Source organism: Colwellia sp. MB02u-14 (assembly GCF_014076915.1).
Lineage (GTDB): Bacteria > Pseudomonadota > Gammaproteobacteria > Enterobacterales > Alteromonadaceae > Colwellia_A.
The window spans coordinates 1-57,671 of the sequence record NZ_JACGUX010000065.1; the positions used below are offsets into that span (position 1 = coordinate 1).

At 37.5% G+C, this 57,671-nt stretch carries 46 protein-coding genes and 1 pseudogene (1 of these 47 running past the window's edge); 24 read left to right on the forward strand and 23 right to left on the reverse strand.

The features are described from left to right. Positions 1–87: 87 nt before the first annotated feature. Entirely contained in the window at positions 88–2,073 is a 1,986-nt protein-coding gene (locus H4J52_RS06880) for a M28 family metallopeptidase (protein WP_182224405.1), read from the reverse strand. 236 nt (positions 2,074–2,309) lie between these two features. Beyond that, positions 2,310–4,496 (reverse strand): M4 family metallopeptidase, encoded by a 2,187-nt coding sequence (locus tag H4J52_RS06885; RefSeq protein ID WP_182224406.1) that lies wholly within the window; start codon positions 4,494–4,496, stop codon positions 2,310–2,312. Between the two features lie 1,484 nt (positions 4,497–5,980). On the opposite strand from H4J52_RS06885, the gene H4J52_RS06890 reads away from it, so the two are divergent. The 3 genes from H4J52_RS06890 to H4J52_RS20255 are packed head-to-tail and all read left to right on the forward strand — an operon-like array spanning position 5,981 to position 11,644. Further along, on the forward strand, positions 5,981–6,499 hold the full coding sequence (locus H4J52_RS06890) for a shikimate kinase (protein WP_182181221.1): 519 nt from the start codon (positions 5,981–5,983) through the stop codon (positions 6,497–6,499). A gap of 40 nt (positions 6,500–6,539) precedes the next feature. Continuing rightward, entirely contained in the window at positions 6,540–7,850 is a 1,311-nt protein-coding gene (gene sbcD / locus H4J52_RS06895) for an exonuclease subunit SbcD (RefSeq protein ID WP_182224407.1), read from the forward strand. Beyond that, the gene (locus H4J52_RS20255; RefSeq protein WP_182224408.1) at positions 7,847–11,644 is read left to right on the forward strand and encodes an AAA family ATPase; all 3,798 of its coding nucleotides are present in this window, start codon (positions 7,847–7,849) and stop codon (positions 11,642–11,644) included. Before sbcD ends, H4J52_RS20255 begins: the two co-directional genes overlap by 4 nt. 48 nt (positions 11,645–11,692) lie before the next feature. Here the strand turns inward: H4J52_RS20255 and H4J52_RS06905 are convergent, their stop codons facing one another. From H4J52_RS06905 to gloB, 4 genes are all read right to left on the reverse strand, one after another. Continuing rightward, positions 11,693–12,526 (reverse strand): hypothetical protein, encoded by an 834-nt coding sequence (locus H4J52_RS06905; RefSeq protein WP_182224409.1) that lies wholly within the window; start codon positions 12,524–12,526, stop codon positions 11,693–11,695. Positions 12,527–12,738: 212 nt separating this feature from the next. After that, entirely contained in the window at positions 12,739–14,403 is a 1,665-nt protein-coding gene (gene asnB, locus H4J52_RS06910) for an asparagine synthase B (RefSeq protein ID WP_182224410.1), read from the reverse strand. Between the two features lie 210 nt (positions 14,404–14,613). Next, entirely contained in the window at positions 14,614–16,230 is a 1,617-nt protein-coding gene (locus H4J52_RS06915) for a LysM peptidoglycan-binding domain-containing protein (RefSeq protein WP_182223438.1), read from the reverse strand. Positions 16,231–16,424: 194 nt separating this feature from the next. Continuing rightward, on the reverse strand, positions 16,425–17,255 hold the full coding sequence (gene gloB / locus H4J52_RS06920; RefSeq protein WP_182181216.1) for a hydroxyacylglutathione hydrolase: 831 nt from the start codon (positions 17,253–17,255) through the stop codon (positions 16,425–16,427). A gap of 73 nt (positions 17,256–17,328) precedes the next feature. On the opposite strand from gloB, the gene H4J52_RS06925 reads away from it, so the two are divergent. Both H4J52_RS06925 and H4J52_RS06930 read left to right on the forward strand, forming a co-directional pair. Continuing rightward, positions 17,329–18,075: a class I SAM-dependent methyltransferase gene (locus tag H4J52_RS06925; protein ID WP_182181215.1), complete on the forward strand. Its 747-nt coding sequence runs from the start codon at positions 17,329–17,331 to the stop codon at positions 18,073–18,075. Between the two features lie 30 nt (positions 18,076–18,105). After that, positions 18,106–18,867 carry a Nif3-like dinuclear metal center hexameric protein gene (locus H4J52_RS06930; RefSeq protein WP_220460091.1) on the forward strand — a complete coding sequence of 254 codons (762 nt, stop codon included), beginning with the start codon at positions 18,106–18,108 and terminating at the stop codon, positions 18,865–18,867. A gap of 175 nt (positions 18,868–19,042) precedes the next feature. On the opposite strand, the gene H4J52_RS06935 is transcribed toward H4J52_RS06930, so the two are convergent. Beyond that, positions 19,043–19,801 carry an ElyC/SanA/YdcF family protein gene (locus H4J52_RS06935; RefSeq protein ID WP_182223424.1) on the reverse strand — a complete coding sequence of 253 codons (759 nt, stop codon included), beginning with the start codon at positions 19,799–19,801 and terminating at the stop codon, positions 19,043–19,045. 87 nt (positions 19,802–19,888) lie between these two features. Here H4J52_RS06935 and H4J52_RS06940 point away from each other — a divergent pair, with 87 nt between their 5' ends. Next, positions 19,889–20,182, forward strand: a complete 294-nt coding sequence (locus tag H4J52_RS06940; RefSeq protein ID WP_182181213.1) for a hypothetical protein — start codon at positions 19,889–19,891, stop codon at positions 20,180–20,182. A 54-nt stretch (positions 20,183–20,236) separates the two neighbouring features. Here the strand turns inward: H4J52_RS06940 and H4J52_RS06945 are convergent, their stop codons facing one another. Then, positions 20,237–21,295 (reverse strand): alkene reductase, encoded by a 1,059-nt coding sequence (locus H4J52_RS06945; protein WP_182224411.1) that lies wholly within the window; start codon positions 21,293–21,295, stop codon positions 20,237–20,239. A gap of 145 nt (positions 21,296–21,440) precedes the next feature. Here H4J52_RS06945 and H4J52_RS06950 point away from each other — a divergent pair, with 145 nt between their 5' ends. The 14 genes from H4J52_RS06950 to H4J52_RS07010 all read left to right on the forward strand — a co-directional run bounded on the left by H4J52_RS06950 (position 21,441) and on the right by H4J52_RS07010 (position 37,032). Next, entirely contained in the window at positions 21,441–22,022 is a 582-nt protein-coding gene (locus tag H4J52_RS06950) for a TetR/AcrR family transcriptional regulator (RefSeq protein WP_182181211.1), read from the forward strand. 65 nt (positions 22,023–22,087) lie between these two features. Beyond that, the gene (locus H4J52_RS06955) at positions 22,088–23,191 is read left to right on the forward strand and encodes an efflux RND transporter periplasmic adaptor subunit (protein ID WP_182181210.1); all 1,104 of its coding nucleotides are present in this window, start codon (positions 22,088–22,090) and stop codon (positions 23,189–23,191) included. Between the two features lie 38 nt (positions 23,192–23,229). Beyond that, positions 23,230–26,286: an efflux RND transporter permease subunit gene (locus H4J52_RS06960; RefSeq protein ID WP_182181209.1), complete on the forward strand. Its 3,057-nt coding sequence runs from the start codon at positions 23,230–23,232 to the stop codon at positions 26,284–26,286. Then, a complete protein-coding gene (locus H4J52_RS06965; protein WP_404851972.1) occupies positions 26,286–26,951 on the forward strand; it encodes a response regulator transcription factor in 666 nt (221 codons plus the stop codon). The genes H4J52_RS06960 and H4J52_RS06965 overlap by 1 nt, the downstream gene beginning before the upstream one ends. Before the next feature lie 47 nt (positions 26,952–26,998). Further along, a complete protein-coding gene (locus H4J52_RS06970) occupies positions 26,999–28,339 on the forward strand; it encodes a HAMP domain-containing sensor histidine kinase (RefSeq protein ID WP_182181205.1) in 1,341 nt (446 codons plus the stop codon). A 459-nt stretch (positions 28,340–28,798) separates the two neighbouring features. Then, a complete protein-coding gene (locus H4J52_RS06975) occupies positions 28,799–29,344 on the forward strand; it encodes a TorF family putative porin (protein WP_259366708.1) in 546 nt (181 codons plus the stop codon). 64 nt (positions 29,345–29,408) lie between these two features. Continuing rightward, complete coding sequence (locus H4J52_RS06980; protein ID WP_182181204.1) at positions 29,409–30,143, forward strand: ABC transporter substrate-binding protein; 735 nt, start codon at positions 29,409–29,411, stop codon at positions 30,141–30,143. Positions 30,144–30,592: 449 nt separating this feature from the next. Further along, complete coding sequence (locus H4J52_RS19940) at positions 30,593–30,814, forward strand: hypothetical protein (protein WP_259366703.1); 222 nt, start codon at positions 30,593–30,595, stop codon at positions 30,812–30,814. Between the two features lie 23 nt (positions 30,815–30,837). After that, positions 30,838–30,999 (forward strand): hypothetical protein, encoded by a 162-nt coding sequence (locus H4J52_RS19945; protein WP_259366704.1) that lies wholly within the window; start codon positions 30,838–30,840, stop codon positions 30,997–30,999. 62 nt (positions 31,000–31,061) lie between these two features. Further along, positions 31,062–32,555, forward strand: coding sequence for a methyl-accepting chemotaxis protein (locus H4J52_RS06990; protein ID WP_182224413.1), 1,494 nt, complete (start codon positions 31,062–31,064; stop codon positions 32,553–32,555). Between the two features lie 337 nt (positions 32,556–32,892). Continuing rightward, a complete protein-coding gene (locus H4J52_RS06995; protein ID WP_182224414.1) occupies positions 32,893–34,674 on the forward strand; it encodes an ABC transporter ATP-binding protein/permease in 1,782 nt (593 codons plus the stop codon). 34 nt (positions 34,675–34,708) lie between these two features. Next, on the forward strand, positions 34,709–35,257 hold the full coding sequence (locus H4J52_RS07000; protein WP_182181201.1) for a DUF1415 domain-containing protein: 549 nt from the start codon (positions 34,709–34,711) through the stop codon (positions 35,255–35,257). A gap of 89 nt (positions 35,258–35,346) precedes the next feature. Further along, a complete protein-coding gene (locus H4J52_RS07005; protein ID WP_182181200.1) occupies positions 35,347–36,135 on the forward strand; it encodes a hypothetical protein in 789 nt (262 codons plus the stop codon). Between the two features lie 42 nt (positions 36,136–36,177). Beyond that, a complete protein-coding gene (locus H4J52_RS07010) occupies positions 36,178–37,032 on the forward strand; it encodes a glucosaminidase domain-containing protein (RefSeq protein ID WP_182181199.1) in 855 nt (284 codons plus the stop codon). Positions 37,033–37,080: 48 nt separating this feature from the next. Here H4J52_RS07010 and H4J52_RS07015 read toward each other — a convergent pair whose 3' ends face one another. The 13 genes and pseudogenes from H4J52_RS07015 to ccoN all read right to left on the reverse strand — a co-directional run bounded on the left by H4J52_RS07015 (position 37,081) and on the right by ccoN (position 49,462). Continuing rightward, a complete protein-coding gene (locus H4J52_RS07015; protein WP_182181452.1) occupies positions 37,081–37,860 on the reverse strand; it encodes an outer membrane protein OmpK in 780 nt (259 codons plus the stop codon). Positions 37,861–37,877: 17 nt separating this feature from the next. Then, positions 37,878–39,183: pseudogene (locus H4J52_RS07020) on the reverse strand (NCS2 family permease). A 21-nt stretch (positions 39,184–39,204) separates the two neighbouring features. Continuing rightward, positions 39,205–40,167, reverse strand: coding sequence for a tRNA 2-thiocytidine(32) synthetase TtcA (gene ttcA, locus H4J52_RS07025; RefSeq protein WP_182181198.1), 963 nt, complete (start codon positions 40,165–40,167; stop codon positions 39,205–39,207). Between the two features lie 127 nt (positions 40,168–40,294). Continuing rightward, positions 40,295–41,221, reverse strand: a complete 927-nt coding sequence (uspE, locus tag H4J52_RS07030; protein WP_182181197.1) for a universal stress protein UspE — start codon at positions 41,219–41,221, stop codon at positions 40,295–40,297. Positions 41,222–41,367: 146 nt separating this feature from the next. Continuing rightward, positions 41,368–42,087, reverse strand: coding sequence for a fumarate/nitrate reduction transcriptional regulator Fnr (gene fnr / locus H4J52_RS07035; RefSeq protein ID WP_182181196.1), 720 nt, complete (start codon positions 42,085–42,087; stop codon positions 41,368–41,370). A gap of 43 nt (positions 42,088–42,130) precedes the next feature. Continuing rightward, positions 42,131–42,808: a sulfite exporter TauE/SafE family protein gene (locus tag H4J52_RS07040; protein WP_182181195.1), complete on the reverse strand. Its 678-nt coding sequence runs from the start codon at positions 42,806–42,808 to the stop codon at positions 42,131–42,133. A gap of 5 nt (positions 42,809–42,813) precedes the next feature. After that, entirely contained in the window at positions 42,814–43,026 is a 213-nt protein-coding gene (gene ccoS, locus H4J52_RS07045; protein WP_182181194.1) for a cbb3-type cytochrome oxidase assembly protein CcoS, read from the reverse strand. A 29-nt stretch (positions 43,027–43,055) separates the two neighbouring features. Continuing rightward, positions 43,056–45,464, reverse strand: coding sequence for a heavy metal translocating P-type ATPase (locus H4J52_RS07050; RefSeq protein WP_182224415.1), 2,409 nt, complete (start codon positions 45,462–45,464; stop codon positions 43,056–43,058). 102 nt (positions 45,465–45,566) lie between these two features. Beyond that, positions 45,567–46,061 carry a FixH family protein gene (locus tag H4J52_RS07055; RefSeq protein WP_182181192.1) on the reverse strand — a complete coding sequence of 165 codons (495 nt, stop codon included), beginning with the start codon at positions 46,059–46,061 and terminating at the stop codon, positions 45,567–45,569. Positions 46,062–46,224: 163 nt separating this feature from the next. Further along, positions 46,225–47,190: a cytochrome-c oxidase, cbb3-type subunit III gene (ccoP, locus tag H4J52_RS07060; RefSeq protein WP_182181191.1), complete on the reverse strand. Its 966-nt coding sequence runs from the start codon at positions 47,188–47,190 to the stop codon at positions 46,225–46,227. Then, a complete protein-coding gene (locus tag H4J52_RS07065) occupies positions 47,183–47,383 on the reverse strand; it encodes a CcoQ/FixQ family Cbb3-type cytochrome c oxidase assembly chaperone (RefSeq protein WP_259366705.1) in 201 nt (66 codons plus the stop codon). The genes ccoP and H4J52_RS07065 overlap by 8 nt, the downstream gene beginning before the upstream one ends. After that, positions 47,383–48,027, reverse strand: a complete 645-nt coding sequence (gene ccoO / locus H4J52_RS07070) for a cytochrome-c oxidase, cbb3-type subunit II (RefSeq protein WP_182181190.1) — start codon at positions 48,025–48,027, stop codon at positions 47,383–47,385. Before ccoO ends, H4J52_RS07065 begins: the two co-directional genes overlap by 1 nt. 10 nt (positions 48,028–48,037) lie before the next feature. Then, complete coding sequence (ccoN, locus tag H4J52_RS07075; RefSeq protein WP_182181189.1) at positions 48,038–49,462, reverse strand: cytochrome-c oxidase, cbb3-type subunit I; 1,425 nt, start codon at positions 49,460–49,462, stop codon at positions 48,038–48,040. A gap of 453 nt (positions 49,463–49,915) precedes the next feature. Between ccoN and H4J52_RS07080 the strand changes: the two genes are divergently transcribed. Then, positions 49,916–50,203 carry a hypothetical protein gene (locus H4J52_RS07080; RefSeq protein ID WP_182181188.1) on the forward strand — a complete coding sequence of 96 codons (288 nt, stop codon included), beginning with the start codon at positions 49,916–49,918 and terminating at the stop codon, positions 50,201–50,203. Between the two features lie 7 nt (positions 50,204–50,210). Here H4J52_RS07080 and H4J52_RS07085 read toward each other — a convergent pair whose 3' ends face one another. Continuing rightward, positions 50,211–50,831, reverse strand: coding sequence for a LysE family translocator (locus tag H4J52_RS07085; RefSeq protein WP_220460090.1), 621 nt, complete (start codon positions 50,829–50,831; stop codon positions 50,211–50,213). A 279-nt stretch (positions 50,832–51,110) separates the two neighbouring features. Continuing rightward, a complete protein-coding gene (locus tag H4J52_RS07090) occupies positions 51,111–52,151 on the reverse strand; it encodes a succinylglutamate desuccinylase/aspartoacylase family protein (RefSeq protein WP_182223423.1) in 1,041 nt (346 codons plus the stop codon). A 242-nt stretch (positions 52,152–52,393) separates the two neighbouring features. Here H4J52_RS07090 and H4J52_RS07095 point away from each other — a divergent pair, with 242 nt between their 5' ends. From H4J52_RS07095 to recB, 3 genes are all read left to right on the forward strand, one after another. After that, the gene (locus H4J52_RS07095; RefSeq protein WP_182181186.1) at positions 52,394–52,747 is read left to right on the forward strand and encodes a hypothetical protein; all 354 of its coding nucleotides are present in this window, start codon (positions 52,394–52,396) and stop codon (positions 52,745–52,747) included. Between the two features lie 101 nt (positions 52,748–52,848). After that, the gene (gene recC / locus H4J52_RS07100; RefSeq protein ID WP_259367831.1) at positions 52,849–56,322 is read left to right on the forward strand and encodes an exodeoxyribonuclease V subunit gamma; all 3,474 of its coding nucleotides are present in this window, start codon (positions 52,849–52,851) and stop codon (positions 56,320–56,322) included. Then, positions 56,319–57,671 carry the 5' portion of an exodeoxyribonuclease V subunit beta gene (gene recB, locus H4J52_RS07105; protein WP_182224417.1) on the forward strand. 2,256 nt of this gene lie beyond the right edge of the window, so 1,353 of the gene's 3,609 nt are visible here — the first part of the coding sequence; its start codon is at positions 56,319–56,321; its stop codon lies beyond the right edge, outside the window. The genes recC and recB overlap by 4 nt, the downstream gene beginning before the upstream one ends.

The window sequence follows — 57,671 nt, forward strand, 5'->3', positions numbered from 1 at the left end:
TATTTTTACTTAAATACTTAAATACTTAAATACTTAAATACTTAAATACTTAAATCCAATGGAGGAAACCTTTCTTAAAAAGTTATTTTATTGCATCGAAGTCGCACCTATCATGTTAGCGATTATAGCCGTATTAATCCCTTGGTTATAACTGCCGGTTAGGTTCAAACCAGAAAATGCAGCGTAGCCATTGATCATTATATAATAAGTGCCACTACCATTACTGAGGCTACATAATTCGTTATTACCGCTAATATAGGGGCGACAATCATAGCTTGATGAAGTTGGTTTACTGGCATACTTTACAAACAGGTCTGCGTCACCACTGCCACCATTAATCGTAAATTTAATATTAGTAGCACCTGCAGGCACTTCCATGGTGTATTCCAAATTTTCATACCTTGCACCACTTAAATTTGTTTTGGGGATATTATTTTGTAACACATTAGTATTATCTGTTGGGATTGTTGATGTATCGTAACTTGGTAGTAGACTGACGTTACTGATTTGATCCCATGCTAATACCATTACGTGATAAGTGCCCGTTTCTATAGCTGTTATATCGCAGGTTTCATTACTCGTTGAACTCGTGCCCTTGCAATCGTAAATCGATGAAGTGGGCTCAGCGCCAAATCTAATATACAAATCAGCATCGCCACTGCCCCCACTTGTCTGAAAACTTAATGACGTAGCGTCAGCAGGTACTTCAAAGGTGAACTTAGTTTGCTCTTTTGCTGTGGCGGTGACCGTAACTGCTACATTGTTCTCTAATGTCGAGTCGTTTGGTGGGATAACAACGTCGCCGCTTTTAGCCAGTTCGCCAACAAAAGTAGCAGAAAGGCGTGCAAACTTTAATGCATGGGCTGAGTTAAAGCTACTGTCATTAGCGGTATGTATACTGCTGTTAATATCTGACATCGTAGATTCAAATGGCATCGAGGCAGGGTAGCCTTGGTTGTGCCACGAAGCATGATCTGAACAACCATAGCCACATTGGTCGAAGCCATAACTAATGTCAGACAAATAGGTATCGATGAGCTGAGTCATAAAGGTATTTTGGGCACCATTTGTGTAATCGGTCATAAAAACAATGTCTTTATTAGCGGTACCTTTGTAGCCCACCATGTCAAATTGTGCGACACCGATAATATTCAATCCTTGGTTTTTATAGTCTTGAGCAATAGCTTTTGACCCTCTCAAACCGACTTCTTCAGCAGCATAACCGATAAACTTGATTGTGCGTTTTGGTTTAAAACCACTCGCTATAATTGCGCGTAAGGTTTCGGTAACCACAGCAATACCAGAGGCATTATCATCGGCACCCGGTGCACGACTCGTACTTGGGTTAGACAAGTTTATCGAGTCTAAATGTCCACCTATGATGACGATTTCGTTGCTATTTGACGTGCCAGTGATCGTTGCAATAACAGAAGGTTGCTGAAAAGTATGATTGTACAACTCAACAGAAATATCACTACGTTGACTACTTATTGAAGCCCAATGGCTTTTTAACCAATTAGCCGACTGTACTCCTGTTGAACTCGTATAATAACGATTATTGTAGTTGCTGAGGGTATTAACGGTAGCTGTTAAGTTTGATGAAGATAATTGATTTAATAAGGAATTTACGCCCGTCGGATTATCAATAGTGTAACTCGTCACTACTTGCGGAGCTAATGCGATGTTTGTTGTGTATTGTTGAGCGGCTTCTAGTGATTCATGAAATATATATCCGCCACAGCGTTTAAAGTTATCATGCATGAATTCGCTTAAGTTATTTAATTGAGCTTCATCAATACTGACAATATTAATAGCATGGTTATGTGTAAGTGTTGTTGGTGTTTCTGAAATATTAAGCACGGACTGTTTAGGTTGAATATTTGTCAGGTTGAATTGTTTGCTGTAACTCTTATTAATCATAGTTACCGCATCGTTGCCAATGGAAATCCAAACTTTTTTATCATTATCTAGCGGACTTATATTAAGATCTATATTGTTATTTTCAAGTGTCGAAGCGGTACTCATTCCACTGAGTAAACTAAGCACAAGTAGGTTATTAGCTATCTTGTTCATGCATTTCTCTTTTAATTATTTATTATTTTTTTGAAAAATACCTTTTAGTACTCCATCTTGATTACCGTTACTTTTAGCGATTATCATAAAGCAGCAAAGCTGAATTTTAACGAAATAAAACTGTCGCGGTAAAAAAGGGAGTGGGCAAACATTGCTGAGTAAGCCTCTATAAGAAAAGGTAGAGTTTGTTGGAAATAAAAAGAGGGGCTTCGCCCCTCAATATTTTTATATAAGCATTAATTCGCTTTGATATTTAATGTTATATTTGACGAGGCGTTGTATCCTCTAACATCAAAATACCATGCACCTGCAGCAGGGCTGGTAAAATTACATACTTCTTCATTACCATTTTTGTATGGACGACAATCGTAATTCGAGGTCGTTGACTGAGCACCTTCTCTTACGTAAAGATCGGCATCTCCTGTTCCACCAGAAATAGTGACTGTCAAGTTAGAATATCCACTGGCTAAGTTTTCAGTAAATCTTTCCCAAGCACCCGAATTAATTGCATTAATATTGTAAGTAATATCAATTGGGTCGCCTGGGTTAGTACCACCATCTTCAACAAAGCTACCAGTTAAAGAAGTACCACTGATCGCATTCCAAGCTTCAACCATGACATGATAGGTGCCAGTTTGTGCTGATGAAATATCACAGGTTTCATTACTTGACGAACTGGTACTTTTACAGTCATAAGTTGATAATGTAGGTTTAGAACCAAATTTAACATACAGGTCAGCATCACCGTTCGATCCACTCGTCACAAAATTCAAATCGGTTGCTCCAGCAGGTACTACTAAGGTATAAAAAAGTTGATCTTTTGCACTACCAGACAGCCCCGTTTCTGCAACACCATTGGTTAAAACACTATCAGTTGGTGGTACGCCACAGTTACTTGAACTTGCATCAGAATTAACGCCAACTGACGCTAACGCAGATTTTACATCCGCCGTGCTGTAGCCTAAATCACAAGCTGCATCGATTGCGCCGTCACCGGCAGAATCCCAATTAGTATTCGATGTCCAATAAAATTTGTTAGCATTCGTCATCACCTCAAATGCCTTGCGAGTATTCCATCCCGTTTTATTTGCTAACAAATAGAATGCTTTGTTAAAAACACCTGAGCTATGATGAACATCCATTCCTGACGAATAATCTGACTGATTACCTATAGATCGGCCATCGAGGGTTGGATCATCCATGTATCGCAAAGCGCCGTTACCTTTAAATATCTGTTCACCTACTTTCCAATCATTCGTTCCTGTCATAAAGTATTCTGCTGCTTCACCTGCCATATCTGAAAAGGCTTCATTTAAGCCTCCAGATTTTCCCGAATAAACAAGCCCAGAATTTTGCTCGGTATAGCCATGAGACACCTCATGCGCAGAAACATCTAAGCTAACCAATGGATAAAAGGTATTTTGACCATCACCAAAAGTCATTGCTGTACCATCCCAAAAAGCATTTTCGTAATTATTTGAATAATGCACTCGCATCTGCAGTTGAAAAGTTAAGGGAGGCTCGCCAAACCAATCATTGTACATATTATAAATAACGTTACCGAAGTAATGAGCATCATTAAGCGGTGAATAAGCGCCGTTAATTTCTTTGGTGGTATTTTCTGGGCAAGTATAACTAAAGGCATTTGAACCACTAGTGCCATTATTTAAATTAATCGTTTTTACATTGCTATTAATCATCGTACAGGTAGAACCTGACTGGCTTACCTCTAAGTAACCAAAGTCTGTACCGTATTGATACTTACCTGTTTTAGCATTACCGCCAGGGCCAGTGCCATCGGCAGTTTGTAAATTATCTAAATGCAGTAGTACCTCACCAGTATGGGCATCGATAATATAATAAGGTCGAGCAGGCGTTTCTCCATATTGAACAAAACTCACTTCATATACGAGTTTAGCGGTGTCGTTCTCGTCTTGCCAAATAGATAATGAAGACGTTTCATTCAATGTCGTTACTGGGCTTGCTGAGAGAAAACCACCAAAACTTATTCCTTTAGTGCGCAGTAAAGCCTCTTTAGCGGTAAAGGTCGGAGTTACATCCTTAATATCAGCATCTATATTGTTCAGTACAGAGCCATGTGCATGTTTAAAGCTACTATCACTTTTTTGAGAGATAACAGCGTCATCATTAATTACGGGTATTCCCTGGTAAAACTGTTGATAGCGGGTTGTACTATCACCATTATCTAAAGTGAAATTACCTTTAACTTGTAGTGTATTACTGTCAGATAACCCCAGAAGTTGCGCAGGAGCGTTATTTAAAAGACTTGATGTATTTTGAGATAATGCTGAAATAGTTGCATTATCTCCGTTTAATAGCTTTCTTTCAGCCGCGTCTACACTGAACGTGCTTATTAAAGTAATAGACAATGCACTTAAAATAAACGTTTTATTATTTTTCATTTTTATACCTTTTATTATTTTGTTTTACTGCATACCAGGGTATGCACCGTTAGAGGTAGATGTCTGTAGACCCTTAATAAACCAAGAGATGATCGTTCAGTAGCCACATTATTTTGGTATGCAAACAACGTATTAATCGTAAAACCGCTTTCTATTGTGCTCACTCTATAAAAGCATTGAATCAGTTCGTTTCGTTTCTTTATTTTACGAAACACCATGTAACAAAATACAATTAATTGTTACAATCGTGTTGCATAACTGTTAAAGCTAGGCGTTATTTTTGAGAATGCAAGTTTTATAAAAAGTATTAATTTTAGAATGAAGAAATAGACAGAGATGGTAATAATGAGTGAGGGTAGATATACAGTTCGACGTTTATTTGTAAAATCAATGATGAAAAACGCTTTCTTTAAGGAGAAAAAAGTGTTGTTAAAAGTTTACAAATACCTCAAAGGTAACAATTTTTTAACATCTTTAATACTAATTTTAAACATTTAGCCCTGGTGTAAGTTTGTTCAGTTTAACTTAAGTTACTTGTAGTTAAGGATATTACGACGTTGTACTTAGGTGATGAGTTTAAGGAATGAGCTGAATAATTATAAAAATAATATAATTAATTAAAGGATAATATAATGATAAAAACATCTCCAGTTCCAAGAGCTATCTAATATGCATTACTTGCTGGTGTCTTTAGTTTAATGCTTGTTTATGCTTAAGAAGTAGGCGCAGAAAAAGAAGTTGAGCGAATTTCTGTTACGGACTCTCCTCTTAAAAAGGCAGAGTTTTCGAACGCTTCACCTATTCATATGATCACTGCTAAAGACCCAATGAAAACGGGTGTTAGAACCGTGACCAATTTATTGCAAAATACCTCGATGACAAATGGTCGGCAATTCGAGGATTATGGCAAACTACATATCTGCCATGCATTCAGCTGATGATGTAAGTGATACAGCTAAATGTGATGAGTTTATTAAAAATGAAGATTTGGCGGGTAAGCCATAAACCGTTCCGGTTTGTTCAGCAGACCGTGCTGTTTATATCAACACATCATTGACTTATAAAGGTGAAGACTTTTTAGTAACCGCCGGTATAAAAAATGTATTTGATAAAGCACCTGAATTAGTTGACTTAACTACTGGGTTGAATCGTGGCAACATGGTTACTTCATCAGGATATAACTTATACGGACGTGGTTTTTTCTTAAATGCCTCATATCGTTTTTAGCGATTAATGTGTTAACCACTTAACAGCAAGGGCAATACGAATGTATTGCTCTTTTTATTAAGACAATATTTACTCTAGTGGCAGAGACCGATAGAGTATTTAATTCACCAGTGTCTATATTTATTATCACGGTGAGCATGGTTAGTCAGACTATTTGAGACAAGATGAACTTGCTGACTTTGTATTAAAATTCTAAATTTTTATAATGAGTTAAGGTACACTACCCTTCATGATAATGTGATAGAAAGGTTAGCTGCTTGCAAAAAATTATTATTTTTGGCAATTCCGGATCAGGTAAGTCTACGCTTGCTAATAAATTAGCTATAGCTAAGGGGTTAGCACACTTAGATCTTGATACATTAGCTTGGTTAGCAACATCACCGCCTAAAAGAAAAAGTCTTCTCGATTCAACTTTTGAGATTGATGCATTTACACAACAGCATGAAAGTTGGGTAATTGAAGGTTGTTACAGTGACTTACTTGAGCAGCTTACTATTAATCGAGAAGGTAGATTATTAAAGGATAAAAAGAAAGCATTAGCTAATGAAATTATATTCTTAGATTTACCGATAGAAACATGCATTATCCATGCTAAAAATCGCCCCTGGGAACCTCATAAATATCCATCAAAGCAAGATCAAGACAATAATTTACCTATGCTCATTGATTGGATTAAGGCTTATGAGACCCGAACAGATACTTTTTCAAAGCTCGCTCATCAAAAGTTGTACAACCGTTTTATGGGCAAGAAAACGATTATCTATAAACATGACTAATTATTCACTCATCAGTTTTACAAAACGTTAAGATAAATTTATGAAATTTCGTATTCTTCACACCTCAGATTGGCATTTAGGCCAAAATTTTTACGGTAAAAGTCGGGCAAATGAACACCAAAAATTCTTGAACTGGCTACTAGAACAAGTCAGCGAGCATGTTATTGATGCGGTGATTGTTGCTGGCGATATTTTTGATACCGGTACACCACCAAGTTATGCCCGAGAAATGTATTTTGATTTTATTGTTAATATGCACAAAAAAAAATGTCAGTTAATCATCCTTGCTGGCAATCACGATTCAGTCGCTATGCTTGGTGAATCTAAACAATTGTTATCGCATTTATCGTGTCAGGTTATTACCAGTGCTAGCGATATCCTTGATAAGCAAATTATTACGCTAAATAATAAAAAAGGTCAGGCTGGGGCCGTGCTGTGCGCCATTCCATTTATTCGCCCTCGCGACATAATGACCAGTAGTGCAGGACAATCAGTAAAGGAAAAGCAACAATCGTTGCAGCAAGCTATCAGTGAACATTACCAAAATTTATACCAGCAAGCGCAAGATCTTGCGCTGTTAAGTCATGACGTTAAATTACCTATTATTGCGACCGGACATCTTACGACCGTTGGTGTAACAAGCAGTGAGTCTGTTCGCGATATTTATATCGGCACACTTGAAGCTTTCCCCGCTAATGCTTTCCCTAACGCAGACTACATTGCACTTGGCCACATTCATCGTAACCAACGCGTAGCTAAATCAGAGCATATTCGCTACAGCGGTTCGCCCATAGCATTGAGTTTTGATGAAGCAACTCAAACTAAAAAAGTGTTAATTGCAGAGTTTGAACAAGGAAAACTTAGTCAGGTTATTGAGCAAGACATTCCCTGTTTTCAAACCTTGTTAATGGTAAAAAGTAAATTAGAGCACCTTACCCAAGATATCAATGAGTTAGTTGATACGCTAAATAATTCAGAAAAATTGTTAGCAAAAGATCAAAAGATTTGGCTTGATATTGAAATTAACAGTGCAGAATATTTACAAGATCTAACACCTCGTATTGAGGCACTGGTTAAAGAATTACCTGTTGAAGTCTTACTGGTGCGGCGCAGTAAAAAGTCGAGGCAATCAATGCCAGAGAGCCAAAAAAAAATTACCTTGAACGAATTGTCTTTAAGTGAGGTCTTTGCCACGCGATTACTTCAAGAAAATTGGCAAACTGACCTCGAAGTAAATCAAAAGATTCGACTTGAAAAAATGTTTGCACAAACCTTAGAGCAAGTTCAAGAACAAAATACAGCCAGTGAAAGTCACGTTGAAAAAACGCAAATTGCAGGTGAAACTAAGTGAGAATATTAAGTTTACGATTTGAAAACATAAACTCGCTCAAAGGAGCCTGGAAAATTGATTTTAGCCAAGCCCCTTTTGATAATAGCGGCTTATTTGCTATTACTGGGCCAACAGGTGCAGGGAAAACCACAATATTAGATGCTATTTGTTTAGCGCTTTATCATCAAACGCCTCGCTTAAATATTTCAGACAAACAAAATCAATTAATGACCCGTCATACGGCTAATTGTTTAGCTGAAGTTGAATTTGAAGTAAAAGGCAAAGCCTACCGAGCCTTTTGGAGTCAAAGACGTGCTAAAAATAGTGTTGAAGGAAATTTGCAAAAGCCAATTGCTGAACTTGCAGAAATATCTACATCCTTAGAAGGTGACGATCAAATATTAGCGACTAAAGTGTCACAAGTACGCTTAGAAATAGCGCGTTTAACAGGCTTAGATTTTTCGCGTTTTACTAAGTCGATGATGTTATCGCAAGGTGAGTTTGCTGCTTTTTTGAATGCGCCCAGTAATGAACGAGCAGAGTTATTAGAAGAATTAACGGGTACTGAGATATACGGACAAGTTTCACAGCAAGTTTATCAGAACCATAAAAATGCCAGTAACGATTTAAAAATATTGCAAGCGCAAAGCCAAGGAACGGTCGTTTTATCAGCAGAAGAAATAACGTCGCTTACGCTTAAACTTGAACATCTTACCCAGAATGAAAAACACTTAGCTTTAACCTGTGAACTGTGGCAAAAAGCGCAAAGTTGGCAACAAAAATCCCTTGAAAACCAAGAAAACATTAACGCTATTCAAAGTAAACTGCAGCGCGAAGCGCAAAAAGAAGTTGACGCGAAAGATGATTTAACAAAATTAGCGTTATCAAAACCTGCTGAAAAATTAAGGCCTATTTTTGAGCAACAAGAAAATAAAAAGCAGAGACAAAAACAATTAATTATTAGCAATAATGAACTGCTTACTACCTGTAAAAATGTTGAAAAGGACACCATTATAGCGCAACAAGCTTTCGAAGCATTAACGACAGAACAGGGGGCTAAACAATTAGCTGATCAAGCACTTGAAAACTTGATTATTGATAAAGTGCTCCCACTTGATAACCAAATAGAGTATCTGTCTAAGCAAGAAAAAGAATTAGCTAATAAACTCATCGTGTTAATAGATGCTCAGCACTTATCAAAAAAGAATTGCGAAAATCTTGTTAAAAATCAAGAGCAACAGCAAAGGAAGTTTACTGAAAACGAACAATTTATCAGCAATAATAAGCTGTTAAAAACCTTACCAGAAAAATTACCTTTATGGCAAAGCCAATATCAGCAATTAGCGCTTACAGAACATGAACTACAACAGCTTTTTGCTGACCAAGAAGGCTTACATTCACAACAGCAAGCACTTGAACATCAACAAGAGAGTCAGCAAACATTATTGCACAATCATCAGCAACGTAATGATGAACTGCTTATACAAGTTGAGTACCATCAACAAGAAAAAATCAAAATTTTAGCGAATACGTCACTGATTAATGAACAAGTATTACATGACAGATTACAAGCACTTCAAGGACAAATAGCACCGCAAATTACGGTAGTTGAAAATGCCCGTCGTTTTGCCCTTTTGGCTAATGAAGTGGTAAATATTCAAGCTATTATCACTGACCAAAGTTTAACATACAAAGACGTTTCAGAGCAGATCATTGCCTTGCGCTCACAATATCGAAATGTGCAGTTAACACGTGATGACGTGGCAAAAATTTTAGCGCAACAAAAAACTATTATGTCGTTAAGTCAGCATCGAAGTAACCTACAGCACGAGCAAGCGTGTCCATTGTGTGGTTCAGTTGAACATCCGGCTATTGATGAATATATAAAGTTAGACCGTGCAGAGTCTTCAGAGCACCAACAAAGGTTTGAGCAATTAACAGAACAATTACAGCAACTCGAACACCAAGGCAAGGCGCAAGCAGAGACACAAGCACAGTTAAAGGCTGAGCTTGATGTCGCTCATAAAGTGCAACAGGAAAAAACAAAAGAGCAGCAAGGCTTATTAAGCCAATGGCCCTCAAAAGCACAGCCGCTTGGTTTAGATTGTTCGTTAGCTGATTTATCCTTTATCGAGGCTTTTATTGCAGAACGAGAGCAGTTGCTCGATAACCTGAACAAAACCAATGTAGCACTACAACAAGCTGAACAACGCTTTCAGCAGTACCAACAACAGCTAGCACACGCTGAAAAAGAACAGTCAACCATACAAAATCAAGTTGTGCTCTTAGCGAATAATCTAGAAAATATTCAAAAAAGTTTACAACAATTAGCCACTCTTTTAGCCAAAAAAGAACAAAGTAAAGCTGAAACCTTTGCAGATTTTAAAGCAAGTATTACCTTGGTAGAGCAGCAAATCAACGTTGAAAATACAAAGATTTCAGCGACGCCGCTCTTCAGTGATAACAATGGATCTTTGCCGAGTCAGGAGGTTTTTTCTAGCTGGTTTATTGAAAAAAACAAACAAGTGAAACACTACCAGTTTACGGTTCAACAACAAGAACTACATTTTCAGGGGTTAACTGACTTAAAACAGCAATTGGTGGTTGCGCAAATACACGATAAGCAACTCAATGAAGACTATGGCGATGTTAGTCAGGCGCAACAGCTATTTATTATTGAACTCAAACAAGCGCAACAGCAACGCTTGAGTCTTTTTGAAAATAAAAGTACGAGTCAAGTGAGAGCCGACATCGCTTTAAAGCGAAAAACCACCGAAGATAAACTTAAGGACTTACAACAAACTTTTCAGCAAAACATGGAAGCACATCAACATCAGCAAGGGCTTTTAAAGAGTGCTGAGCAGCAGTTAAACCATATTAACGAAGAAGTTGATTCACTGAGTTTAGTGTGGAAAAACGCGTTAACACAGAGTGACTTTGTTTTAGAGAGTGATTTTATCAGCGCTTTACTGCCGGTTGAAAAGCAACAGGAACTTCAACGGCTTTTAGATACCATCACGAAAGAAAAACAATATTTACAAACATTACTTGAACAATCTCAGCAACAACTGGGTATGTTGGCACTTGAACAAGCATCGATAGAAGAAGCTGGCATTACTGAGGTGAATGCGCAGGCAATTGCAGAGCAACTGTCAGCATGTAAAGAACAGCTAAAACAAGAACAGATAAAAATTGGCCAGTTAGGTCAAACATTAAAACATGACGAAATTCAGCGTGAGCAGCAACAAGGCTTATTTGAAAAAATAATAGAACTACAAAAAGAGGTTGATGACTTAGCTCACTTAAATGGGTTGATTGGCTCAGCCGATGGCGCTAAATTTAGAAAGTTTGCTCAAGGGTTAACACTGGCACATTTGGTGTATTTAGCGAACCAACAACTTGAACGCTTACATGCTCGCTATCAGCTAAAGTGTCAGCAATCAGAAGCACTAACGCTTGAAGTACTTGATACATGGCAAGCAGACAGCATACGCGATACTAAAACACTTTCCGGAGGTGAAAGTTTCTTGGTGAGCTTGGCATTGGCGTTAGCATTGTCTGATCTAGTGAGCGCGAAAACCAGTATTGATTCTCTTTTCCTTGATGAAGGATTCGGCACACTTGATAATGATACGCTTGAAGTCGCTCTTGACGCCTTAGACAGCTTAAACGCCAGTGGTAAAATGATCGGTGTTATTAGCCATGTTGATACACTAAAAGAACGCATACCTGTGCAAATAAAAGTCAAAAAACGTAGTGGTCTAGGAGTAAGCGAGTTAGAGCGTCAGTTTACGTTTTCTACAGAAAAAGCATAATACATAGCGTAGGTTGTCAATTCACCTACGCTATTATTGTCTAACGTCTTAAGAACCGCCCCCTAAAGGTGGTGCTGTTTTAGCGGGGATGCTTTTAACGTATTGAGATAACGTTGTTTCTAAGTTTTTTACTTGCAGCAATAATTGCTTGTTTTTTTCACCCAGTTTGGTCACTCTGCTTGCCAGTGATATTTGTTGTTTGTCTCGACGTTGCGAATTTGACTCTATTGCTGATAATTCTAATGATAACGTTTTAATTTGCTCTCTCAGTTTTTCCGAATTCTTTAATTGTTCTTTCACCGCGTCAATCGAATATTCTGTTGTTACTTGTTTGTCATTTATTTCTTCAATAGTGGCTAACGTTGAGGTAACTTGTTTTCGCTGAGCTAACGATATATCGGTGAGTGACTTACTGTCTCTTTGTAATGCTTTTATTTGAGACTGGTTCTTTCGCCATGCAGAAGCCCAAAGTTTATCCATTTCATTCCACAGCTTATCACTTGTCTTGCCCAGTGTTTCTAACCTGACTTTCATCTCTATTGTTGACTCACCCATTTCTTCACCCGTAGCTGAGAGTTGGCGCTCTAGTCTCATAATACGTTGCTCAGCTGAAGCGATAATGGCATGAGTTTTGATATCTTGTTGATAAATCCAATAGGCAGCAACACCTAATAATAAGTAGATTAAAAAAGTGGAAAATTTTGATAAAGTTGATAATGATGTTGATACATTTTTCTGAGACTTCTCTACTTTAGGTTTAGCCAAAGTGTTATCTACAGAACTTGGAGGCACTGCAGAATAAGTTCGGGTATTTTTAAACGCTTCAACCTGATCTTTATCAGGGGTAATACTTGGCATGTTGTGATCAATTTGCTTAGTCAAAATATTTTCCTGTTTGTACAATTTTTATCATTATTATTTTATCGGTTATTCTACACAATTATTTTTTGATTTATTCAAATTAATATGATTATTTTTATTTGATTGAGGAACCTTTGCCATCGTCATCCATGACACCATGACATACCGTTCATCCTGAACATAAAAAACCGATAAGTAGGCTTATCGGTTTTATCTTTATTTAACTATCACCGTTAGTAACTTTCGTTATGAACACTCAATACAGCACGGCCTGATGGGTCAGTATTATTTTGAAAGCTTTCATCCCAAGCTAATGCTTCTTGTGTACTACAAGCGACTGATTTACCGCCAATAACACAATCGGCGGCTGAAGAAAGTGGAAAGTTATCTTCAAAGATAGCACGGTAGAAATAAGCTTCTTTGCTGTCTGGTGTATTTACTGGGAATTTAAAATTAGCTGTTTCAAGCTGTTGATCAGTAACCTGAGATTCCACATGTGCTTTTAAACCGTCAATCCATGAATAACCTACGCCATCAGAAAACTGCTCTTTTTGACGCCACAAAATCTCTTTCGGTAAATAACCTTCAAAAGACTCACGTAAGATAGCTTTTTCCATTTTACCATTGCCACACATTTTGTCTTCAGGGTTGATGCGCATAGCAACATCCATAAAGTTTTTGTCTAAAAATGGTACACGGGCCTCAATGCCCCAAGCTGACATTGATTTATTGGCACGTAAACAATCAAACTTGTGCAATCTGTCGAGCTTACGGTTAAGCTCTTTATGAAATTCTTGGGCGTTTGGCGCTTTATGGAAATATAAATAACCACCAAAAAGTTCATCAGCACCTTCACCAGACAGCACCATTTTTATACCCATAGCTTTAATTTTTCGCGCCATTAAATACATAGGCGTCGACGCTCGAATAGTGGTTACATCATAAGTTTCTAAGTGATATATAACTTCTTGAAGGGCATCAATGCCTTCTTGTTCAGTGAAAACAACACTGTGATGAATAGTACCAATACTATCTGCTACCGTTTTCGCAGCAATTAAGTCAGGAGAGCCTTCAAGACCACAGGCAAATGAATGAACTTTTGGCCACCAAGCTTCAGCTAAATCGTTATCTTCAATACGACGAGCCGCAAATTTTTGTGTGATCGCTGAAATTAACGACGAATCTAAACCACCTGACAATAAAACACCGTAGGGCACATCGGTCATTAAGTGACTCTTAACCGACTCTTCTAATGCTTCACGAATTTTTGTTTTGCTGGTGGTATTATCTTTAATGGCAGAATATTTTTGCCAGTTACGTTTATAATATTGTTGTAACTCACCAACACGGCTGTCTAAAATATGCCCAGGAGGAAACTCACTGACTGTTTTACAAATAGGCATTAACGCTTTCATTTCAGAGGCAACATAAAAGTTACCGACTTCATCGTAACCCGTGTAAAGCGGGATGATACCCATATGGTCGCGGGCAATTAAGTAAGAATTGTCAGTTTCATTATATAAACAAAAAGCAAACATCCCTTGTAGTTTGTCAACAAAATCAACGCCAAATTCTTCATAGAGTGGCAAAATAACTTCACAATCAGAGCCCGTTTGAAATTGGTAATCAATGGTCAGATTTGATGCGAGGGTTTTATGGTTATAAATTTCACCGTTTACGGCGAGAATGTTTTTCTTATTTTCGTTATATAAGGGTTGAGCACCATGCTCAGTATCAACAATGGACAAGCGTTCATGCACTAAAACAGCATGATCACTACTATAGATGCCTGACCAATCAGGACCACGGTGACGTAATAAACGAGAAAATTCTAAAGCTTTTGGACGAAGTGCATCTGCACCTGTTTTTATATCTAATATACCAAAGATCGAACACATTGAAGCGCTACTCCTTTAAATTATTAACAAATTGTGGGGTGACCTATAAATTAAATAGCTTATAGGTAAGAGCCACTGTGCCAGTTATAAAAAATTTATCAAGTGCTATTTGTTCTTAACAACTTATAAAAGGTTATATGTCTAATTTTTTATCATAAAAAAACGCTAGTGAGTAAACCCAATAGCGTTTGGTATATATTGTGCTATCCCTTAAATATTATTGGTCACATCAACCGAGAGCTTTATCATTTGGCCAGGTTGTAAATACTTTGTACGGTTTAAGCTGTTCCAGCGTTCAATGTCACGAATCGAGACATTGAACTTATCAGCAATACGTGCAAGAGAATCGCCACGTCTTACCTTATATCTGATGTTACGCATAATCGCTTGATCTGCAGGTCGATACAATTTCTCGTTTGCCAAATTCGACTTGGTCACCTTAGTTTTTTGCCATATAACAAGTTTTTGTCCCAGCTTTAAAACATCACGTGGTGCCATGCCGTTCCATTTGGCAATACTGCGACTACTCACATTATATGCTTGCCCAATATCCCATAAGGTATCACCAGATTTAACGATATGAGACGATTTCTCTCCGCTACGTTGACGATTCTTGGTCGTTGCCAATCGTTGCTTTTGCGAAAATACGTAACTATCAAGTGATTGTGTAGCAACAGGAATTAATAAGTGCTTGCCGGCACGAATTTGTGTTCCTTTGATATTATTAATTTGTTTAATTAATTTGATGTCAGTATTAAATTTATGAGCAATTTCACCTAAATTATCACCATTTTTAATTTTATAACGCTGCCATGCTAAGCGATCTTTTTTTGGTAGTTCGGCAAGTTTTTTCTCAAAGTTAGCCACTTTATGGTTGGGAATTAATAAACGATGTGGACCATCTGGATCAGTAGCCCAACGATTAAAACCAGGGTTCAATCGTTGTAATTCAGCCAATGACAAATCGGCTAATTTAGCCGCTTTTGCTAAATCAAGCTGTGACTCTATATTAATGTTAGTGATTTGACTCTTATTTTCAATTTCATAAAGCTTGATATTAAAGTCGTCGGGGCGACTTATAACATCAGCCAGAGCAAGTAACTTTGGAACGTAGGCTCTGGTTTCTCGGGGCAAATCTAAAGACCAAAAGTCGGTAGGTAAATTTTTACGCGCATTTTTTTTCATCGCACGCTTTACACGGCCTTCACCAGAATTATAAGCGGCGAGCGCTAACAACCAGTCGCCATCAAAAAATTTATTTAAATATTTTAAATATTTAATCGCTCCTTGGGTTGATGCAATAACATCGCGGCGTCCGTCATACCACCAGTTTTGCTTCATATCAAAACGTTTACCAGTGCCTGGGACAAATTGCCACATACCTGAAGCACGGCCATGAGAGTAAGCAAAGGGGTCAAAAGCACTTTCAACAATGGGTAAAAGTGCTATTTCTAATGGAATATCATTTTTTTCAAGCTCTTGAACAATATAAAAAATAAAAGGCTCTGAACGCTTAGCAACACGGTCAAGATATTCAGGATGTTTTACAAACCAGTTGCGCTGAGATATTACCCGTTTGTCTTCTGGAATATCGAAGGTAAACTTAGTGCGAATACGTTGCCAAATATTATCAGAAACGTAAATATCATCGACTATTTCAGGATCGGTTAAAGTAAATTCAACATCAGCGACAGGATGAATAATATCAATGGTTTCATCCGTTAATATCGCTTGATTAATTTCAGCCGTACTGGCTATTTGCTGTTCTTGCGTATTTGTTGCATTGACTCCGTTATTACTTTGTAGGGAGGTCGCTTGACAACCCATTAATATAATAGTGGCTGAAATAGAGAGTGAAAGCGGTAAAGCTTTTGAAAAACAATGCTGTTTAGAAAGTAATTCTTTTGATTTTTTTAAAAAATAGTTCATGTATTTACTGTATTATTGTACTTGAGGTTAGTTTCACTTATTTAGCGTCCTTATTCAAGGGTGACATCAATGAAAGGCTTGAAAATAATGCGTTAAAATTCATTTTTCCATTGCCTAATAATGGTAAAAGTTTCTACTGTATCTGTTGGTTTTTTGCCACTGAAGTCAAAGGCACTATTGATAATTTCTTGCTGGTGACAACGTAAAAAAGGATTGATCTTTTTCTCAAGTAAAATTGAGGTAGGTATGGTTGAAATATTATTTGCTCTGCGTGTTACCACTTGGTTATAGTAGTGAACCAATTCGGCATTTTGCGGCTCTACCGCAAGGGCGAATGTTAAATTGGCTAAGGTGTATTCATGAGCGCAATAAACATGTGTTTTATCAGGTAAGTCAGTTAAGCGTGTTAAGGCACTCAACATTTGTTGTGGTGACCCTTCAAATATGCGCCCACAGCCTCCAGAAAATAAGGTGTCGCCACAAAAAACAACATCACTTGTATAGTAACCAATATGATCTAGCGTATGCCCCGCAAGATCAACTATCTCAAACGACAATTCAAGTGCGGTAATCTCAATAACTTGTTTGCCTTTTACCCGAATATCAGCATGTGCTATTTTTTTATTTTCAGGCGCATAAACGGTTAATGGCCAGCCTTTACTTAGGCAATAATCTTTTAGTTCAGCGACACCACCGGTATGATCAGCATGATGATGGGTAATTAAGATAGCGCAAAGCTGTAAATTATTCTCTTCTAAAAAAGTAATACAAGGTTCAGCATCGCCGGGATCAACCAGTGCAACAGGCTTTAGCATGCTTTCATGGACAGGCTTTACATCGGGCGAAGTTATTGCCCAAAAATAATTGTCAGTAAAAGCGGGAATGGCTGTAACCAAAATTGGCTTTAGTGTTTGACTTTGCACGTTAAATCGTCCTCAATAAAGGTAAAGTAAATAGTATACCTGTAAATGAACCGAAAAGGCGTATGTAAAACTTATGAAACCAGCTTTGGGTTATCGCCAACCTCATTATCCTAATTCTTGGCAAGCCTTGCCTAACGGTGAGGTCATTGTTAAAGCAATAGATCAAGTATTGGCGCCATGGTGGCCAAAATTTTTTGGTTATCATTTATTAAAAATTGGAGCGCTTAGTGGATATATTGACAGTTCAGGCTGTAGTATCAAGCATCAAGTTAATTTGGTAGAACCAAAACGAGTGGGGGATATTATTGCTCATGTCGATGATTTACCGTTTTTAGAACATAGTATCGATGTCTGCTTGTTAAGCCATGTATTAGAGTTTTCACTTGACCCTCATCATGTTGTCAGAGAAGCAAACCGTGTTTTGATCCCCAATGGCTATCTTGTGATCACCGGTTTTAATCCGTTTAGTTTAGCGGGTCTAAATAAATTTATTCCCTATCGCAAGCATAACACCCCGTGGAATGAACGTTTTTTTTCTGCTATGCGCGTAAAAGATTGGCTGCATTTAATGGGCTATGAAATATTAGTTGATGAAAAAGTAATACATTCTTCTTTATCGGGTAGGTTAAGCCAAGGTAAAATTATTCAAGTTTGGCAACAACTTGCCAGTGAATTTTTACCAAATTTGGGTTCTGTTTACGTGTTAGTGGCCAAAAAGCGAGTTCATCCATTAACACCGATTAAGCCTAAATGGGCAATAAGACCAAAGTTCAAACAGGTAGAAGTACCGAGTATGAATTCTTCACATAAAATTAAATAACAGCTAAGCCTTTAAAAAGAGAGTGCCGATATGATCCATCGTAATGATTTAGAAAGGCATCTTAATGCCTTGCTAAAACCTGAACAAATTAAAGATTTTTGTCCTAATGGTTTGCAAATACAGGGCAGTGATGAAATCCATAAAATAGTAACAGGTGTAACGGCAACACAAGCGTTAATAGAGCAAGCTATTGATGAGAAAGCGGATGCTCTAGTCGTACATCATGGATTTTTTTGGAAAAATGAATCTTATGTTATTCGCGGGATGAAGTATCAACGGATAAAAGCATTAATAGCTCATAATATTAGCTTGTTTGCTTATCATTTACCGCTAGATATTCATCCTGAGTTAGGCAATAACGCGCAACTTGCTCAATTGTTTGAAATAAATAATGTGCAGCCGTTAGAACAGGGCAATCCGTTAAGTGTCGCTGTGCGTGGTGAGTTTTCTCATCATATTTCTGGTAATGAGCTTAGTACACGTATTTCTGAGCAACTCGCGAGAAACTGTCTACATATTGCGCCACCATCAGATAAAAAAATAAAGACAGTTGCTTGGTGTAGTGGCGGTGGTCAAAACTATATTGAGCTCGCTGCAGAGCAAGGCATAGACGCTTTTATTAGTGGCGAAGTTTCAGAGCAAACAACACATGTTGCGAGAGAAATGGATATTCATTTCTTTGCTGCAGGTCATCATGCTACTGAGCGTTACGGCGCAAAAGCATTGGCCAAGCATCTTGAAAAAGAATTATCTATTGCCACTGTTTTTATAGATATTGATAACCCTGCTTAATCAATATGGTCAGTTATGTGAATGAAAAGTGACACATAACTGACCATCATTATTAGCTCCCTGGTCGTTATCTCAAATACATTTCTCGTTATACTGAAGTTATTTCAGGATCTTGCACTTTAGAATGTAAAAACCGGATATTGAAATGAGTTTCGCATGACGGTAACACCACCAATTACTCGCTCTTTAACCATTGAATCGCACGACCCAAGCTTTCATACCAAGCATGAGTTGTTTGTTCGAGGTGCATAGGTGTTGGTAAATAATCTGTCCAATATTTTTCATCATCCATGCCTTTGGTCCATTTTCCTGCTGGTGCGGCGATTGGATAGATACCTTGTTGTTGAAAGTATTTTATAGCGCGTGGCATATGGTCTGAATTAGTCACTAAGACAACATTCTTCCCACTGACTCTAGGGGACATTAATTGTGCTTCTTCTTCTGTATCTTGTGGAAAACCTTCGACAATTATCTTTTTCTCTGCCACCCCTAATAGCATTGCTGCTTGTTTAACTTTCTCAGCATTACTCGTTTCGTCATAACCGGCATAGCCAGAAGTAATTAATTGAGCTTCTGGATGAATACGTGAAATACGTATAGCCTCTACAAGGCGTTGCAATGAACAAATGGCTAATTCACTGGTCGCTGGTAATTGAGCATCTGTGGTGTGCGCGCACCCTAATATAATAATGTAATCTACTGGCACGCTTGAACGGGTAAAAGCACGGTGGTTTTCTTCAATAGGGGCCATTAATAAATTAGCAAACGGACGAAATGATCCTAACGTTAACAACAGCGTTGCGAATATTAGGCAGTAAAAACTGAGTTTCTTTTTATAATGATAAAAAATAATTGCCAGCAAGAGTAATAGGATGACCATACTTAATGGCATGATCAAGGCGCTGACAATCTTTTTAAGTAAAAATAGATCCATAATTATTCTTAGTTCATTATATATTTTCAATGTTATTCAAGATTATAATCATCATTAATATTACTTAAAACATAAAGTTGAATTTAAATGCCACATTGTTATGAATTTGCCGTATTTTCAGTGATCAAAGCAAATCAAAAGCGAGTCATTGAACTTAGTCAACGACTGTTTGAAGAAATGAATAATGAGAGAAATATTTTGGTATCACATAATATTCTTGTTAAAACGGATAATGATGAAGAAATATCTTGGCAGTTGGTTTGGTTAAATGAAGAAGCGGTTGCAGAAAACGCACAAAAATGGTCTACATTTCCTAGTAGTCGTGAATTAGAGTCATTGGTGGGGGAGAGACTTTACTATGGATATTTTTTGGCTATTTAATTAATCGCTTAAAGAGGCGTGAGGCGAAGCAATCTATGCTCCACCTCATTACTATTATAGTAAACTTGTTAACATATCGGCATTGTATTCAACTAACTTCTTATTTTCACGGACTCTAGCGACATAGTCAGGGTTCGCAATAAAAGGGCGCCCAATAGCAATAAGGTCAAATTTGTTAGCAGCAATTGCGCTACTTGCAGATTCAGGCGTATAACTTCCTACACCCACTAAGGTTTGACTGTAGTTAGCGCGAATATAACTTGACGCTTGACCATCTAAATAATCAAATTTCATTGAATCATCAAAGATGCCCAAATGTAAAAAAGCAAGGTTACGGTGCTCAAGTTCTTTGAGGAAATAATCAAAAACATGACGGTCTCTTGCATCTTCAGACATGAAAAAATAGGCGCCCGGGCTTATTCTTAATGCGGTTCTATCTTTACCGATGCTGTCAATAACGGCGTCAACAACCGCTAATGGAAAACGTGACATGTTTTCAGGTGTCATGCCATATTCATCAGTGCGGCGGTTGCTGTCATGATGAAGGAATTGGTCAATTAAATAGCCATTTGCACCATGAATTTCGACACCGTCAAAACCGGCTTTAATAGCATTTTTTGCGGCTTGAACGTAATCAGCGATTAATTGTTCGATATCTTGATGAGTAACCGCTTTGGGTACTTGGTAGTTCAAGTCACGCATTCTCGGTACTGTACCTTCAATACCGACCGACGAAGGAGCTAAAACATCAAGAGATCCATTGTTGTTGTCTTTGAAAAAATGAGGATGAGCAACACGGCCTGTATGCCAAAGTTGGGCAAATATTTTACCGCCTTTATTATGAACCGTCTTAGTAACAAATTTCCACGCATTAATTTGCTCTTGTGTAAATAATCCTGGTGTATTTGGGTTACCTTGCCCATCAGGGCGAATAATTGTTGCTTCAGAAATTATCAACCCAGCTTCTACTCTACGACCATAATATTCAGCCATTGCTACCGTGGGTACTAGGTTGTCATCAGCCATACAGCGAGTTAATGGCGCCATTAAAATACGATTATTTAAAGTGATTGTGCTATTTAATGAATAAGGTTGGAATAAATTATTGGTCATTGTTCTCTCTTTTAATGTGTTTTTTCTTTCTTGAATATCCGTTCAAGATAGCGCTATTTGAACGATCATTCAAGTATTTTTTTGAATGATCGTTCAAAATTAAGTATCATGTCGATACCTTAAATACAGATGTTAAGTTTTAATCATGAGAAATGCTGAGTTTGACCGAGAAAAAGTACTGAGATCTTCGATGAGCTTATTCATGGAAAAAGGCTATAGCAGAACCAGTATGCCCGACTTGAAAAAAGCGACAGGTTTACACCCAGGCTCAATTTATTGTGCATTTGAAAATAAACGCGGCTTACTTTTAGCGGCTATCGCGCAATATAAAGCCGATCGTAATGTGGAATTCTCACATTTTTTCTTAACCGATGATACGATTCTGTCACAATTAAAAAAATATTTAGACCATATGGTCAGTGAATGTGTGAGTGGAGATCCAGCTAAAGGCTGTTTATTTATCAAAACACTTTACGAGTCAACAGAAGAAGATAAAGAGGTACAAGCGGTCATTGCTGAAAATGTATCTCAATGGCAACAAGCGTTAACAGATAAATTCAAGCAAGCACAAACAGCTAAAGAATTATCATTAGATAAAAATAGCGAACATCTAGCCCGTTTTTTAGTCATGGGTATTTATGGCCTACGTACTTTTGCGCAATCCAATCCTGATCAAGACACTTTGCAAGCCTTAGCAGAACAATTATTTAACAGCATTCGTTATTAACCTGTCGTTAACTGTAAAGCCGTTATAATGTAAATATAATTGAAAATTTTTTCATGGAGTTTCGTATGCGTTTATTTTTATTAGCTTTTTCTGTTATCACTGTACTTTCAGGTTGTGATAAAGAAGAACAACCTTTTAAAGAGGCTATTCGTCCTATTGCTTGGCAAGAAGTTCAGCAGTCTTCTTTTGACCAAGTACGCCGTTTATCGGGGACTATTTACCCCGTAGAAGAAGCTAATCTAAGTTTTGAAGTGGGTGGAAAAATACAATGGATAAAAGTTAAACTTGGCGATGAAGTCAAACGCGGTGATGCGCTTGCTCGCTTAGACCAGCGAAACTTTAATCTGAGTCGTCAATCTGCACAAGCTAACTTACAAAAAAGTTATGCCGCATTGTCTGAAGCTGAAAATGAATATAAACGCTATGCAGAACTATCATCGAAAGGTTTAGTGTCAAAGTCAGGTTTTGATAATGCCAAAGCAGCATTTGAATCAGCGACCAGCGCGGTAAATATTAGCAAGACACAGCTTGATATTGCTAAAAAAGACTTAAGCGATTCAATATTAACGGCACCTTACAACGGTAAAATAACGAAACGTCTCAGCGAGCCATCAATGCAAATTTCTCCGGGCCAAGCCATTTTTCAAATTGAAGGTGACGATGGTTTAGAGGTGCAAGTGATGGTGCCTGAAACGATGATCAGAGATTTATCTAAAGGCAATGAAATTGATATTCATTATCCCGCTTTTCCTACCTTAAATAGTAAGGGCACTATCGCTGAAATCAGTTCGCGCGCAGCAACCGCGAATGCTTTTCCGGTGACGATCCTCATCAATACCGAACTTAAAAATTTACGAGCAGGTATGACGGCAGAAGTCGATTTTACCTTTCAAGGTATTGGTCGTACAGGTTATCAGGGTAAAGCTTTCCATTTACCCATATCAGCGCTAGCGGCAGATGAAGGGCAAAAATCGTATGTTTTTGTTTATAACGTTGAACAGCAAAAATTGCATAAACGTATGGTACAAACCGAAAGTATTTTAAATAATGAAGTATTGGTTTCTGCCGGTTTAGCTTCTGGAGAAATTATTGCTATTGCCGGTGTTTCTTTTCTGCGTGATGGTCAATCGGTTCAATTGCTTGATAAACATGTAAAGCGTTTTAATTAATAATGTCATCTGATGACTAAAGACTTTAGAGACCAATTATGAATTTAACTAAAATTGCTTTTACTTATCGAAAATCCATTTTAATGGTGCTGGCATTATTACTCATCAATGGTGTTTTTGCCTATTTGACTTTACCCGCACAAGAAAATCCAACCATTACCATTCGCAAAGCGATTGTGACAACTTCTTACCCAGGGATGGCACCTGAACGTGTTGAACAATTAATTACGCGTGCCATTGAAAAAGAAATCAGAAAAATTCCTGAAGTTGAAAAACTTACATCGACCTCAATGACTGGCCAATCAGTGATCCACGTCGAAATTTACGATCGCTATTTTAATCTAGATAACATTTGGCAAGACTTACGTAATAAAGTTAAACAAGCGCAGATGAATTTACCCGAGGGTACTCGTCCACCTTTTGTTAATGATTCGTTTGGTGATGTTTCCGTGGTCACTTTAGCCTTAACTGCTGACGGTTTTAATTTAGGTGAAATGTACGATATTTCTAAACATATTCGTGACAATTTATACAGTGTTTCCGGGACTAAAAAAGTTGATATTATTGGCGTTCAAGCTGAACGAATATACCTTGAAGTAAAAACAGCTAAACTTGCTCAGCTGGGTATTTCACCGCGCAGTATTATCAGCGAACTGCAAAATCAAAATATTATTAGCCCCGGTGGCCAAATTGATACGGGTTTACGTTCCATAGTGGTCGAGCCAACGGGTAATTTTTCTTCACTGGAAGAAATAGGTAACACTCATATTAGGATCACTGGGACTGATGATACCATCGCGCTAAAAGATATTGTTAGCCTGCGCCGAGGCTTTATTGATCCGCCAGATAAACCTGCCTACTTTAATGGCGAACCCGCTATTATGTTTGGGGTTTCCATGCTGCAAAAATATAATTTATTGGAATATGCGCCAAGAGTTAAAAACATGGTTTCGCAAATTGAAAATACTTTACCCATAGGTTACAAAATCAATATTGCAACGTATCAGGCCGATCAAGTTCAAAAATCTATCCAAGGGGTATCAATCAATGTAATACAAACATTAGTCATTGTTTTATTAGTTGTTATCTACTTCTTAGGATTGCGCACCGGTTTAATTGTTGGCTCGATTGTCCCTTTTGTAATGTTAACGACTTTAGCAATTATGCAATTTACCGGTATGACATTAGAGAAAATGAGCCTAGCGACACTTATTATTGCGCTGGGTTTACTGGTTGATAACGGTATTGTCATCGCTGAAGACTTTAAACGAAGAATCGAGCAGGGCATAGACCGCTTTGACGCTATGTGCCAAGGGGGGAAAGAGCTTGCGATGCCTTTACTCAGCTCATCAGTGACGACCATTTTATTCTTCTTACCGTTAATGCTCGCTGAACATGTTGCAGGTGAATTTACCCGCTCGGTATCGCTTGTTATATTAATTACTTTAATGACTAGCTGGGTTTTAGCCTTGTGCGTAACACCTACATTCTGTTACTTCTTTATTAAAGTTGAAAATAATGGCGATAAAGCGGTAGATAAACCAACAGAAAATTCAACAAAATTTTATCAAGTATATGAAAAATTCCTGCATTGGGTTTTAGCCCATAAAGCGATTTTTATGGCAATGATGGTGATCACGTTAATCGTATCTCTTAGTGGCTTTGGCTTGTTAAAAAAGCAGTTCTTTCCTGACTCTGACCGCACTCAAGTAATGATGTACATAGATTTACCTAACGGTACATCAGCGAGAGAAACGAATCGTCAAATGCACGATGTGTTTACTTGGTTGGACGATAAAACGTATTTTCCTGAAATTACTAACTATTCTGGTTATTCTGGTTTTAATGGTCCACGTTTTGTCTTAACACTGAACCCCGAAGATCCAGCAAATAACAAAGGCTTCGTTGTTATTAATGTTAAAGATGGCACGCAATTAAATACTTTTGTGAATAAACTTCATAACGGTATTATTGAAACTTTCCCCAATGTTTCAGGCCGTGTTAAGCGGATGTTTGCGGGCCCTTCTGATTCTAGTTCTATTAGTATTCAAGTAAAAGGTCCTGATAAAGACATTTTATATGAAAAAGCTAAAGAAATTATGGCGGTATTACAAGCGGTTCCTTACACTAAAAATGTGCGTACTGATTGGGAAAACCGTATTGTTAAAATGCAGGTTAAAATTGATCAACATCGAGCACGTCGTGCAGGTGTGACCTCTTCTGATGTAGCCACGGCATTACAAGGTTATTTTAGTGGTGCTAATGTTACCGAGTATCGCGATGGCGATGATATTATTCCTGTGGTGTTTCGAGCAGAAGAAGAAGAACGTTTCAATTTAGATAGGCTTAGAACTGTTTCAATATTCTCAAACCAATCAGGATTATCAGTACCTTTATTTCAAGTGGCTGATTTTATACCTGTTAATCAGTATGCAAAAATTCAACGTGAAAACATGTTTACGACCATCACGATTGAAGCCAGTAATACTGAAATGACCGCTGAAGATTTAAAAGTGATTATTGATGCTGATATCGAAGCATTAAAAGGCGATTTACCGGTCAATCATTTAATTGAATATGACGGTGTTATTGTGCAGTCAAAAGAAGCACAACAAGCTCTTGGTGCTAGTATGCCGATGGTTATTGGTTTGGTGTTAGTGTTATTGGTCATGCAATTTAATTCGTTTCGCCGCGCTTCAATTATCGTCCTGACCATCCCTTTGTCACTCATTGGTACCGTTGTTGGTTTATTGGTGATGAGCGCACCTTTTGGCTTTATGGTGACGTTAGGTATCTATAGCTTGGCAGGTATTATTATTAACAATGCGATTGTCTTAATTGACCGAATAGAAATAGAACGCAAAGAAGGTAAAAATGACTACCAAGCGATTGTTAATGCATGTTTAACACGCTTGCGACCTATAACGATGACGACAGTAACCACGATTATGGGCTTGTTACCGTTGTTGATGGACTCAATGTCAATGTTTTACGGTATGGCTACAGTATTAGCCTTTGGCTTAGGTGTTGGCACGATTTTAACCTTAGCCGTTGTGCCTGTATTGTATGCCAGTTTCTTTAAGATCAGTCGATGATAGTGCATGTCTTACTCGTTGAAGATGACTTAGACTTAGCGACAACCGTTATTGATTATCTTGAATTAGAAGGTATAACCTGTGATCACGCAGCTAACGGAATTGCGGGACTACAGCTTATAAACACTCATCATTTTGATGTCATGATCCTCGATGTTAATATGCCGCGCATGGATGGCTTAACGGTTTGCAGAAAAATGCGAGAGCAGGGCAACAACACACCTATTTTGATGTTGACTGCTCGAGATACATTAGATGATAAACTGGCTGGCTTTGCGGTAGGTTCAGATGATTATTTAGTTAAACCCTTTGAAATGAGAGAACTTATTGCCCGTATTCATGTGTTAGCAAATCGCCGCAGTGGTCAAACGAACCGATTATCACTGTTCGGTCTTGACGCTGATTTTGGCGCTAAAACATTAAAACGGCAACAACGTACCTTACAATTGTCACCAACAGGTTGGAAAATCCTTGAAGTACTGATGCGAAAATCGCCTGAGGTTGTTTCAAAAAAACAACTATTACAATCTGTTTGGGGACATGAGCTACCAGACAGTGACAGTTTGAAAGTCCATTTATTTAAATTGAGACAACAAGTCGATACCATCAATGAAATTAAGCTTATTCATACGGTGGCGGGACAAGGTTTTGTTTTTCGTGCATGATGAGATTAATGAACATTATAATAGCTACTTTATAGTTAATAATTGATATGAGTAAAACTAAGAAAAAACCACAAACCCTTCGTCGATACGTTTTAAAAGTACAAAGCATGATTGCCTTAATTATCGTGCTTAGTTACACCTTAGTGATTAACTTTTATTTTATTCATGGGCTTGATGAAGCTAACTTTCAGGATCTTCATTTAGAAAGTAATGATTTTGCACGTCAATATCAAAAAAATATCGACCATCCACTGCCTAATACCATTCACTTTCAAGGTTTCTTAGGTTGGAAAAATCTTCCCATCGAAATACGAGAGCACTTTGCTGCCTTTGAACATGTAAAAAAAATGGCGATGGATAACATTCGACTATTCAGTGAAGACACTTTTATTTCATGGCCAGAGCAGGCTATTTTTGTTATTGCACAGCCATTATTTGATGGTAAAATTTTTTATTTAGTACGAAAAATAAATATTAAACAATATGATGCCTTAAGCCAAATGGGAATCAGTAAAATGTTCCAGCTAACGTGGCCAATCGCATTAATATTCCTGTTAGTGATGCATTTCTCTGTCCAGTTATTACTTAAACGAACGTTAAAACCCTTTTACCGTATTGGTGATTGGGTTGAAAGTTTAACCCTTGAAAATGTTGAACAAGATACGCCAAATTTTGAATTTTATGAATTAACAGCGATCGCTGTTCAACAGCAAAAAGCGCTATTAAGGCTCAGTGCTATGCTTGATAAAGAACAAGATTTTTTACGCCATGCAAGTCATGAGTTACGAACCCCGATAGCGGTTGTGAAAAGTAACAGTGAATTATTAACCCGAATATTCTCTAGCGAAAATAATAAAGACAAAGGTGAAGAGTCTTTAGCCCGTATCAGTAGGGCAGCACTTAATATGCAACACACCACAGAAACACTATTATGGCTCAGCCAAGAACACTCCATAGAGCAAAGCAATCAACAAACATTAGCTTTAGTCGAAATAGATTTAAATTTGATGATCAAAAACTTGGTTGAAGATAATGCGTACTTATTACAAAGTAAAAAAGTTGAAATAACACTTAAATTAACAGCTACTCATATTAAGGTACTTGAAACACCTTGTCGTTTGATCCTCAACAACCTAATTCGCAATGCATTTCAATATACAGCAGAAGGCGAAGTTATTATTCAATGTAGCCAAGGCCTCGTTACCGTTGAAAATATTAATATAAGTGAAGGTGACTTTGATCACAGTGGTGCTGATTACGGTTATGGTTTAGGTTTAAGGTTAGTTGATAAAATCGTCAATAAAATGCATTGGTCATACCAAAATAATGATGTAAGTGGAGGCCGTAAAGCGATCGTTGATTTTCAAACCCCTATTGAGTTTACCTAACTTTATCTTTATCGAGATGGGTTAATATCTTGGCGTAGTAGATAAATGGGCTTTAGGGGAAAGTAACACACATTTCTCACACCCTATTCATTACGGAGCTGATGATTAGACAATAACAGCTATATCGACTAATTATTATCAATGGAAACAGTTAGAAAGCAGAATTAATACAGCAAGTACCAAATACCATACGACTTAAATGACTCACCTGCTGTCTTTATTGTTCTACAACCGTCCTTCAGCGACCATCAGCTAACGTTTATTTTAGTAACCTATAGACAAGTTCTTCACCATCAATGAGTTGAGTTAGCTCACCTATTAAATAAGTTCAGTAAAATATTGTTATTAAGTGATCAGTGTCTATAATTTTATAGATATTTTTTATTGGACTAACTTAATGTAAAAACATTTAATATTGGTAACAACTTTACTTACCATGTCTTCATCTGCGTTCGCTGACTGGTATCAACGGTTACAGTAGCAAGCGATTATCTTTTTAATGGTGTTAGCCAAACAGATGAGGGACCAGCACTTCAAGGAAGTCTTGATTGGTCAGGTGCGGGTGGTTGGGCGTCAAATGTTGATTTTGGTGATGATACGAATATTGAAGCAGATGTTTATCTTGGTTATTACACGGCGGTAAATGATATCGTTAATCTTGATGTTGGCGTTGCTCAATATACTTATAACGGCGCAAGCTATAGCTCTGACGGTAACTATACTGAGATATATACTAAATGGAATTTTGGCGCTACCGATTTAAACTTTTGGTATGCTTGGGATTACTTTGGAACAGGGGCAGGTCATTACATTGTTATGTTAAATCATACTTTTACCATTAATGATGAGTTAACTTTATTAGTGGGTATTGATAGATCGACCAGCTTAGATGATGACAAATGGCAATGGGAGCCCGGTAGTGACAGTTATACCCCTGGCAAGTCACCAGTCATTTTAGCACGAATGGTTTCGATTTTTCTTTGGGCATTCACGGAACTGATTTAGACACTTATGGCGACACTACTTTACTGCTTACTGTTGCCCGTACCTTTCAATTTTAGGAGTTTTCATGTTTCATAAATTAATAAAAACTATTTTGATTTTATCTTTTAGTGCACCCGCGTTTAGCGATACCGTCCATCTAACCTCGTTAACTTGGCCACCATATTCAGGAAAGACTTTAAATGAACAAGGCGCTTCAGTTGCTGTAGCTAAGGCTGCGTTTAAGGCCATGGGACATGAGTTGAAGGTTGATTTTTTCCCTTGGAGCCGTGCTGTAAAACATGCATCGCAACCAGACTCAAAATATGCAGGTTACTTTCCTGAGTATTACTATGAGTCAAATGAGTTTTCATTTTCTAATCCTATGGGGAAAGGCCCTTTAGGATTAATTGAAAACAAGAAAAAACCCATAGTATGGTCTGCGGTTAAAGATTTAACGCAATACAAAATTGGCGTAGTGCAAGACTATGTGAATACGGCTGAAGTTGATGCATTAATTGCTAGTGGCGAAATAAAAGCGCAAACCGCTACCTCTGATGAAACCAATATTCGTAAAGTTGCGGGTGGTCGAATTGATGCTGCGGTTATCGATACCAATGTTTTTAGTTACTTACTAGCGAATAGCAAAGACTTAGAAAAGGCGCAAGAACAAGTACAGATGAATGCTAAGTTGTTGACAGAAAAAGAATTGTTTGTTGCCTTTAAAAAGAGTACCGAAGGTCAGCAATGGTTAGCTATCTATAATGAAGGGTTAAAGAAGATTGATATTACGGCGGTGATGAAAAAATATTTGAATAAATAGGACCTTATGTCAATTATACATAAAGAATAGTTATTCAGGCTAACTCAATAGATCGCTGTATTTATGCACTTTGTTATTAATAAATATGATAACTGTTAATTAAAAGTAGATGTGTTTAATTCACCCAGCTATATACTATACAAGATTAATACGATGGAACGGGTTATTGGTTTACTTACTATTATCATGTCGCTGCTCGCATCTGCAGCGACAGCTACTATTCGTGCGAACGACTGGTTTCCTATGAATGGGACCCTAGTAGTGAGAAGCAAGGTTATATGATTGATATGGCTACAGCAATGTTTACAACAGCAGGTCATACTGTTGATTACAAGGTAATGCCGTTGGAAAGGGCGATAAACTCAGTGTGTGAAGGTAAGTTTAACTGCGTTATTGGAACGTATCCTGAAGATGCTCCCGATTTTATTTTTCTTTCCTAGAACGGGGGAATGGATGGTACGGTATATAATGCTAATAATGCATTAACTTGGCAGTTCATGGGTTTTAATTCGCTATTAACTCAGAAAGTAGGTGTTATTAGTGGTTATGCCTATGGCGAAGAGCTTGATGCGTTAATAAAAGTCGACCAGATGTTTTTAAAGATGTTTCAGGAACCGATGCTTTGGAACAAAACTTTAAAAAACTCGTCAATAATCGAATTGATATTGTAGCTTAATCGGTTTCAGTAGCGCATGTGAAATTAGAAGAACTTGGTTTTAATGATGCACTAAAAAGCGCAGGGACTAACGCTAAGAAAGCACCGATTTACATTGCTTGTTCACCAGTAAAACCGAGTAGTAAAATGTACATTGAATTAATCGAGAAAGGTACAGAAAGACTTAGAAAATCTGGGTAGATTAAAGATATTCTAGATAAATATGGCCTACAAGACTGACACTAAAGAGGTATAAAAATTATATGAATGTTACTAAATCTATTTCATTTAAACTTATTTTTTCAGCATTGATTATTGTCACCATACTCGTCATTTCTTTTGGCGTGTATGATTATATGGCACAAAGTAATCTACTGAAAAATAAGCAAATAAATCAACTTTCTTTGGTCGAATCTCGATTAAAACTTAATTTGCCTTCTGCAGTTTGGAATTATGAAGAAGATCAAATGAAGGGTATATTAAACTCTGAGCAACAATCAGAAGATATCGCATTAATAGAAATAACCAATGAAGCTAAAAAAACAATATCTCAATCAAAAGGAAAGAAAACAAACGAAGCAATCACTTTTAAATTACAACATCTTGAAGACGGTCAAAGTACCAGTGTTGGTAATGTTACTTTATTTATTGACAGTTCTTCAATAGATATCGAGTTGTCATCTTTAGCTTCTCGCATCATTGTTAAAGGAGTCTTGCTTGACGTATTTTTAATTTCAGCGATCTATTTTTTATTTGCGAAATTAGTGACGCAGCCTTTAAGTGAAGTTGCTAATGCTTTAGAGAATATTGCGCGTGGAGAAGGCGACCTAACGCAGCGATTATGCGTTAAACGTAAAGATGAAATAGGCCTTGTTGCAGAGTCATTCAACGTCTTTGTAGATAAAATTCAATTGCTTGTTCAATCTATTCAATTGTCGGTAAAGCAGACTTCAGAGGTGTCAGAAAATGTCTATCAAGCTTCTGAGGCCAGTCGTGGGCATTTAGAAAACCAGCAGTCTGAAACGGATCAGGTGGCTACCGCCATCACTGAAATGTCTGCATCGGCAAAAGAAATTGCTAATAATGTTCAGTTAACTGCAGGCTCAGCAGAGCAAGCAAATCAAGATGCACGAGCCGTATCCGCTATTATTAAAGAGTCTATTGAGTCGATAAATGGCTTATCTGATCACCTTAATGAAGCGACCAAGGTGGTTGGTGCCCTTGAGGATGATGTTAAAGGTATTGTTTCAGTCTTAGATGTCATTCGCGGAATTGCCGAACAAACAAACTTATTGGCGTTAAATGCTGCCATTGAAGCGGCTCGTGCTGGAGAGCAAGGACGCGGTTTTGCTGTGGTAGCAGATGAAGTTAGGGCTTTGGCCAGTCGAACTCAAGAAAGCACCGCACAAATTCAGCAGACCATTGAACGTTTACAATCAGGAGCTAAATCAGCTGTTCATGTTATGGAAGATAGCCAGACTAAAAGTAAGGCGTCGGTTGAAAATGCACTCAGTTCGGGAGAGTCTATTAGTAGCATTTTAAATTCTACAGAACAAATTACTGAAATGGCGACGCAAATAGCTTCTGCGGTTGAAGAACAAAGTACTGTCGCAGAAGAGTTAAGCAGCAACGTTAATAGAATTGTTAGCGCAGGTCACAGCAGTTTAGAACAATTAAATGCGATGACGAAAAATTCTCAACTTATGCAAAGTTCTTCAGATAAGCTCAATAAATTAACACAACAATTTAAAGCTTAATGTAAGGCATTAAATTTTTAGGAACGTAAATTTATAGGTATGTAATTCTATTACTGATAGATTTTAATCATGTATTTGAAGGGAGTGGACTTTAATAACCCTGATGTTTTCATTCACTCTTAGAGACGATAAAAAACTCAATAATTAAAGTCGTTTTATAGGCTTTGAGGAAGTGCCGAGCTTAATATACTCAGTTTATAGCCGCTATGGTGTGGCACAGTTTTTTGAATTAAGCACCCAAAAGATGTTGTGTTCGCTATAGGCTGCTTTTCTTAATTGCTTTAAGTGATTAAAGCCGTTAAAGTCTGCCTAATTCCGACCAGAGTAATATTCCTTAATGCGCAGATCTTCGTACCCGTCACCTGAAAATGCTACTATTAATTGGCGAGTGCTAAAGTCACTTATTCCTTACCTACTTGAATTTAAAGTGCGTATAGGTTTTGCGTTGTTTTGTTTGGTGTTAACTAAACTTGCGAGTGTTTATCTTCCTTTTATATTAAAAGATATTGTTGACGGGCTTGATGCTCAACAAGAAAATAATATTTTCATTGTGCCTTTTGCTTTAGTCGCCGCTTATGGTTTGGTGCGTTTAACTATCGTGCTACTTGCAGAAATACGCGACACCTTATTTGGTCGCGTTACTGAACGAGCGATCCGCCGTATAGGTTTGAAAGTTTTTGAACATTTACATCAACTTGACCTAGATTTTCATTTGAACCGCCAAACAGGTGGACTCTCGCGTGATATTGACCGTGGCACGTCTGGGGTTAACTTCTTAATGCGTTTTATGGTCTTTAATATTGTGCCAACCTTACTCGAAATTGTGATGGTTATTACTATATTATGGGTGAATTATGGCATTTGGTTTGCGTTGATCACCGGTCTCTCTATTACGTGTTACATCGCTTACTCTATCTATGCAACTGAATGGCGAACTCGATATATTCGAGCGGCAAATAAAGCTGATTCATCAAGCAACACACGCGCAATAGACAGTTTGTTAAACTATGAAACAGTCAAATATTTTACCAACGAATCTTATGAATCAAATGCCTACGACAGTCAATTAGCCGACTGGGAAAAAGCCAAGATGCAAAACCGTTTATCGTTGTTTGCATTAAATGGTGGTCAGGCCATTATTGTGTCGTTAGCAATGACCGCAATGTTAGCATTAGCCGCTTACCAAGTGACCCATCAACAAATGACTTTAGGGGACTTTGTATTGGTTAACGCTTTTATGATGCAATTGTTTATACCCTTGAACTTTTTAGGTTTTGTCTATCGAGAAATAAAAGGCTCTTTAGCAAATATCGAACAAATGTTTACGTTATTACAAAAAGTCCCTAAAGTTGTTGATAGTAAAAATGCGAAAGAATTGACGTTAATTGATGGTGCGATTATATTTGATAATGTTAGCTTTTTTTATGATAAGACAAGACCTATTCTAAAAAATGTTTCATTTGAGGTTAAAGCGGGTCAAAAAGTGGCTGTTGTTGGAGAAAGTGGCTCTGGAAAATCAACCTTGGTTAAACTACTTTTCCGTTTTTATAACTGTCAACAAGGCCAAATTAAAATAGACGGTGAAGCTGTAATTGATATAACTCAGCATTCACTCAGAAAAAATATTGGGATTGTGCCACAAGATACCGTGTTGTTTAATGAAAGTTTATTTGAAAATGTTAAATATGGGAATGTGAATGCGAGTCACGCGGAAGTCGAGGAAGCTGCGAGGTTGTCACACCTCAGTGAATTTATTAGTTCATTACCCAGCGGGTTTGATACCGTTGTCGGCGAGCGTGGTTTAAAGCTATCAGGAGGCGAAAAACAACGGGTTGCTATTGCTCGAACTATCTTGAAAAATCCAGCCATTTTAGTGTTTGATGAAGCAACGTCCTCGCTTGATAGTCATTCTGAACAAGCTATTTTAAAAGCAATTAAAGACGTTGCTAAGGATCACACCAGTCTAGTGATTGCCCACCGATTATCTACGATTGTAGATGCAGACAACATTATTGTTTTGCACAAAGGGGAAATAATTGAACAAGGTGATCATCAAACGCTGCTAAGCAAGCAAGGTCATTATGCTAATATGTGGCAATTACAACAAAACAACGCGTAATGAAAATTTGTGAGTTAAAAATGATTGATAAAAAATGAGTACTGCTGATGTTTTACAAACCCAGCAGTGGCTAGAAGAAATTATTATTGGTTTAAATTTTTGCCCTTTTGCGAAAAAAGAGTTTGTGAATAACACTATTCATTATCAACTTTGTGAGGCTAGAAAAATAACCTTAGCGTTAGAAGAGTTAACCAAGCAATTTGAAAAATTGGTGCACGAACCTACTGTTGAAACAACATTATTGATCTTTAATGAAGGCTTTAAAGGCTTTGAAAACTATTTAGATTTACTCGACCATGCGAACGATCTATTAATAGCATTAGGCTATGAGGGGGTCTTTCAACTCGCTAGTTTCCATCCTGATTATTATTTTGAAGGTGAACCATTCAATGCAGCTTCTAATTATACTAATCGCTCGCCATTACCAACCATTCATTTAATTCGAGAAGCGAGCATGGAAAAAGTGTTGTCTGTTTATAAAAATCCAGGAAATATACCTAATAATAATATTGTTTTGGCCGAAAAAAAGGGCGCTCATTACTTTCAAACTATTTTACAGCGCATTGCTAAATCTCACTCATAGTATTATTATTTTTTGTAGATAATTTATGCTGTTTCCAATATAAACCAACTTGTTATCATGTTGAAAATTTAAAAAAGGTAGTTATTTTTGTGAATGAAAAAAAAGTAGTACAAATGGGTGGTAGTATAGAAAAATCACTAAAAGGTGAATATACCATCGATGTTTCTTCAGTCTTAAAAGAAGCTTGGCAGTTAACACTTCAATCTCGTATTGCTATTAATTTAGGTTTGTTTTTCACCCTTGTGTTAGGTGTTATTGTGTCACTTTTGATCAGTAATGCGATGGGAGGAATTGAGCAGGTTATTCAAGATCCACAGTCGACCACATTATTAAATATCGTGGTCACTATGATCATCTATCCTTTTTTAGTGGGGGTAGAAATGATGGGGGTTTTCCATGCCGTTGGCTTAAAGACCAACAGTAAATTGATCTTTGCTTTTTTAAAAAGAGGAAGTTGGGTTGCTGTTTGTGCGTTGCTAACGTCAGTATTAGTAACGTTAGGAATGAGTTTATTTTACTTACCCGGTATTTATTTAGCCGTTGCTTTATCACTCACCTTACCTTTAGTCGTAGAGAAGAAACTATCTCCAATAAAGGCGATCATTTTGAGTTTACAAGTTACCCGTTTTCAATGGTTTAAGTTACTCGCCATTTATACCTCTTTGTTTTTAGCTTTATTTTTATCAATATTACCGCTAGTGATTATTGCTAACACTCAATTTTCAGTGATTGGTGTTATGTTTTTCTTAATTGCATTAACTTTTTTAGCACCACTATTTTATAATGTTAAAGGTATTTTATACCGTGAGATTTTTGGAATGCAGCTGCAAGCAGTTGATGTACCGGCGAGCCAAACAAGTGACACATTTTCAGCTTAACTCTCTACAGACATAAATATGATTGTCAGTAAAAAGGACACTATGAAAATTCAAACTATTTTAAAAACTTTGTTAATCAGTGCATTAGTTATTGGACTTGTTGCTCCTTTTACATTTCTCAAACCGACACTTGCCCCTCCACCGTTGATTGTTAATAAAGTTGTACCCGTGGTTATGGCCAAAGAAAAAATAGTTGAGCAACCCCTTCATGACGTTAACCTACCTAACTTTGCTTCTATTCGTGATGTAAAAGCTAAAAAGCGTCAATTTTTTCAATATATTTACCCCGCAATTGTAAAAGAGAATAGAAATTTACTTGCCTTAAGGCTTGAAGTTTTGACTATGATTGAAGTGCTTTTTCTAGAAGAAAACCTTATAGAAGAGCAACAAGCGTTACTTAACCGGTTAATAAAAAAGTATAAAGTTAGTGAGAAAAATTCACCATTACAACAGCTTAATGAATTACGGTTACGTATTGATGTGGTGCCTATTGAATTAGCGTTAGTACAAGCCGCTAATGAATCTGCTTGGGGAACATCTCGATTTGCTCGGATCGGTTTGAATTTTTTCGGCATGTGGTGCTATCAGAAAGGTTGTGGCATGGTGCCAAGTGGCAGAGACAACGGCGCTAAACATGAAGTAGCCGCATTTAATAGTGTCGAACATGGTGTGCAACGTTACTTACATAATATTAATACCCACCATGCTTATGGTGTTTTTCGCACAATCCGCGGACAATTGCGTGCACAAAAGCAGCCGTTGTCTCCGCAAATATTAGCGACTGGTTTAATGCGTTATTCAATTCGTGGTACTGACTACGTGTTAGAAATTACTGAAATGATCCGTCATAATAAAACCTATTTTGACAACATACGGGCAAAGCTAAAAACTATTTAGTAGCTTTCAGTGATAAACTCGCTAGTAAAATTATTAATGTTAGCATTTTTATAAATGAAGCTTAACTAATAAGCTAACAACGCTTTGATTATCTAATCCGTTAATGCCATATTTATTATGCCAGTAGGAATATTCGATACCCAGCTCCATAACTTTTCTCTTGGAGAAGTTATGGCTTAAATCCCATTTCAACTGCGGGTTAAAGTGAAAATCTGCACTATGGTCATCAACCGCTGACGACCAATCAACAAAACCATCCAACATAAAATTTTGTTCACCAACACTAAACGGATAACCCCAAGAGAGCGTGAGTTGAATATCATTATCAGTCTTATCATTGCTAGCATGGTATAAGTTTGTATTTACAAAGGCAAAGCCACTTATATCCCAAGCAGCACCTAGGCCAAGTAAGTAATTATTGAAAACAAAACCCACTCCATTATCATTACTGGTGTTATGCTCCCAAGTACTTGCTACATATAAATCTTTAATAGCTGCGAAGGTTACTTCTTTATTGGTTAAATAACTCATACTTAATCGCGGTGACAATTCGCCATAGGTTGAGTTGAATTTACCATTTTTTGCATCACTGCTCGCTGTAGTTCTATCAACAAAGAAGAAGGTATCACCCCAGTTATGACCTGATACATGCTCAAAAGTCATGACATTAACATTATCATTACCAAGGAGTTCAAAATCACTGGTATTCTTCAAATAGCTCATGCTGTTGTCACTCCATAACGTTTGGGCTGAAGATGAAAATGCTAGTAACGACAAGATATTCATAATGGCCAAATTTTTTAAATATGTCTGTAACAAATTATTCATAATAATTGACCTTATGATTATGCAAATAAAATAAAATAAAATAAAATAAATTTAATTAAAAATAAACTCACCAGTATGATTAAACTCATATTAAGTTTCTGAAAATGCCCGCTAAATAAGCGTACAGCAACATAACTTATAAAACCAAAAGCAATACCATTAGCTATAGAGAAGTTTAAAGGCATGGTAATACATATAACTGCAACAGGAACCGCTTGTGATAAATCATCCCAATCAACATTAACAAGTCCTGCGAGCATTAACACCGCAACGCAAAATAATGGGTCAGCAGTTGCATAAGCCGGTACCATCGCAGCAAGGGGAGAAAACAAAAGTGACAATAAAAATAAAACCCCTACTGTTACGGCTGTTAGCCCGGTTCTCCCAACGGCACTAACACCCGCGGTACTTTCTACATAACTTGTTGTGGTTGAAGAGCCAAGTACTGCACCTGCAATTGTTGCTGTTGAGTCCGCTAACAGTGCTTTGCCCAAACGAGGTAAACTACCATTTTCATCGAGAAGGTTGCCACGTTGAGCCACAGCAATTAAGGTACCTGAGGTATCGAATAAATCTACAAAAAAAAGTAAATATAACACCCATCATACTCACTTCTAATGCGCCAATAATATCAAGCTGCAGAAAAGTGAGCAGTACAGAGGGGGGCATAGATATAATACCTTGGTAGCTTACATCACCAATGAGTATGCCCAATGCCGTTATAACGAGTATCGATATCATGACAGCACCATTGATACCTCGATTGACCAAACCAACAATAAGAAATAATCCAATGGCGGCGAACACCGCTTGAAAAGACGTTATATCGCCTAATGTTAATAGTGTCGTGGGGCTGTCCACCACAATACCTGCATTCTTTAAGGCAATAAAAGCAAGAAATAATCCGATACCAGCAGCAATGCCAAAACGTAATGAATGTGGAATTGAGTTGATGATCCATGCGCGAACATTAAACAGGCTAAGTAATACAAAAAAACAACCAGAGATGAATACACCAGCTAAAGCGATTTGCCAGCTATAGCCCATTCCTAACACTACGGTGTAGGTGAAAAAGGCATTCAATCCCATACCAGGTGCCAATGCGATAGGGTAATTAGCTAACAATCCCATCACAAAACAGCCAATAGCAGCGGCAAGACATGTTGCAACAAATATTGCCCCGTGGTCCATCCCTGTATTTGCCAACATCGCAGGGTTAACAAAAATAATGTAAGCCATGGTTAAAAAAGTCGTCAAACCCGCAATGATTTCTTGTTTTACATTTGTGCCGTGTTCCGTTAATTTGAAAAGCTTTTCAAGCATGTTTTTAACCAGGTATTATTATTATTTTATTTCGATAATATTCAATGCGTTATTAAATGATAGATTGTTTTTTGAATTATGTTCAATACTAATGTTATCGTCTAATACAGGAGCAACGATAAGTTCATCATCAAAAGCGATATCACCGCCATTGATAACCCCTGATTGAGCATTGATCGATTTAAAGTCAAATAATTCGCTATCGCATAAATGTGAGGGCACAACGTTACGAATTGCTGTAAACATTGATTCAATTCGTCCTGGGTGATTTACGTTCCAGTCTTGTAGCATCTTCTTGATATTTTGACGCTGTAAATTAGGTTGAGATCCACATAAGTTACAAGGAATAATAGGGAAGGCTTTGAGTTGAGCGTATTGTATTAACTCGGCTTCTTTACAAAAAGCTAGTGGGCGAATCACAACATGTTCGCCATTGTCTGAGACCAATTTTGCTGGCATCGATTTTAATTTTCCGCCATAGAACATATTCAGCATTAACGTTTCAACCATATCATCACGATGGTGGCCTAATGCAATCTTAGTGGCGCCTATTTCTGCCGCGACCTTGTATAGAATGGCTCTGCGTAAACGAGAACATAAACTACAAGTGGTTTTACCTTCAGGGATTTTGTCTTTAACAATTGAATAGGTATCTTCTTGCGCTATTTTATATTCAACACCTAACGATTCTAGGTATGCGGGCAAAATATGCTCAGGAAAACCAGGTTGTTTTTGATCAAGGTTAACTGCCACGATATCAAAATGAATGGGTGCAGATTCTTTTAACAACATTAAAATAGCGAGTAGGGCATAACTATCTTTGCCCCCAGAGACACAAACCATTATTTTATCGCCATCTTCTATCATATTATATTGTGCGATAGCTTGACCAACATGGCGTCTTAAGCGTTTTTCAAGTTTATTCAGCTGTATTTTTTGGCTGGCTGTTAAAGATGCTATTGGTGTCGCTGATTGAGCGCTCATAGTGTTTCCTAGTGCTATTTATAATGAAAAAATATCGATTTTTACGGCGCGTAGTATAGCAAAAAGCCAAGAAAACTCTTGGCTTTTTAATTTATATTCAAAGATCTAAACCTAATGCTAATAGACCTTATGCCAGAGGCGAAATGTAGCCATCGGGTTTAATGGCTAATACATCACAGTTTAAGCGGTCAATTACATGCTCTGCGGTATTGCCGATCAATGCAGCTGAAATTCCTGTACGGCCAATGGTACCTAAAACAACTAATTCTGCATCGATCTCGTTAGAGATACTTTGAATAACATCTTCAGGTAAGCCCTCTTTCACGTAAGTATTTTCAATGGGGATGTTGTAATTATTTGCATGACTTTCCATTGCACTTTTATGATGGTTAAACATGGTCTCGTTATATTCGCAGGCATTAAACTCTGGGATTTCAATGGCAATATTTACGGGCGTACCCGGGTAAGAATTAACTAAGTGGATATTAGCTTTAATGAGCGATGAGAGAGCCATCGATTCTTGAGTTAATTTTTTGTTAAGTGCTTTGTGCTCTTCATCGTCGCTGCCCATGTTAAGTGCGGTAAGCAAATTACCATCACTTGGCCAGCTATGATCTTTAACAAGTAATACTGGACAAGGGCATTTTCTGAGAATATGCCAGTCTGTTGGTGTAAAAATAACAGATTTTAGCTTATCGTGTTGATGTGTGCCTTTGATGACAATATTAAAATTTTCAGCAAGCACTTTTTTGATTATTTTCTCAAATGGACGGTTATGCCAAATAATACAAATGTCTATGTTAATATTTTCGTGATTAATTTTAGAAATTTTTTCTGCTAACCATTGCTGATGACCATTAATAACAGACTGGCGCATTGCTTCACGTTCTTCGCCAGAAAGCATCGTCGTCATTTCATAAGATAAATCATAAATGGTTAAAAATGCGGTGATTTCTCCACCACTATAGCGAGCTAATTCAATAGCACGCTTTAATGCTTTTTGATTTTCAGTGGTTGGGTCAATAACGGCTAATATTTTTTTATACTTTTCCATACATTTACTCCGTAACGCATTAAATACTAATAACATTAACAATAGACTATATTTGGTACATGTTATTTGCTTTACATCATAATATTTCAATAAAAAAATGCTCAACATAATCAGTGTTAAGCATTTTTTATAAATTTATATAGAAACTAAAGTGAAGCACACTCGTTAAGTTTATCCATATCTAAAATAGTAATAAGCTTACCTTCGACACCAATTAATTCATTTTTTTGGAAACGATTTAATAATCGGCTAATGGTTTCTACCGTTAGGCCAATATAATTACCAATATCGCTTCTCGTCATAGTTAAGCGGAAGTCCGTTGCTGACATCCCTCGCGCATGATAACGACTCGCCAGTGTTGAGATAAATGTCGCCAAGCGTTGTTCAGCATTTTTACGATTAAGTAAGGTTAACATTTCCTGATCTGAGCGTATTTCCGAACTCATCATGCGCAGAATTTGTTTTTTTAACTTTGGCATAGTATTCGATAATGCATCAAGTGTGTTGTAGGGTATTTCACAAACCATTGATGTTTCTAGCGCTTTTGCAAAGCTAGGGTGTTCTGATTCAGCAATAGCATCGAAACCTAATAAATCGCCGGCTAAATGAAAACCGGTAATTTGTTCTTCGCCTTGTTCATTTACCGTGAATGTTTTAAATGTCCCAGAGCGAATAGCGTATAAAGCTTGCATTTTATCGCCATCTTGAAAGATTTGTTCACCTTTATGAATAGGGCGTTTACGGTCTATAATACTGTCTAGCGTATCAAGTTCTTTCTCATTTAAAGAAAACGGTAAACATAGCTCACTGATACTACAATTTTGACAATGAATGTGCTGAGATGTAGAACATGGCTTTTTATACATATTAACCTAAATGATTTATTTATCTTTAATAATTTCGATCATATTAAAACAACTGTTGATATGCAATCATTAAACTGTATATTCCATACATAATTATCATAAAGGCCATTATTTTTTTAAATTTCATGTTAGTTAACAAAGACTTTATTCCAAAAGAACCTAATGAAATACTCAACAACGCCGGTAAGGTACCTAAACCAAAACATGTCATTATCAAGGCGCCAGTTAGGGTACTACCGCTCGCTAAAGACCAAGTTAGGGTTGAATAAACTAAACCACAAGGTAACCATCCCCAAATAGCGCCTAATGCTAAAGCTTGTTTAGTATTTTTTACAGGGATAAACCTCTTACTTAATGGTGATAAAAAGCGCCAGAAGACTTTACCTATTTTTTCAACTTTCGATAGCCACATTAGCCATTGACCCAAGTATAAGCCCAGTAATATTAAAAATACTGCCGCGAACAGTCGAAGAAAACCTAAGGGTACACCAATATTTTTTGCAGCAATCGAACTACTAAATCCAACAATACCACCAATTAAGGTATAAGAAAAAATACGGCCAAAATTATAAGCACTGACCAGTTTAAATTGATCACTTACCTTATGTTGAGGCGATATAGCTGATGTTAGCATAGTGGTTATGCCACCACACATACCAATGCAATGGCCCGAACCTAATAAGCCAATGATAAAAGCAGATAAATAATCAATACTTAGCATATTAGTTACTTAATACCCGTATCATTGTCTTTTTTTTCTATACCGTTAGCTTCAGGCGAATTCTCAGCGCTTTTATCGTTGTTATCATCAAATAAAATACTCATGCCTTGTTTTTCTAAATCATCAAATTGTTCAGTTTTTACTGCCCAAAAAAATAGATATATGGCTAAGGCCGTTAGTATTATCGCAATAGGGATTAAAATATAAATAATGCTCATTGTCTTTATTCTCTATTTTTGTGTCACGATTATTTTTTGAGTAAACGTAATGAATTGGTGATGACTAATATTGAACTCGCCGACATGCCTATTACAGCCATGTATGGAGTAATGAAACCTGCTACGGCAAGTGGTAATACGATAGCATTATAACCAAATGCCCATAAATAGTTTTGCCAAATGATACGGCGGGTTTTACTGGCGACACGTGTCAGCGTTGTTACTGACTTTAAACGATTATTCAATAAAATAACGTCTGCGCCACTTTTAGCTATATCAGTACCACTACCCATCGCAATAGAAATATGAGCTGCACCAAACACCGGGGTATCATTTACGCCGTCTCCCACCATCGCAATGGTTGAACCATTGGGTTGTTGCTTAATAATCGCCATTTTATCTGTCGCCGACAAAGTACAGTGTACTTCATCTAAATGAAGTAATGCTTGAACTTTGTTACATCCCACGGCGTGATCACCTGATAGCATAATGGTATGTATATTTTTCTTCTTCAAATTACCTAAGAGATTTTTAGCATCTTCACGGATCTCATCGGTTAAATAAAATGCAGCTATTAATTCATTATCTTCTAATAATAAACATGAAGCGGTTTCAAATTCAGTTGATTTGTTTGTGTCACTTAGCAGCCATTGTGGTTTACCGATCCGATAGTATTTATCATTTACCTTACCCTGAATGCCAAAACCAGATTTAATTTCTACCTGTTCAGTGGTGTATGAATAATCACGGAATAATTTAAACGGTTTGGCTAAGGGGTGTTCTGAATAAGACTCAAGTGCGGCTGCTATAGATAAAACCTGCTGTTCACTATATTTATAATGCTCATTATCAAAAAGTTGAGTTTGATTAATAGAAAAATCACCCGAGGTTAAGGTACCGGTTTTATCAAAGGCAATGGTGGTTATCTTGGGTAATGTCTCCATGACATGTGCTGATTTTATCATGATGCCTTCACGGTTTAAGCGTGTGGTCGCACATGTTAACGCAGTGGGTGTGGCAAGAGACAAAGCGCAGGGACAGGTAGCAACAAGAACAGACAAGGTGATCCAAAAGGCTTCCTCAGGTAAATGTTGATGCCAGTATAGAGCGGTACCTATGGCGGTCAGTAAAATAACGGCAACAAAATATTGTGCTATTTTATCTGATAATTTCGCTAATTTAGGCTTATGTGCTTGAGATGATTCACTTAATCGTATGAGTTGGCTTAAAAAAGAATGCTCACTAGGGTGTTTTACTTCAACGTTAATATTACCGTCACCATTTATAGTACCGGCAAAGACTATATCGCCCACGGCTTTATTTAAGGGTAATTGCTCGCCTGATAACATGGCTTCATTAAGCTGGCTACTACCAGAGATAATGGTGCCGTCGGCAGGGACAACTTCCCCAGGTTTTATCAAAACAATATCAAGAGGGCAAAGCTTTTTGGCAGGAACCAGTATTTCTTTTTTGATACCGTCTTCATTAATGAGCTTTGTTGCCGTCATTGGCATTAGCTTAAGCAAGTTAGCTGAAACTTCGGCTGCACGACTTCGTGCTCTAAATTCTAAAAATTTACCAATAAGCAATAAAAAGGTGAACATTGACACAGATTCAAAATAGACTTCACCTTGCTGAGTGATGGTCGCCCATGCACTGGCTGAAAATGCGAGAGAAATAGCGATAGCGACTGGTACATCCATCGATAAGCGCTTTATCTTTAACGCATTAATCGCGCCTTTGTAAAAGGGTAACGCGCCATAAGTAACAATAGGAATGGTTAAAAATAAGCTTGCATAACGTAAGTATATTAAGTTGTACTCATCCATGCCTGAAAAAGCGCCAAAGTATAATCCAAAGGCAATCATCATCACCTGCATCATCAAAATGCCAGAAATACCTAAACGCTTGATGTAATTATTACTTTGAGTTTTGTTCAGTTGTTCTGCGGTACTTGCTTTGAATGGGAGTGCTTGGTAACCAATTTTGGCAATACGGTTAATCAACTCACTCAATTGAACGTTATTATTATCCCAACGAATTGTCGCGCGCTGTGTTGTGGCATTAACATTTATGTTGATTAATCCCTTAACCTTGATAAGTTGCATTTCTATAAGCCAAGCGCAAGCTGCGCAGCTTATGCCATCAACGGTAAGAATAGCCTCGTTATAGTCATCGGTTTTATAAGTAAATTCACTTTGTAAGTCGTCATCATCAAGTAGCTTATTACGTTGTAACTGCTCAGGTATCAGTGGTTCACCTTTTTGTGCGGGTGCTGTTCTAAAGCGATAATACTCACCTAAACCGTTATCAACAATTGCTTGTGCAACACACTGACAACCAATACAGCACATTGGCTGTTGGGTATGCTCTATTTTCAATGATAAATTTAGGCCATTGGGGACAATTTCACCGCAGTGATAACAAAGTGTTTTCATATATTCATAGCCAAAGAAATAAGGAGTATTATATACCTGTTTACTATTTTTATAGCTTAGGTGAGGTTGCCCTGCACCTAAATTAGAAGAAGCTATACGATATTAGTTTGCTTCTCTGATATTAGGAATAATATCGATAAACTCGCTTTGGGGTAAGGTAATCGTGTTTTGAATTTTCCAGTGATTTTCAAAAGGAGTCATAGTTAAGCGCCACTTTCCCTTTACTGTTTCATCAAATACATGCCTAAAATAGCCATTACCGTCAGGCGTGAGTGCTAAATAGAAATCTCTATCAGCAAGAGTGGGGTGATAAAAATTAAGATTTAACACCGGGAATACTTTATCAATACCGGTAGGTTTGATAATTAATTCGTTATCTTGCAGTTTTAATGCAAAGCGCATCCCTAATTTTTGGGCAAGCTTTACTTTAGAGACTTCTAGGTTAATTGCTTTACCTTTTTTATAGTAATCACCCACGACTAATGGATCGGGATTATGGTTAGCAATAAAGTAAGTCGAAATACCAGCAACAACCGCAGTAGCAGGGAGAATAAAAACGAACCAAGCCCAAGGCTCTTTATACCAAGATGTTTTCATGTAAAAATTTCAGTTGATAAAAGTGATTGTATTATACGACTTTTTTCTATTGGGAACTATTAAAAAACGATCAATTTACTAACTATTCTTGGCTTGGAAAATATAAAAAAGCCTTGCGGTAATAATACGGCAAGGCCTTTACATTGAGACTAATTAAGCGCAGTTATTTTTGTGATAAACTGTACACATAGGCACTAACAAGATGTATTTTTTGTTCACCTAAAATATCTTTCCATGCGGGCATTACACCAGCTCGACCATTTTTAATAGATGACTCAACGGCTCGTTGAGAACCACCATATAGCCAAATGTTGTCGGTTAAGTTTGGCGCACCCAATGGAATACCCATCGCTAAACTGCCTTTACCGTCAGCACCATGACAAGATGCACATAATGCAAATTTTTCTTTACCTGCCGCTGCACTTGCAACGTCAACTTCACGACCACTCAAACTCAATACATAAGCGGTAACCTCTTTTACGCCTTGGTCACCGCCTAATGCTGCGCCCCAAGCGATCATGCCATTAGCATTACGACCGTATAAGAGAGAATGTTTAATTGATTGAGGATCACCACCGTATAACCAGTCTTTATCTGTTAGGTTAGGAAAGCCGGTTGTACCACTTGCATTTGACCCGTGACATTGAGAACAGTTTTGTAAATATAGGCGTTGACCCACTTTTAACGCTTCTTTATCAGTGGCAAGATCTTCAATAGTACGTGCGGCATAGCCATCAAAAATTGGACCGTACTTTATGTCAGCGGCTTCAATTTCTCGATCGTATTGTACTAAATAGCCATTTTCTTTTGCAGCGATTACTTGTGCCTTTGACTCAGCGAGACTCAAAATCCCTTGGTTAGAACTTTTCCAACCAATAAAGCCTGTCCAATTACCTAAACCATAGAGCGCTAGGTAACCAAAAGCCCAGATAATGGTTAACAAGAAGAATGTACTCCACCATTGTGGTAATGGATTGTTTAATTCTTCGATACCATCAAAAGTGTGTCCCATTGACTCACCTTCAGGAACACCTGCAAAGTTCTTTAAACAATAGCGTAGAAGTGTAAAACAACCCACTAACGTACCTAGGGTGAGAACCCAAACCCATATATTCCAGAAGCTAGACATTTTTATTACTCTCCTGTTTGCTATTTACGTCACTAAGTTCAGTCTTTTCTTTATCTTCTTCAAAGATAGAGTTTGCTGCTTCATCAAAAGCGTTTTTACGCTTTTTAGAATAAGACCAAACCACAATAATAATAAATAGTGCCAATATTAATAAAGCTATTAACCCTCTGAGGGTGCCATAATCTATCATCATTATTTCAACGCATGACCGAGAGATTGCAAATAAGCAATAAGAGCTTCCATTTCCGTTTTATCTTTAACAGCCGCTTTAGCACCAGCTAAATCATCTGCAGAATATAACGGTATACGATTACCTTGTTCATCTTTATGGCTGCGATTGCGCGTTAAGAAATTAAATGTTGTTAATTTCTTTTCGGTTAATTCACCATCTAACTTGTTTTCAGCTAACCATTTAAATGAAGGCATGTTTGATTCTGGAACTACTGACCGAGGGTCAAGTAGATGAGCTCTATGCCAATCATCACTATAACGACCACCAACACGGGCTAAATCAGGACCAGTACGTTTAGAACCCCATAAAAAAGGGTGTTCCCAAACGCCTTCACCAGCAACAGAGTAATGACCGTAACGCTCTGTTTCAGCACGAAAGGGGCGGATCATTTGACTGTGACAAACGTTACAACCTTCACGGATATAAATATCACGACCTTCCATCTCTAATGCGGTATAAGGTCTAAGATTATCAACAGGCGTAGTGGTTGCTTTTTGAAAAAATAACGGGGTTATTTCTACTAAACCACCGATACTTATCGCGAGAACAGTGAAAATCGCAAACAAACCAACACTTTTTTCAAATTTTTCATGTTTATTTTTCATAGTCGGCCTCCTAACCTATTGCTACAGGCTTAAGACTGTCGTCTTTAGCATAGATAGTTTTGAACATGTTGTAAGCCATCAATAAGAAACCAGCGACAACTAACACTCCACCAACGAAACGAATAAAGTAGAATGGATATGAAGCCGTTAAACTTTCAACGAAACTGTAAGTTAACGTACCGTCTGTATTAACAGCTCTCCACATTAACCCCTGCATAACACCTGATATCCACATAGCAACTATGTATAAAACGATACCCGTTGTGTGTAACCAAAAATGCACATTGATTAATTTAATACTGTACATACGACCTTGATTAAAGAGTACTGGTATTAAGTGATACATAGCGCCAATTGAAACCATTGCTACCCAACCTAAAGCACCAGAATGAACATGACCGATAGTCCAATCTGTATAATGAGATAACGCATTTACAGATTTAATCGCCATCATTGGTCCCTCAAAGGTAGACATACCGTAAAAAGACAATGAAACAATCAGAAAACGTAAAATGGGGTCATGACGAAGTTTATGCCATGCACCTGAAAGCGTCATTATACCGTTTATCATACCACCCCAAGAAGGAAGGAATAATACAATAGACATTACCATACCTACAGATTGAGCCCAATCAGGAAGTGCCGTATAATGAAGGTGATGAGGGCCTGCCCATATGTATAATGAGACTAATGCCCAAAAATGAACAATAGATAAACGATAAGAGTAAACTGGGCGTTCAGCTTGTTTTGGTACGAAATAATACATTATACCTAAGAAACCTGCAGTCAATAGGAAACCAACGGCATTGTGTCCGTACCACCACTGCATCATTGCATCAATCGCACCCGAGTATATTGAGTAAGACTTCATCATAGAAACAGGAATTACCATTGAATTACCAATGTGTAATACGGCAACAGTAAGAATAAAGCCACCGAAGAACCAATTAGCGACATAAATATGAGACGTTTTACGTTTGACAAGCGTACCAAAGAAAACAATGGCATAACTAATCCATACAACAGCAATTAAAATATCAATGGGCCATTCTAATTCAGCATATTCTTTACTTGAGGTATAACCCATAGGAAGGGTTATTGCAGCAAGTACAATAACTAATTGCCATCCCCAGAAGGTAAATGAAGCAAGTTTGCCGCCAAATAGTGTTGTTTTACAGGTTCTTTGAACAACATAATAAGAAGTAGCAAATAGGGCACTTGTACCGAATGCAAAGATAACAGCATTAGTATGTAGTGGACGAAGACGGGAATAGGTTAACCAAGGTGTTTCAAAATTTAAAGCAGGCCAAATTAACTGAGCCGCAATTAAAACACCAACAAGCGTACCGAAGATTCCCCATATTACTGTCATTACAGTAAATTGACGTACAACATCAAAATTGTAGTCTACTGATGACGCATTACTTTGTGACATGTTATGGTTTCCGCAGTTATATTTATAAACGTAAATCGATTTTTTCTACTTAAGAAAACTAAGTACTAGTGACAGTTATCATTGAAAATAAAAATTTCACCTAACGATAAAAAATCTCCGGTATATAGTAATAATTTTGTAGTGAAAAGTCATTAAAATATGCAGTGAATGTTGTTGTAGATCAATAATATTTCAAGGCTTTGTATAAATAATACACATAAAGTATTAAAGAGAGTATTTCCCATTAAAATATCAATATATAAAAGACTATTTATCGTTTCTTTTTTCTTCAGTAGCGCTGGCTGCGAACCTAATCATGTCATTGAAAAACCAAAGCAACCATTTCAATGTATTACTTCACAAAGTACTTGTGAAGTTGATACCACATTTGGCACGCTTTTAGTTACGTTTAACGTCGACAAAGTCCTGACAGAATTACCCTTTAGTATACGAGTGGAATTTAAAAAAGATCATCTATTTAACGATAATATCCGCTCTGAAAACTCATATAGTGTTGTTGGCTATATGGAAGGAAAAACCATGTTTATGGGCAAGATACCCCTGTTTTTTAACAAAGAAGTTAAAAAAAACAGCGCTTATTTTCTTGCACAAACAATGTTGGGCAGTTGCTCTGAGGATAAGATGATATGGCGGTTATGGTTAACAATAGAAAATAAAGTCGCCAGTAAAAGCAAGGTACCAACAACTTTCTTTATTGATTTTCATTCTACTCGTTTTTAGTACCTGATTAGCCTAATAAAAGCCAAAGTGCGACAATCATCATTAAACAAGCTGATATTTTATTAAGGTGTGATATTTTATTGTTTTTTGTTAAATATCGCGCCAGTGTTTTGCCGCCTGTCGCATATAATGTCATGCAAATAAACTCTGACATAAGAATTATCGCCACAAGAACAATAAGTTGTGGCACTAATGATTGTTGGCTATTTATGAAGGGTGGTAACAAAGATACCATAAAAGCCCAGCCTTTAGGGTTAGATATTGCTGTAATGAAGCCTTGTTGCAATAATCTTTGCTTGCTTACTCTTGCATTTTCTCCTTTTATGTCAATAGCGAGTTTACCTTTGGCTTGCCACATATTAATAGCTATATACGTTAAGTAACCCGCTCCAAAAATTTTTAAAAGAGTAAAAATCTCAGGGTAGCTGAACATTATTTTCGCTACACCTAAAGCTGCGGCAATAGCTACAAGAGCAACACCAAGTAATTCACCCCACATCATCCAAAGCGTTTTTTTATAACCCACAGAAATGCCTAGAGTCATTGCTAGTGTCATGCACATACCCGGTGATATAGAAATAAGAAAAATAGTCGGAATAAAAAGGGCAAGTAACGTAAAATCTATCAAAACAGGGTCTCAATAATTGTGCAGAGATAAAGTGGCAGGCATTCTAACGTAATTATAGCATTTTTCCTTGAATTTATTGCCGCAATAACTTCAGATTTTGAAGGATGTTCCACTAAGGAAATTGTGTGGTGTTATCACCATAAATATATAAGCTGCAACCTTGCCGAGTAGCAGATATTTTTTCCAAGTATTGTTTTCTTCAACTGAATAAACATGACGCTTGTTTGCACAACGAACGGCTAACTTGTGTAAAAAACCTTTTATATTTAGTAAACTTTATTATCCATTCATTTTAACGACATAAAACAGGCAATCACTTAAAGCGATAGTTCTATTATGTGTTGCCATAAAAATACGTAAATCAACTCCACATCTGAAAATATTTTTTTTACAGCAAAAATAATCATTTATAACGTTATTGCCATGCTCATTAATGAGTTCAAAATTATTAAGTCCTTTGTCATCAACCCAGCCTAGCATTTGATCTTTTCGAGAAATACCATAATTTAGCTGTTCAATATTTGATTTTATACAAACCCCAGTAAACCCTTCATCATGATCGTCATAAGATAAGCCTGTGTTTGGTTGTAACACCAAACGTAAGGGTTTATAAATAATATCAACCGATCTGTTTTGTTGAAAATTTTTCGACTCTTCGTTTAGGGTTAATTGCTTTAAACCTTCGTAAGCCACATGATGAGACTGCTCGTCGCTACTACCACCACATTTAACCGTTATCATCGGACAATCGAACTTTTGCTCCATTAACGTGCCCAACTGCAAACCCGATAAAATGATCGTTTGGCAAAAATAAGAGGTTATTGATAATGTTTCAGGAGTGATTATTGGTGCTACCGCAAAAGCCGGACCAGACCCCGCACAGTTATGTAAATCGACTACAATTTCAGGTGTCACCTCTTTAATGGCTTGCTCAATAAGTAAAGCGCGACGACAAAAGCCACAATTTCCAGTGGCATCATCAGAAAAACAGCGATTAATATCTTTCCCTCCATCAAGATAGCGTCGACTAAATATTGGCGACATAGTCGCGGCTTCAACCGAACAAATAATAAATCTAACATGGGTGGTAGAAACAGGTAGTTTGTCGTTAGCGGTTAACCAACGGTGCATAGCAATTAATCCCGAAGGCTCATCACCATGAAGCAATGTCGTAAAAACACGACATTTATCCTCATTATCACCAGTAATATCAATTACTGTAGGTCCTGTTAGTGTCATTAAGAACTGAATATAATCAGCTTTTAGTACAAGAGGACCTGGATTTTTCAAATAAGTGATTTCGTCAAAGTCTATGTCCATTAGAATGCCTAATATGCTCTGTATTAAAGTGAGAATAATGAACAGCTACCTTACTTCTACAGTAAAGTATCTGCCGCAAATAGTACGATACAATGAGCATGCCACAACTTGTAGTCAGTCTTTGTTGATTAAGGTCAATAATAATGAAGTAAAGATGAATTAGTTTTACCCCTCGAGATAAATTAATCACTAATAGGGTACTTAGACTTGTTGGAAGCTTATTTTTCTACTAACTTTATCTTATGGCTTCATTTGAATATTTGGCTATGGCATCGTTTGATTTACCGAGTAAATCGGGTTTTGATATGACTAAGTTTGTCGCTATTATGAGTTACTTTACTGTGATTGGTTGGTGTATTGCCATCCTACTTCATAGTTATAATCGTTCAAGTTTTTCTACCTTTCATTTAAAGCAATCTTTAGGGCTTATCTTAACTTTTACCTTGTTATCTTTTATACCACTTATTGGCTGGGCAATCGGTATTGTTGTCTTTTTATTCTGGCTAGTGGCTATCTACTATGCTGCAGTGGGAAAAGCATATTTAGTGCCTTTTTTAGGCCAATATTTTCAGACGCATTTAGATTTTATTCAATAAAAAAAGATGTTTTTAGAAAAATAACTCAGTGATTTTGATAGCTTTATCTGTATTGTTATGCTTAAATTTAGCCAGAAAATATTGTCTCTAAGGTCTTCATATTGTTCTATCTTTATCCGGCTAATAAAATGGAAAATTTATTAGCCCTTCTTGATAAAATCCAACAGGTTTCACCACTCCCTATCTTCAGCCAAGAAATGATTGTTGTGCAAAATGCCGGTATGCAGCATTGGCTTAACATGTCGTTAGCTCAGCAACGCGGTATTAGTATGAATATTGGTTACGCGTTACCTTCGCAGTTTTTGTGGAAGCTTGTTAGAAGTATGGCTAGCGACGATAACGTGCCAGAGCAGTCACCGTTTTCTCGTGAAGTACTTTCATGGCGAATAGATGCCCTTATTGGCAGTAAAATTGTTATCGACGACCCCGATTTTTCCAGTGCAACACAATACTGGCTAGGGACATCTACCGACACCGAAGACGCTGATATAAGCGATAATATTAATGAGTCTCCAGTCACAAAAGAGCAAGATTACTCAACCGTATTTAGTGATAAACAAACATTAAAACGTTATCAGTTGGCGTGCCAATTAGCCGATTTATATGAGCAATATTTAATTTTTAGACCGCAATGGATCAATGATTGGCACCAAGGTAAAGCCAGTAAAAGTTTCGCTCACCAAAAACAAGCGGTAGAAGTAGAGAAATGGCAGGCAAAATTATGGCAATTGTTAACCGAAGAACAAAGCTATGATCCACTCGAGCTCGTTAATAAAGCCATTGAAAATATAGCCACGAAAAAGCATTTATTACCACCTCGCTTATCCTTTTTTGGGATTAATGCCATGGCACCGATGTGGTTGTCTTTCATCGAAGCGGTAAGCGAACATCTTGATGTGCATTTTTTCCATCTCAACCCTTGTTTTGATTATTGGGGGGATATTCAATCAGAAAAGCAAGCGATTAACCTATTAACAAAATGGGTTAAGGGCCACGACGATATTACCGTGAATGTGGGTAATCCGCTGTTGGCTAATTTGGGTCAACAAGGGCGTGAATTCATGGCCTTGCTTAACGACTATTCAACCGTAAATATTGAGGTTTTTGATACCATTGTTAAGGGTGATGAAGCAGAAAGTTTATCGGTATTACACCAAGTTCAACAAGATATTCTGACCTTAACCGATCCAAGAGATGCGCCTAAAAATCAGCAAGATAACTCGATTGTCTTTTCCAGTGCTCATAGCGCATTACGCGAAGTACAAGGCTTACACGATTGGCTGCTCCACCAATTTAATGACGATAAAAGCTTAACACCCAAAGATGTCTTAGTTATGTGTCCACAAGTTGAGCAATATGCCCCATATGTCAGTGCTGTTTTCGCACGGGGTTGGCAAGACCTAGCAGACAAGATACCGCCATTACCTTGTTCTATTGCCGACAGAGTTAGTAAAGACTCAGAACCTATTGTGGCCGCTTTTACGCAATTACTGAGTTTGCCTGATAGTCGTTTTCAAGTGTCGCAAATTATCGGCATGTTACGTTTACCCGCAATACAAAATAAGTTTTCGCTGAGCCTTGAAGAGCTTGATAAAATTTCTGCTTGGCTCGAACAAGCTTGCGTGCACTGGGGTGTTGACCAACAGCATAAACAACAGATTTTGCACAGCAAAGAAGTGAATAATGCCTTTACTTGGCAACAAGGTTTATCACGGTTAATGCGCGGCTTTGCTTTTGCTGATAGCCCAATGTTTGTTGACGAACAACTGTATTTGCCTAATGTTGAAGGAAACGACGCTATTTTATTGGGTAAATTAATGCTGATCATCGAGCAACTACAGCATTTTTCCCAGCACCTTGCTCAAGAAAAGTCGGCAAGCAAGTGGCAACAATTTTTATTATCCCTGTTAAATAGCCTGTTCGAGGTTACCGATGAAAACGCTTTTAACGTTATAGATCAAGCCATAGGTGCGTTGGTTGAATATTGCCAACACGCTGATTACCAGCAAAAAATCAGCTTAGGTGTCGTACGAGACTTTCTTACTAATCATTTTAGTCAGCCAGATCCCGGTCGTCAGTTTATGGTTGGGCAAATTACTTTTTGCTCCATGTTACCGATGCGCAGTATTCCTTTTAAAGTCATTGCCATTTTAGGTTTGAACGACGGCGAATTTCCGCGACAGCGTCAACCGTTAGGTTTTGACCTTATGGCCAGTAGCAAAAGTGAATTGGGTGATAGATCGCGCCGTGGCGACGACAGATACTTATTTTTAGAAGCGATAATATCAGCACGCCAGTCATTATACTTAAGCTATCAAGGGCGTAACATTCGTAATAATAATGAAAAACAGCCGTCAATAGTTCTCAAAGAATTAATGGAATACCTTGAAGCGAGTTATGGTTGGCAGCTGCATAATAGCGACAGCGTCATTGAAAAAAACGATAGTGATGATCGATCTTCAGATATTAAACAATTACCCATGCAAGCTTTCAGCGAGCACAACTATTTGGGGCAATTGAAAAGCTTCGACCCTCATTGGCTGAAACTTAAATCAGCTAAAAAATCAGCACAAACCGATACCTTACTTTTACCGGTTGAGATAACACCAGATAACGAAACTAAAGTTGTTGATATAAATGAACTGATCCGTTTTTTTCAGCACCCCGCAAAGGCCTTTGCTCAACGGCATTTACAGTTGTTTTTTGAACCTCGAGAGACGCAGCTTGATGATACTGAGCCATTTAGTGAAAACTTCTTGCAGAGTTACTTATTACGTCAGCAGCTTTTAGCGCTTTATTTAGTGGGTAGCAACGAGCAAGAGATAACTTCTGCGGTGAGTGCTGCAGGGGTAAGTGGCGTTTTTCCAGATTTACCCAGCACAAATGACAGTTTAGAGCGCTGGCGTGATGACAGTGAGAATTTTAGTGAATTTATTCGCACGGAAAGTCAGCTAACGACAGCTAACGCGCCAATTACTTTTATTAATGCCGAGCTCGACTTGGTTCTTGCCAATAATAGCCACTTTGTTCTTGATGCCAATTTTCCTGTCCAAGAAGATAGTTTGATGTTCTATCGAAGCTCTTCCGCAAAAGGTAAAGACTTATTTGGTCTTTATTTGCATCAACTCATTCTTCAATGTTGGCAAGACCATGCAGCGACATTGAATACCGCTAATCTTACACAAGAGCAAAGCATGCTCGCGCAGGTAAAAATAACCAAAGGTTTTTACTTTGATACAAAAAGTCAAAAACCAACCCAATACCGCTTTAGCCAAGTAGACAATGCTCAGGCGCATTTAGCTTTTATTGTTGAAACTTATCTCAAAGGGCAGCAGCAAGCTTTACTGCTTAACACCGAATTAGTCGAAAAGTTCTTTAAAGCGAAAGCCTTTCAACAAAGCCACTTTGAAAAAATATGGTCAGACAATAGCAGCATGCTCAGCGTGATCAAACCCTTAGGACAAGACCCTTACATGCATTACTTCTGGCAACAATGTCCTGAGTTTTCTGAGCATCAGCCAACGTTTACGGCACTTTATCAACCGATGTGGCAAGCTCAGGAGCAAATAAAATGAAGATGAATAATCTCATTGCTCACGAAATCCCTCTGGTAGGAAAACATCTCATTGAAGCGAGTGCGGGCACCGGTAAAACCTTTAATATCACCCGTTTATATTTACGATTATTACTCGAAAAGCAATTACCTGTTGAACAAATATTGGTCATGACCTTCACAAAAGATGCGACTGAAGAATTACGTGGGCGTATTGACAACTTTATTCGACAGGCATTAAGCGAGTGGGATGCACTCATTGTTGAAGATGAGTTCTTTAAGTCGATCAGTACACATATTGATGAAAAATCGGCAAAAATACGCTTACGCCAAGCACTGTTATATCTTGATGAAGCCGCTATATTCACTATTCATGGGTTTTGTAAGCGCGTATTAAGCCAGCACGCTTTTGCCAGCGGTGTCGCTTTTAATGCACAAATGGAAACCAGTTGCCAAGACTTAGTGTTACAAGCTTGCCAAGATTGGTATCGAGTGTTAGCCAAAGATAGCCCCGAGCAGTTTACGCAAGTGATGCAGTTCTGGCAAAATCCGCTCAGTTTTCTCAGTCAATTTTCAAAAGCTATTAGCAAACAAAATACGCTTGATGTTGTTAACGTTGATGAGATAGAGCAACAATTTACCGAATTAACTCAGCAAGCGCTTGATAACTTAGAAAGTAACGTACCGCTACTGACTCAGTATCTTATCGATGTTAAAAAAGGCGCAGAAAGGGAGAAACGCCAGCAAGAACTTGATGCGTTAGTACAATGGTTACATCGCTTGGTTGATGATATTAGCGTGGGTAATGAAAAAATGCCTGACGCTTTTATTGACGGTAAACGTTACGCTCGCTCGGCGGGTAAAGTTGAACTGTTAGCGGTATTTGAACCAGTAAAAACCGTTAAAGCTGAATTAAAATCGTTAGCTAAGAAAATTGAAAAAGCGAAAGCACTCGTAATTGTCCGCCAAGGTATTTATCAAATACGTATCCGTATTGAAGAACAAAAAAATAATGCCAATATATTAAGTTTTGACGATCTTATTTCGACACTTGCCCATTGTTTACAAGCAAAGAATAGCAACGCGCAAATACTGGCGCAAACGTTATTTGAACAATATCCCGTGGCATTAGTCGACGAATTTCAAGATACCGATCCCTTACAATTTTCGATACTTGAAGCTATTTATTATCATCAAAATCAAGCTGCTTTGTATATGATTGGAGATCCTAAACAAGCGATTTATGGATTTCGTGGTGGTGATGTTTTTGCTTATTTATCAGCGCGTAAAGATTGTGATTATCAATGGCTAATGGATACTAACTGGCGTTCTACGCCTGCTATGATCACCGGTTATAACCGTTTGTTTTAT

What these genes read in the sequence shown, in the direction of transcription:
- H4J52_RS06880 (WP_182224405.1), bottom strand. Translation starts at nt 2,073, where the DNA reads ATGAACAAGATAGCTAATAACCTACTTGTGCTTAGTTTACTCAGTGGA.
- H4J52_RS06885 (WP_182224406.1), bottom strand. Translation starts at nt 4,496, where the DNA reads ATGAAAAATAATAAAACGTTTATTTTAAGTGCATTGTCTATTACTTTA.
- sbcD (WP_182224407.1), top strand. Translation starts at nt 6,540, where the DNA reads ATGAAATTTCGTATTCTTCACACCTCAGATTGGCATTTAGGCCAAAAT.
- asnB (WP_182224410.1), bottom strand. Translation starts at nt 14,403, where the DNA reads ATGTGTTCGATCTTTGGTATATTAGATATAAAAACAGGTGCAGATGCA.
- H4J52_RS06915 (WP_182223438.1), bottom strand. Translation starts at nt 16,230, where the DNA reads ATGGGTTGTCAAGCGACCTCCCTACAAAGTAATAACGGAGTCAATGCA.
- H4J52_RS06925 (WP_182181215.1), top strand. Translation starts at nt 17,329, where the DNA reads ATGAAACCAGCTTTGGGTTATCGCCAACCTCATTATCCTAATTCTTGG.
- H4J52_RS06930 (WP_220460091.1), top strand. Translation starts at nt 18,106, where the DNA reads ATGATCCATCGTAATGATTTAGAAAGGCATCTTAATGCCTTGCTAAAA.
- H4J52_RS06935 (WP_182223424.1), bottom strand. Translation starts at nt 19,801, where the DNA reads ATGGATCTATTTTTACTTAAAAAGATTGTCAGCGCCTTGATCATGCCA.
- H4J52_RS06940 (WP_182181213.1), top strand. Translation starts at nt 19,889, where the DNA reads ATGCCACATTGTTATGAATTTGCCGTATTTTCAGTGATCAAAGCAAAT.
- H4J52_RS06945 (WP_182224411.1), bottom strand. Translation starts at nt 21,295, where the DNA reads ATGACCAATAATTTATTCCAACCTTATTCATTAAATAGCACAATCACT.
- H4J52_RS06950 (WP_182181211.1), top strand. Translation starts at nt 21,441, where the DNA reads ATGAGAAATGCTGAGTTTGACCGAGAAAAAGTACTGAGATCTTCGATG.
- H4J52_RS06955 (WP_182181210.1), top strand. Translation starts at nt 22,088, where the DNA reads ATGCGTTTATTTTTATTAGCTTTTTCTGTTATCACTGTACTTTCAGGT.
- H4J52_RS06960 (WP_182181209.1), top strand. Translation starts at nt 23,230, where the DNA reads ATGAATTTAACTAAAATTGCTTTTACTTATCGAAAATCCATTTTAATG.
- H4J52_RS06970 (WP_182181205.1), top strand. Translation starts at nt 26,999, where the DNA reads ATGAGTAAAACTAAGAAAAAACCACAAACCCTTCGTCGATACGTTTTA.
- H4J52_RS06980 (WP_182181204.1), top strand. Translation starts at nt 29,409, where the DNA reads ATGTTTCATAAATTAATAAAAACTATTTTGATTTTATCTTTTAGTGCA.
- H4J52_RS19940 (WP_259366703.1), top strand. Translation starts at nt 30,593, where the DNA reads ATGGATGGTACGGTATATAATGCTAATAATGCATTAACTTGGCAGTTC.
- H4J52_RS06990 (WP_182224413.1), top strand. Translation starts at nt 31,062, where the DNA reads ATGAATGTTACTAAATCTATTTCATTTAAACTTATTTTTTCAGCATTG.
- H4J52_RS06995 (WP_182224414.1), top strand. Translation starts at nt 32,893, where the DNA reads ATGCGCAGATCTTCGTACCCGTCACCTGAAAATGCTACTATTAATTGG.
- H4J52_RS07000 (WP_182181201.1), top strand. Translation starts at nt 34,709, where the DNA reads ATGAGTACTGCTGATGTTTTACAAACCCAGCAGTGGCTAGAAGAAATT.
- H4J52_RS07010 (WP_182181199.1), top strand. Translation starts at nt 36,178, where the DNA reads ATGAAAATTCAAACTATTTTAAAAACTTTGTTAATCAGTGCATTAGTT.
- H4J52_RS07015 (WP_182181452.1), bottom strand. Translation starts at nt 37,860, where the DNA reads ATGAATAATTTGTTACAGACATATTTAAAAAATTTGGCCATTATGAAT.
- ttcA (WP_182181198.1), bottom strand. Translation starts at nt 40,167, where the DNA reads ATGAGCGCTCAATCAGCGACACCAATAGCATCTTTAACAGCCAGCCAA.
- uspE (WP_182181197.1), bottom strand. Translation starts at nt 41,221, where the DNA reads ATGGAAAAGTATAAAAAAATATTAGCCGTTATTGACCCAACCACTGAA.
- fnr (WP_182181196.1), bottom strand. Translation starts at nt 42,087, where the DNA reads ATGTATAAAAAGCCATGTTCTACATCTCAGCACATTCATTGTCAAAAT.
- H4J52_RS07040 (WP_182181195.1), bottom strand. Translation starts at nt 42,808, where the DNA reads ATGCTAAGTATTGATTATTTATCTGCTTTTATCATTGGCTTATTAGGT.
- ccoS (WP_182181194.1), bottom strand. Translation starts at nt 43,026, where the DNA reads ATGAGCATTATTTATATTTTAATCCCTATTGCGATAATACTAACGGCC.
- H4J52_RS07050 (WP_182224415.1), bottom strand. Translation starts at nt 45,464, where the DNA reads ATGAAAACACTTTGTTATCACTGCGGTGAAATTGTCCCCAATGGCCTA.
- H4J52_RS07055 (WP_182181192.1), bottom strand. Translation starts at nt 46,061, where the DNA reads ATGAAAACATCTTGGTATAAAGAGCCTTGGGCTTGGTTCGTTTTTATT.
- ccoP (WP_182181191.1), bottom strand. Translation starts at nt 47,190, where the DNA reads ATGTCTAGCTTCTGGAATATATGGGTTTGGGTTCTCACCCTAGGTACG.
- H4J52_RS07065 (WP_259366705.1), bottom strand. Translation starts at nt 47,383, where the DNA reads ATGATGATAGATTATGGCACCCTCAGAGGGTTAATAGCTTTATTAATA.
- ccoO (WP_182181190.1), bottom strand. Translation starts at nt 48,027, where the DNA reads ATGAAAAATAAACATGAAAAATTTGAAAAAAGTGTTGGTTTGTTTGCG.
- ccoN (WP_182181189.1), bottom strand. Translation starts at nt 49,462, where the DNA reads ATGTCACAAAGTAATGCGTCATCAGTAGACTACAATTTTGATGTTGTA.
- H4J52_RS07090 (WP_182223423.1), bottom strand. Translation starts at nt 52,151, where the DNA reads ATGGACATAGACTTTGACGAAATCACTTATTTGAAAAATCCAGGTCCT.
- H4J52_RS07095 (WP_182181186.1), top strand. Translation starts at nt 52,394, where the DNA reads ATGGCTTCATTTGAATATTTGGCTATGGCATCGTTTGATTTACCGAGT.